The organism is Bradyrhizobium sp. SZCCHNR1093 (genome assembly GCF_032381175.1).
Taxonomy (GTDB): Bacteria; Pseudomonadota; Alphaproteobacteria; order Rhizobiales; family Xanthobacteraceae; genus Bradyrhizobium.
In genome coordinates this window covers 574,315-631,985 of sequence record NZ_JAUHJJ010000003.1, presented here as the reverse complement: position 1 = coordinate 631,985, position 57,671 = coordinate 574,315, and the positions used below count along the sequence as shown (strand labels likewise).

General features: G+C 65.3%; 51 protein-coding genes, 2 tRNA genes and 1 pseudogene (1 of these 54 running past the window's edge). 20 read left to right on the top strand and 34 right to left on the bottom strand.

Annotated features, from left to right (window positions below):
• From rpoB to secE, 11 genes are all read right to left on the bottom strand, one after another.
• On the bottom strand, positions 1–2,853 hold the 5' portion of the coding sequence (gene rpoB, locus QX070_RS13895; RefSeq protein WP_315737592.1) for a DNA-directed RNA polymerase subunit beta. The gene continues 1,266 nt to the left of window position 1, outside the view; only the first 2,853 of its 4,119 coding nucleotides appear in the window; its start codon is at positions 2,851–2,853; its stop codon lies off the left edge, out of view.
• Positions 2,854–3,396: 543 nt separating this feature from the next.
• The gene (gene rplL / locus QX070_RS13890; protein ID WP_315737591.1) at positions 3,397–3,768 is read right to left on the bottom strand and encodes a 50S ribosomal protein L7/L12; all 372 of its coding nucleotides are present in this window, start codon (positions 3,766–3,768) and stop codon (positions 3,397–3,399) included.
• Between the two features lie 60 nt (positions 3,769–3,828).
• On the bottom strand, positions 3,829–4,347 hold the full coding sequence (gene rplJ, locus QX070_RS13885; RefSeq protein WP_315737590.1) for a 50S ribosomal protein L10: 519 nt from the start codon (positions 4,345–4,347) through the stop codon (positions 3,829–3,831).
• Between the two features lie 705 nt (positions 4,348–5,052).
• Positions 5,053–5,700, bottom strand: coding sequence for an Isoquinoline 1-oxidoreductase subunit (locus QX070_RS13880; protein WP_315737589.1), 648 nt, complete (start codon positions 5,698–5,700; stop codon positions 5,053–5,055).
• Positions 5,697–7,880: a xanthine dehydrogenase family protein molybdopterin-binding subunit gene (locus QX070_RS13875; RefSeq protein WP_315737588.1), complete on the bottom strand. Its 2,184-nt coding sequence runs from the start codon at positions 7,878–7,880 to the stop codon at positions 5,697–5,699. Before QX070_RS13875 ends, QX070_RS13880 begins: the two co-directional genes overlap by 4 nt.
• A gap of 2 nt (positions 7,881–7,882) precedes the next feature.
• Entirely contained in the window at positions 7,883–8,347 is a 465-nt protein-coding gene (locus tag QX070_RS13870; RefSeq protein ID WP_315737587.1) for a (2Fe-2S)-binding protein, read from the bottom strand.
• Positions 8,348–8,560: 213 nt separating this feature from the next.
• Positions 8,561–9,511, bottom strand: coding sequence for a 2-hydroxyacid dehydrogenase (locus tag QX070_RS13865; protein ID WP_315737586.1), 951 nt, complete (start codon positions 9,509–9,511; stop codon positions 8,561–8,563).
• Between the two features lie 78 nt (positions 9,512–9,589).
• Entirely contained in the window at positions 9,590–10,282 is a 693-nt protein-coding gene (rplA, locus tag QX070_RS13860) for a 50S ribosomal protein L1 (protein ID WP_315737585.1), read from the bottom strand.
• 6 nt (positions 10,283–10,288) lie between these two features.
• The gene (gene rplK, locus QX070_RS13855; RefSeq protein WP_315737584.1) at positions 10,289–10,717 is read right to left on the bottom strand and encodes a 50S ribosomal protein L11; all 429 of its coding nucleotides are present in this window, start codon (positions 10,715–10,717) and stop codon (positions 10,289–10,291) included.
• A gap of 234 nt (positions 10,718–10,951) precedes the next feature.
• On the bottom strand, positions 10,952–11,509 hold the full coding sequence (nusG, locus tag QX070_RS13850; RefSeq protein WP_284423110.1) for a transcription termination/antitermination protein NusG: 558 nt from the start codon (positions 11,507–11,509) through the stop codon (positions 10,952–10,954).
• A complete protein-coding gene (gene secE / locus QX070_RS13845; protein ID WP_006611822.1) occupies positions 11,509–11,700 on the bottom strand; it encodes a preprotein translocase subunit SecE in 192 nt (63 codons plus the stop codon). Before secE ends, nusG begins: the two co-directional genes overlap by 1 nt.
• Before the next feature lie 419 nt (positions 11,701–12,119).
• Between secE and QX070_RS13840 the strand changes: the two genes are divergently transcribed.
• Entirely contained in the window at positions 12,120–13,361 is a 1,242-nt protein-coding gene (locus QX070_RS13840; RefSeq protein ID WP_315737583.1) for an ABC transporter substrate-binding protein, read from the top strand.
• A gap of 89 nt (positions 13,362–13,450) precedes the next feature.
• On the opposite strand, the gene QX070_RS13835 is transcribed toward QX070_RS13840, so the two are convergent.
• Positions 13,451–13,526: transfer RNA gene (locus QX070_RS13835), tRNA-Trp, on the bottom strand.
• Between the two features lie 150 nt (positions 13,527–13,676).
• On the opposite strand from QX070_RS13835, the gene QX070_RS13830 reads away from it, so the two are divergent.
• Entirely contained in the window at positions 13,677–14,912 is a 1,236-nt protein-coding gene (locus QX070_RS13830) for a serine hydrolase domain-containing protein (RefSeq protein ID WP_315737582.1), read from the top strand.
• 317 nt (positions 14,913–15,229) lie between these two features.
• On the opposite strand, the gene QX070_RS13825 is transcribed toward QX070_RS13830, so the two are convergent.
• Both QX070_RS13825 and QX070_RS13820 read right to left on the bottom strand, forming a co-directional pair.
• Entirely contained in the window at positions 15,230–15,997 is a 768-nt protein-coding gene (locus tag QX070_RS13825) for an SDR family oxidoreductase (protein ID WP_315737581.1), read from the bottom strand.
• A 155-nt stretch (positions 15,998–16,152) separates the two neighbouring features.
• On the bottom strand, positions 16,153–16,860 hold the full coding sequence (locus QX070_RS13820; protein WP_315737580.1) for a histidine phosphatase family protein: 708 nt from the start codon (positions 16,858–16,860) through the stop codon (positions 16,153–16,155).
• Between the two features lie 146 nt (positions 16,861–17,006).
• On the opposite strand from QX070_RS13820, the gene QX070_RS13815 reads away from it, so the two are divergent.
• From QX070_RS13815 to QX070_RS13790, 6 genes and pseudogenes are all read left to right on the top strand, one after another.
• Positions 17,007–17,792 carry an SDR family oxidoreductase gene (locus QX070_RS13815; protein ID WP_315737579.1) on the top strand — a complete coding sequence of 262 codons (786 nt, stop codon included), beginning with the start codon at positions 17,007–17,009 and terminating at the stop codon, positions 17,790–17,792.
• Positions 17,793–18,668: 876 nt separating this feature from the next.
• Positions 18,669–18,929: pseudogene (locus tag QX070_RS13810) on the top strand (M20/M25/M40 family metallo-hydrolase); the annotation flags it as partial.
• A 31-nt stretch (positions 18,930–18,960) separates the two neighbouring features.
• Positions 18,961–19,350 (top strand): Imm8 family immunity protein, encoded by a 390-nt coding sequence (locus QX070_RS13805; RefSeq protein WP_315737578.1) that lies wholly within the window; start codon positions 18,961–18,963, stop codon positions 19,348–19,350.
• A gap of 312 nt (positions 19,351–19,662) precedes the next feature.
• Complete coding sequence (locus QX070_RS13800) at positions 19,663–21,201, top strand: YadA-like family protein (protein WP_315737577.1); 1,539 nt, start codon at positions 19,663–19,665, stop codon at positions 21,199–21,201.
• A gap of 17 nt (positions 21,202–21,218) precedes the next feature.
• Positions 21,219–21,791 (top strand): hypothetical protein, encoded by a 573-nt coding sequence (locus tag QX070_RS13795; RefSeq protein WP_409998843.1) that lies wholly within the window; start codon positions 21,219–21,221, stop codon positions 21,789–21,791.
• A 403-nt stretch (positions 21,792–22,194) separates the two neighbouring features.
• Positions 22,195–22,479, top strand: coding sequence for a hypothetical protein (locus QX070_RS13790; protein ID WP_315737575.1), 285 nt, complete (start codon positions 22,195–22,197; stop codon positions 22,477–22,479).
• A 152-nt stretch (positions 22,480–22,631) separates the two neighbouring features.
• On the opposite strand, the gene QX070_RS13785 is transcribed toward QX070_RS13790, so the two are convergent.
• The gene (locus QX070_RS13785) at positions 22,632–23,690 is read right to left on the bottom strand and encodes a phosphotransferase family protein (RefSeq protein ID WP_315737574.1); all 1,059 of its coding nucleotides are present in this window, start codon (positions 23,688–23,690) and stop codon (positions 22,632–22,634) included.
• Positions 23,691–23,837: 147 nt separating this feature from the next.
• Positions 23,838–25,073 carry an acyl-CoA dehydrogenase family protein gene (locus tag QX070_RS13780; RefSeq protein ID WP_315737573.1) on the bottom strand — a complete coding sequence of 412 codons (1,236 nt, stop codon included), beginning with the start codon at positions 25,071–25,073 and terminating at the stop codon, positions 23,838–23,840.
• Between the two features lie 232 nt (positions 25,074–25,305).
• Here QX070_RS13780 and QX070_RS13775 point away from each other — a divergent pair, with 232 nt between their 5' ends.
• Both QX070_RS13775 and QX070_RS13770 read left to right on the top strand, forming a co-directional pair.
• Positions 25,306–25,977, top strand: a complete 672-nt coding sequence (locus tag QX070_RS13775; protein WP_315737572.1) for a TetR/AcrR family transcriptional regulator — start codon at positions 25,306–25,308, stop codon at positions 25,975–25,977.
• 37 nt (positions 25,978–26,014) lie between these two features.
• Entirely contained in the window at positions 26,015–26,260 is a 246-nt protein-coding gene (locus QX070_RS13770) for a hypothetical protein (RefSeq protein ID WP_315737571.1), read from the top strand.
• A 122-nt stretch (positions 26,261–26,382) separates the two neighbouring features.
• On the opposite strand, the gene QX070_RS13765 is transcribed toward QX070_RS13770, so the two are convergent.
• A complete protein-coding gene (locus QX070_RS13765; protein ID WP_315737570.1) occupies positions 26,383–27,609 on the bottom strand; it encodes a CaiB/BaiF CoA-transferase family protein in 1,227 nt (408 codons plus the stop codon).
• Between the two features lie 328 nt (positions 27,610–27,937).
• Between QX070_RS13765 and QX070_RS13760 the strand changes: the two genes are divergently transcribed.
• Positions 27,938–28,477, top strand: coding sequence for a hypothetical protein (locus tag QX070_RS13760; RefSeq protein WP_315737569.1), 540 nt, complete (start codon positions 27,938–27,940; stop codon positions 28,475–28,477).
• A 72-nt stretch (positions 28,478–28,549) separates the two neighbouring features.
• On the opposite strand, the gene QX070_RS13755 is transcribed toward QX070_RS13760, so the two are convergent.
• Positions 28,550–29,299 carry an NUDIX hydrolase gene (locus QX070_RS13755; protein WP_315737568.1) on the bottom strand — a complete coding sequence of 250 codons (750 nt, stop codon included), beginning with the start codon at positions 29,297–29,299 and terminating at the stop codon, positions 28,550–28,552.
• A gap of 117 nt (positions 29,300–29,416) precedes the next feature.
• Between QX070_RS13755 and QX070_RS13750 the strand changes: the two genes are divergently transcribed.
• Both QX070_RS13750 and QX070_RS13745 read left to right on the top strand, forming a co-directional pair.
• A complete protein-coding gene (locus QX070_RS13750; protein WP_315737567.1) occupies positions 29,417–30,454 on the top strand; it encodes an SPFH domain-containing protein in 1,038 nt (345 codons plus the stop codon).
• A complete protein-coding gene (locus QX070_RS13745) occupies positions 30,441–31,373 on the top strand; it encodes a sugar kinase (protein ID WP_315737566.1) in 933 nt (310 codons plus the stop codon). Before QX070_RS13750 ends, QX070_RS13745 begins: the two co-directional genes overlap by 14 nt.
• 323 nt (positions 31,374–31,696) lie before the next feature.
• Here the strand turns inward: QX070_RS13745 and QX070_RS13740 are convergent, their stop codons facing one another.
• Complete coding sequence (locus tag QX070_RS13740; protein WP_315737565.1) at positions 31,697–33,658, bottom strand: alpha amylase C-terminal domain-containing protein; 1,962 nt, start codon at positions 33,656–33,658, stop codon at positions 31,697–31,699.
• Between the two features lie 22 nt (positions 33,659–33,680).
• Entirely contained in the window at positions 33,681–34,052 is a 372-nt protein-coding gene (locus QX070_RS13735; RefSeq protein WP_315737564.1) for a tRNA-binding protein, read from the bottom strand.
• Between the two features lie 593 nt (positions 34,053–34,645).
• Between QX070_RS13735 and QX070_RS13730 the strand changes: the two genes are divergently transcribed.
• Positions 34,646–35,602, top strand: a complete 957-nt coding sequence (locus QX070_RS13730; protein ID WP_315737563.1) for an IS481 family transposase — start codon at positions 34,646–34,648, stop codon at positions 35,600–35,602.
• Here the strand turns inward: QX070_RS13730 and QX070_RS13725 are convergent.
• On the bottom strand, positions 35,599–36,591 hold the full coding sequence (locus QX070_RS13725; protein WP_315737562.1) for an AraC family transcriptional regulator: 993 nt from the start codon (positions 36,589–36,591) through the stop codon (positions 35,599–35,601). The genes QX070_RS13730 and QX070_RS13725 overlap by 4 nt on opposite strands.
• A gap of 666 nt (positions 36,592–37,257) precedes the next feature.
• Between QX070_RS13725 and QX070_RS13720 the strand changes: the two genes are divergently transcribed.
• Complete coding sequence (locus QX070_RS13720; RefSeq protein ID WP_315737561.1) at positions 37,258–37,632, top strand: hypothetical protein; 375 nt, start codon at positions 37,258–37,260, stop codon at positions 37,630–37,632.
• Positions 37,633–38,613: 981 nt separating this feature from the next.
• On the opposite strand, the gene QX070_RS13715 is transcribed toward QX070_RS13720, so the two are convergent.
• The 8 genes from QX070_RS13715 to QX070_RS13680 form a co-directional block, all read right to left on the bottom strand.
• Complete coding sequence (locus QX070_RS13715; protein ID WP_315737560.1) at positions 38,614–39,588, bottom strand: oligopeptide/dipeptide ABC transporter ATP-binding protein; 975 nt, start codon at positions 39,586–39,588, stop codon at positions 38,614–38,616.
• A complete protein-coding gene (locus QX070_RS13710) occupies positions 39,585–40,574 on the bottom strand; it encodes an ABC transporter ATP-binding protein (RefSeq protein WP_315737732.1) in 990 nt (329 codons plus the stop codon). The genes QX070_RS13715 and QX070_RS13710 overlap by 4 nt, the downstream gene beginning before the upstream one ends.
• Positions 40,575–40,608: 34 nt before the next feature.
• Positions 40,609–41,526: an ABC transporter permease gene (locus QX070_RS13705; RefSeq protein ID WP_315737559.1), complete on the bottom strand. Its 918-nt coding sequence runs from the start codon at positions 41,524–41,526 to the stop codon at positions 40,609–40,611.
• Positions 41,523–42,464: an ABC transporter permease gene (locus tag QX070_RS13700; protein WP_315737558.1), complete on the bottom strand. Its 942-nt coding sequence runs from the start codon at positions 42,462–42,464 to the stop codon at positions 41,523–41,525. Before QX070_RS13700 ends, QX070_RS13705 begins: the two co-directional genes overlap by 4 nt.
• Positions 42,465–42,479: 15 nt before the next feature.
• The gene (locus QX070_RS13695; RefSeq protein ID WP_315737557.1) at positions 42,480–44,081 is read right to left on the bottom strand and encodes an ABC transporter substrate-binding protein; all 1,602 of its coding nucleotides are present in this window, start codon (positions 44,079–44,081) and stop codon (positions 42,480–42,482) included.
• Between the two features lie 303 nt (positions 44,082–44,384).
• A complete protein-coding gene (locus QX070_RS13690) occupies positions 44,385–45,341 on the bottom strand; it encodes an N-carbamoyl-D-amino-acid hydrolase (RefSeq protein WP_315737556.1) in 957 nt (318 codons plus the stop codon).
• Between the two features lie 75 nt (positions 45,342–45,416).
• Positions 45,417–46,946 carry an aldehyde dehydrogenase family protein gene (locus QX070_RS13685; protein WP_315737555.1) on the bottom strand — a complete coding sequence of 510 codons (1,530 nt, stop codon included), beginning with the start codon at positions 46,944–46,946 and terminating at the stop codon, positions 45,417–45,419.
• 10 nt (positions 46,947–46,956) lie between these two features.
• Positions 46,957–47,838, bottom strand: coding sequence for an NAD(P)-dependent oxidoreductase (locus QX070_RS13680; protein WP_315737554.1), 882 nt, complete (start codon positions 47,836–47,838; stop codon positions 46,957–46,959).
• A gap of 108 nt (positions 47,839–47,946) precedes the next feature.
• Between QX070_RS13680 and QX070_RS13675 the strand changes: the two genes are divergently transcribed.
• From QX070_RS13675 to QX070_RS13665, 3 genes are all read left to right on the top strand, one after another.
• Positions 47,947–48,903, top strand: a complete 957-nt coding sequence (locus QX070_RS13675; protein WP_315737553.1) for a LysR family transcriptional regulator — start codon at positions 47,947–47,949, stop codon at positions 48,901–48,903.
• Positions 48,904–48,986: 83 nt separating this feature from the next.
• Positions 48,987–49,310: a hypothetical protein gene (locus QX070_RS13670; protein WP_315737552.1), complete on the top strand. Its 324-nt coding sequence runs from the start codon at positions 48,987–48,989 to the stop codon at positions 49,308–49,310.
• Positions 49,311–49,451: 141 nt separating this feature from the next.
• Positions 49,452–50,090, top strand: a complete 639-nt coding sequence (locus tag QX070_RS13665) for a hypothetical protein (RefSeq protein ID WP_315737551.1) — start codon at positions 49,452–49,454, stop codon at positions 50,088–50,090.
• Between the two features lie 76 nt (positions 50,091–50,166).
• On the opposite strand, the gene QX070_RS13660 is transcribed toward QX070_RS13665, so the two are convergent.
• The 4 genes from QX070_RS13660 to QX070_RS13645 form a co-directional block, all read right to left on the bottom strand.
• The gene (locus tag QX070_RS13660) at positions 50,167–50,634 is read right to left on the bottom strand and encodes a hypothetical protein (RefSeq protein ID WP_315737550.1); all 468 of its coding nucleotides are present in this window, start codon (positions 50,632–50,634) and stop codon (positions 50,167–50,169) included.
• A gap of 99 nt (positions 50,635–50,733) precedes the next feature.
• A tRNA-Gly gene (locus QX070_RS13655) sits at positions 50,734–50,807 on the bottom strand.
• A gap of 417 nt (positions 50,808–51,224) precedes the next feature.
• Complete coding sequence (locus QX070_RS13650; RefSeq protein ID WP_315737549.1) at positions 51,225–51,845, bottom strand: TMEM175 family protein; 621 nt, start codon at positions 51,843–51,845, stop codon at positions 51,225–51,227.
• A 158-nt stretch (positions 51,846–52,003) separates the two neighbouring features.
• Entirely contained in the window at positions 52,004–52,795 is a 792-nt protein-coding gene (locus QX070_RS13645) for a hypothetical protein (protein WP_315737548.1), read from the bottom strand.
• Positions 52,796–53,165: 370 nt separating this feature from the next.
• Here QX070_RS13645 and QX070_RS13640 point away from each other — a divergent pair, with 370 nt between their 5' ends.
• Positions 53,166–55,046: an acyltransferase family protein gene (locus QX070_RS13640; RefSeq protein ID WP_315737547.1), complete on the top strand. Its 1,881-nt coding sequence runs from the start codon at positions 53,166–53,168 to the stop codon at positions 55,044–55,046.
• 6 nt (positions 55,047–55,052) lie between these two features.
• Here QX070_RS13640 and QX070_RS13635 read toward each other — a convergent pair whose 3' ends face one another.
• Positions 55,053–56,951 (bottom strand): acyltransferase family protein, encoded by a 1,899-nt coding sequence (locus QX070_RS13635; protein WP_315737546.1) that lies wholly within the window; start codon positions 56,949–56,951, stop codon positions 55,053–55,055.
• A gap of 168 nt (positions 56,952–57,119) precedes the next feature.
• Here QX070_RS13635 and QX070_RS13630 point away from each other — a divergent pair, with 168 nt between their 5' ends.
• Positions 57,120–57,656, top strand: coding sequence for a hypothetical protein (locus QX070_RS13630; RefSeq protein WP_409998842.1), 537 nt, complete (start codon positions 57,120–57,122; stop codon positions 57,654–57,656).
• Positions 57,657–57,671: the final 15 nt, after the last annotated feature.

The window sequence follows — 57,671 nt, the reverse complement described above, 5'->3', positions numbered from 1 at the left end:
CTCGTCCTTGTCGACGCCGTGCCGGTTGAACACGCGGACTTCGACGATCGTGCCCTGCACGCCCGGCGGCACCCGCAGCGAGGTGTCGCGCACGTCCGAGGCCTTCTCGCCGAAGATGGCGCGCAGCAGCTTCTCTTCCGGAGTCATCGGGCTCTCGCCCTTCGGCGTGATCTTGCCGACCAGGATGTCGCCGGCGCGCACTTCCGCGCCGATATAGACGATGCCGGCTTCGTCGAGGTTCTTCAGCGCCTCTTCCGACACGTTCGGAATGTCGCGCGTGATTTCCTCCGGACCCAGCTTGGTGTCGCGGGCCATCACCTCGAATTCCTCGATGTGGATCGAGGTGAAGACGTCCTCCTTCACGATCCGCTCGGAGAGCAGGATGGAGTCCTCGAAGTTGTAGCCGTTCCACGGCATGAACGCGACGAGCACGTTGCGGCCGAGCGCGAGCTCACCGAGATCGGTCGACGGACCGTCAGCGATGATGTCGCCCTTCTTGACGATGTCGCCGACCTTCACCAGCGGACGCTGGTTGATGCAGGTCGACTGGTTCGAGCGCTGATACTTCATCAGCCGGTAGATATCGACGCCCGACTTGGTCGGATCGAGATCCTCCGTGGCGCGGATGACGACGCGGGTGGCGTCGATCTGGTCGATCACGCCGGAGCGGCGCGCCGCGATCGCGGCGCCCGAGTCACGGGCCACCACACCTTCCATGCCGGTACCGACGAACGGCGCCTCGGCGCGAACCAGCGGCACGGCCTGGCGCTGCATGTTCGAGCCCATCAGCGCGCGGTTGGCGTCGTCGTTCTCGAGGAACGGGATCAGCGCCGCGGCCACCGAAACGAGCTGCTTCGGCGACACGTCCATGTAGTCGACCTTGTCGGGCGTCATCGGCACGACTTCGCCGGCATGACGGCAGACCACGAGGTCCTCGGTGAAGCGGCCCTTGGCATCGAGCGGCACGTTGGCCTGCGCGACGCGGTAGCGCCCCTCCTCCATGGCCGACAGATACACCACCTCGTCGGTGACCCGGCCGTCCTTGACCTTGCGGTACGGCGTCTCGACGAAGCCATACTTGTTGACGCGGGCGAAGGTCGCCAGCGAGTTGATCAGGCCGATGTTCGGACCTTCAGGTGTCTCGATCGGGCAGATGCGGCCGTAATGCGTCGGATGCACGTCGCGCACCTCGAAGCCGGCGCGCTCGCGCGTCAGACCGCCCGGTCCAAGCGCCGACAGGCGGCGCTTGTGGGTGATCTCCGACAGCGGGTTGGTCTGGTCCATGAACTGCGACAGCTGCGACGAGCCGAAGAATTCGCGCACGGCAGCGGCGGCGGGCTTCGCGTTGATCAGGTCCTGCGGCATCACGGTGTCGATGTCGACGCTCGACATGCGCTCCTTGATGGCGCGCTCCATGCGCAGCAGGCCGATGCGGTACTGATTCTCCATCAGCTCGCCGACCGAGCGGACGCGGCGGTTGCCGAGATGGTCGATGTCGTCGATCTCGCCCTTGCCGTCACGCAGGTCGACCAGGGTCTTGATGACCGACAGGATGTCTTCCTTGCGCAGCGTGCGCTGGGTGTCGGGCGCATCGAGCTCGAGGCGCATGTTCATCTTGACGCGACCGACCGCGGAGAGGTCGTAGCGCTCGGCATCGAAGAACAGCGACTGGAACATCGCCTGCGCCGAATCGAGCGTCGGCGGCTCGCCCGGACGCATCACGCGGTAGATGTCGAACAGCGCATCCTCACGCGTCATGTTCTTGTCGGCCGACAGCGTGTTGCGGATGTAGGGGCCGACATTGACGTGGTCGATGTCGAGCAGCGGCAGGTCCTTGTAGCCCTGCTCGTTCAGCACCTTGAACAGCTTGTCGGTGATCTCCTCGCCGGCCTCGGCGTAGATCTCACCCGTCTTCGGATTGACGAGATCCTCGGCGATGTAGTTGCCGAGCAGCTCCTCGTCCGACATGCGCAGCGCCTTCAGCCCCTTCTCCTGGAGCTGGCGGGCGGCGCGCACGGTGAGCTTCTTGCCGGCCTCGAGCACGACCTTGCCGGTGTCGGCGTCGATCAGGTCGTTCACGGTCGAATAGCCGCGGAACCGGTTGGCGTCGAACGGAACGCGCCAGCCTTCCTTGATGCGCTTGTAAATCAGCTTCTTGTAGAAGGTCGACAGGATCTGCTCGCCGTCGAGGCCGAGCGCGAACATCAGCGACGTCACCGGCAGCTTGCGGCGACGGTCGATGCGCGCGAACACGATGTCCTTGGCGTCGAACTCGATATCGAGCCAGGAGCCGCGATACGGAATGACGCGGGCAGCGAACAGCAGCTTGCCCGACGAGTGGGTCTTGCCCTTGTCGTGGTCGAAGAACACGCCCGGCGAACGGTGCATCTGCGAGACGATGACGCGCTCGGTGCCGTTCACGATGAAGGTGCCGTTCATGGTCATGAGCGGAATGTCGCCCATGTACACGTCCTGCTCCTTGATGTCCTTCACCGACTTCGCACCGGTCTCCTCGTCGATATCGAACACGATGAGGCGCAAGGTCACCTTGAGCGGCGCAGCGAAGGTCATGCCGCGCTGGCGGCACTCGTCGACGTCGTATTTCGGCGGCTCGAACTCGTAGCGGACGAATTCCAGCATCGAGGTGCCCGAGAAATCGGAGATCGGGAACACCGAGCGGAACACCGCCTGCAGGCCCTCATCCGCTCGCCCACCCGTGGGCTCGTCCACCATCAGGAACTGGTCGTAGGACGCCTTCTGAACCTCGATGAGGTTCGGCATCTCCGCGACTTCCTTGATGTGTCCAAAGAACTTGCGAACGCGTTTGCGACCGGTGAATGTCTGCTGCGCCATCGTGGCCTCTCATTTCGTCGCCCGGAGGGGCGAACCTTCCGAAACAGCGGCTGCCACCGCCCCTTCGGGTTGAATTTCGATCCATTTCGAGGATCTGAGGCCCAAAGCCGGAACGGAAACGTCCCAGCTCTGTTCTTCAGACCAGCAAAACGCAAAACGACGCGCGAGGCGCGAGGGCGCACCCGCTCGTCACAACCATCTCGTCACGGACTGCAAAAGCCCGAAATTGCCTATCTCCCAACGGTCTAAAGGCGGAGACGCCACTCCACCGATAACCGGCTTTTCGTGCTGCCGACCCAATATGGGCCGACGATAGCCGAGATTCGAGGGGGAAGCCCCTAAATCTCCACACTTTTCCGTGTTCGGCCCGCAACGGGCGATCCTGTTGCACGCCTTTTGCAGTATCCCGGCCCGACCCGACACCTCTGCAAAAATCTTTTGTCCCGATGATGACCGGGCGATATTACCGCCCGGTCATCATGATCTCTCGAAACCTTCGGACCTGCCTTAGGCCGCCGGAAGGCTCCGCTTGCAATCTTGCGATTACTTGAGGTCGATCTTGGCGCCAGCCTTCTCGAGCTGAGCCTTGATCTTCTCGGCCTCTTCCTTGTTGACGCCTTCCTTGACCGGCTTCGGGGCACCCTCGACCAGGTCCTTGGCTTCCTTCAGGCCCAGGCCGGTGATGGCGCGAACTTCCTTGATGACCTCGATCTTCTTGTCGCCGGCCGAAGCCAGGACAACCGTGAACTCGGTCTTCTCTTCCGCCGGAGCGGCAGCGGCAGCGGCCGGGCCAGCAACCGCGACGGCGGCAGCGGCGGACACGCCCCACTTCTCTTCCAGGAGCTTGGCGAGCTCGGCGGCCTCGAGAACGGTGAGCGAGGACAGGTCGTCGACGATTTTCTGCAAGTCAGCCATTGATCTACTTCCTTAAGATGGTTCGGTTCGAAACCAGGTTTTGAGTGTTTGCGAAGGGCGTCAGGCCGCTTCGCCCTTTGAGGCATGAGCCTGAATGACGCGCGCGACCTTGGCCGCGGGTGCGTTGGCGAGCTGGGCGAGCTTGGTCGCCGGTGCCTGGATCAGGCCGACGAGCTTGCCGCGCAGTTCGTCCAGCGACGGCAGCGAGGCGAGAGCCTTGACGCTGTCGACATTCAGGACGGTTTTACCCATGGAGCCGCCGAGGATGACGAACTTTTCGTTCGCCTTGGCGAATTCCATGGCAACCTTGGGCGCCGCGACAGGATCGTTCGAAGTTGCGATCACGGTCGGCCCCTTCAACAGGGGACCGATGCCGACGACGTCCGTGCCTTCAAGAGCAATTTTGGCGAGACGGTTCTTCGAGACCTTCACCGACGCGCCCGCCTGCTTCATCTGCATGCGCAGCTTCTGCATCTGGGCCACGGTGAGGCCGGAATAGTGAGCGACGACCGCGACGCCCGTGGTCTTGAAGACCTCGTGCAGTTCCTCGACCGCCTCTTTCTTTGCCGCTCGTTCCACAGCAAGCTCTCTCCGGTTGGCGGCCTTCGCCCGAAAGCGGGACCGCCGGGTTGCACCCGCCGCCCCACCAAACCTGACCTCCGGACGGAAGAACCCGAGGACACGCAAGGCAAAACGGCGATGAATAGCCTGCCCTTCCGCAAGGCTTTATCGGCCCACGGAGTGTCGAGGTTCGAACCAAACCTGCATGCCACCACGACAGAGGCAGTGGACATGCCGAAATCCGGTCTTCACCCGTCTATGCAGGCCGTATGATTAAGCCATTGAGGAAATTGGACTTCCGCGCCGGCGCCTGCAGTCTCGGACAGGATTCGGAGGGATCGGCGGACCGACCTCCCCTGTGGCATTTCGAGAGCAGAAAGATCCTTCTTTCCTTCCGAGAAATCCAAACGGATATCCTCAAAAGGAATGCTGGCTCCTCTAGACTTTCGGAATGCGCACACGGGCGCGCCAGCAAAAGCCGACCCGCCCGGAAGCCGGTTCTTTAACGGGTGAATGGCGACTTGCCAAGACCCCAAGAGCAAAAATCGCACCAGTTACGTCGGCCAGTCCCGTAGCCCGCATGAGCGTCAGCCAGCGCCCAACGGGCGCAGGCGGAAGCGAGATGCGGGACTCTCGCCAGACCGTCGCGCGGAGAAACCGGCCCCGGAGATCGCTTCCGCCTTCGCCCGAGTGGCTCCGGCGGCGCTCTTCCGGGCTACCCGTCTACCCCTTCGGGCAGGACGCCCCGGCCTCGGCCCAGGCCTTGATCAGCTCGCCGAACTGCTTCTGAGTCCCCGGCGCCGGCGTCCGCCCTGCTCCCGGATTCCAGCCCCAGCCGACCAGTTCGTCCTCAGCCATATGATGAATCAGCTGGGCCATGGTCTTGCCGCCGTTGAGCTTCGGGTCCTTGATCTGGGTGCAGATCTGGCCGAGCGATCGGCCCTGCCAAGCCATCTCGATCGGCGCCAGCTGCCACTTCGGATTGCCGGGCACGCGCGCCGGGTCGAAATTGGCTTCGTGGTGACAGGTCGTGCAGGCGAGCCCGCCGGGCGCGCCCATGCCGGCCTCGCCGCGGACCACCAGCGGCTGGTGCGGAATCATCTTGTCGGTCTGGGTCGGACGATCGCCGGCCGGATGGCAGTTCATGCAGCGCGGCGACTGCAGCACCTTGCCGGCCTCCTCGAACAGCGCCACCGCGCGCTCCTCCTTGTTCTTGATCTTCGCGAAGTCCACCGCCGGCTTCAGGCCATTGGCCACGCGGGTCGCCTCGGGCGCGGCATAGGCGCGCTGAAGCCCCGGATAGGCCGCGACGGCAACCGCAGCCAGGCAGCCGGCGAGCAACGCCATCGCCCCCGTTCTAACCAGTCTCATGCAGTGTCTCCCGGCCGGATCGGCAATTGCGTGGGGCGCGGCAGGCCGAGCTTCGCCATGGCGTTGGCGACGGCCGGTCCGAGCGGCGGGACGCCGGGCTCGCCTACCCCCGATGGCTTCTCTGTCGACGGCACGATCGCGACCTCGATCTCGGGCATCTCGTGGATGCGCAGCGAGCGGTAGGTATCGAAATTGCCCGACACCGGACGTCCCTCGTCGAGCGGCTGCTGCGCATAGAGGATGTGGCCCAGCGCAAAGCCGATGCCGCCCTCCATCTGGGCGCGGATGATGTCGGGATTGACCGCGACGCCGCAGTCGACAGCGCACCAGACCTTGTGCACGACCGGTCCGTCAGCGCCCATCGACAGCTCGACCACCTGGGCGACGTAGGTGTTGAAGCTCTCGACCACGGCAACGCCGCGGGCGCGGCCCGCCTCGAGCTTGGCGCCCTTCCAGTCCGCGAGCTCGGCGACCGCCTTGAGCACACCGGCGTGACGCGGCTTGTCGGCCATCATCGCCAGTCGCCCCTCCACCGGATCCTGACCGGCGGCTTCGAGCAGCTGATCGACGAACGCCTCGACAGCGTAGCCGGTATGGGTGTGGCCGACGGAGCGCCACCACAGCACGGGCACCCCGACATCGACCTGGTGCAGGTCGCAGCGGAAGTTCGGCACCTGGTACGGGATCTCGTTCGAGCCCTCATAGGCGGTCGCATCGAGACCATTCTTCATGGTCATCGCCTCGAACGGCGAGCCCTTCATGATCGACTGGCCGACGATCGTATCCGACCACGCCACGATCTTGCCGTCGCGAACGACGCCGCGCATGCGATGCAGGCTGAACGGCCGGTAGTAGCCGCCGCGCATGTCGTCCTCGCGGGTCCACACCAGCTTGACCGGACATCCCGGCCCGATCGCCTTGGCGACCTGCGCCAGCTCCATGGCGACATGGGTCGACTGCTGCGCGCGCCGGCCGAAGCTGCCGCCGGCGAGAATCGTCTTGAGATCGACCTTGGCGATGTCGAGCCCCAGCACCTGCGCGATCACGGCGTGATCAGGCGTCGGAAACTGGCTGCCGTAGCGCGCCGACGCCGTGTCGCCCTTCCAATGCAGGAATGCGTTGATCGGCTCCATCGGCGCATGCGCCAGATAGGGGAAGACGAACTCGGTCTCGATCAGCTTGCCGCCCTTGGCGATCTCGGCGTCGACATCGCCCTCCTGCTTCACCAGCGCGCCCTGCTTCTTCGCACGTGCGCGAAACTCCTCCAGCAATTGCGCCGTGCCGCGCGTCTCCGCCTTGCTGTCGTCCCAGGTGATCTTGAGCAGGTCGCGTGCCGTCTTGGCCGGCCAAAAGCCCTCCGCATAGACGGCGACGCCATTCGGCACCTCCTTGACGTCGACGACGCCAGGCACGGCCTTCGCTGCTGATGCGTCGAAGGAGGCCACCTTGCCGCCGAACCGCGGCGAGCGCGCCACCAGCACGGTCAAGGTCCCCGGATCCTTGATGTCGAGCGTGTACTCGGCCGAGCCGTTCGACTTCGCCACGCTGTCGAGCCGGGTCACGGCGCCTTCCTTGCCGATCAGCTTGAAGGCGGAGGGATCCTTGAGCTGCGGGTTCGCCGGCACCGGCTGTTGCATCGCCTTCGCGGCCAGCGCGCCGAAACCGCTCTGCTTGCCGGAGGGATGTCTAACGATACCTTTATCGACCGTGATCTCCTCGGCCGGCACCTTCCATTCGTCGGCAGCCGCAGCCACCAGCATCGCGCGCGCGGCGGCGCCGACCTTGCGCATCTGCTCGTAGGAATTGGCGATCGCGCTCGAGCCGCCAGTGCCCTGCACCCCGAACAAGAGATTCTTGTAGAGCACCGGATTCGAGGGCGCATGATCGGCGCGCATCTGCGACCAATCGGCATCGAGCTCCTCGGCCACCAGGGTGGCCATGCCGGTGAACGGGCCCTGTCCGAACTCGATGTGCTTGCAGAGAACGGTGACGGTGTCGTCCTGGCCGATCACCAGAAACGTGTTCGGCGCGATGTTGACGGATTTTGCCGCAGCAGCGTCCTGCGCGTAGGCGACGCCGTTGCGCGCGACATAGGTGGCGAGCACGAACCCAGCGCCGGCTTTCAACAGCGAGCGGCGCGACAAGGTCGCAGCGGCTTCAGATTTCACATGAAGGTTCATGATCAGCCCTCCAGAGTCTTGGCGGCCGAATGAATTGCGGCGCGGATGCGGACATAGCTGGCGCAGCGGCAGATGTTGCCGTTCATTGCGAGATCGATGTCCTGGTCGCTGGGCTTCGGGGTCAGGCTGAGCAGCGCGGCGGCGCTCATCACCTGGCCTGACTGGCAGTAGCCACATTGTGGCACATCATGCGCGGCCCATGCCCTCTGGACGGCAACCGCTTCTTTGCTGGAGAGCCCCTCGATCGTCGTCACCTCGCTCTTCCCGACTGCCGACACCGGCAACGAGCAGGAGCGCACCGTCTGACCGTCGAGATAGACTGTGCAGGCCCCGCATTGCGCAACGCCGCAGCCATATTTGGTGCCGGTCAGCCCAACATTGTCGCGAATGGCCCAGAGCAACGGAGTGCCGGGGTCGACATCAACCTGATGCTCCCGCCCATTGATCTTCAAAGTGAACGCCGCCATGGCCCCTCGCTCTATCTGTCGTCCTAACAGCAAGAGTTAGAAGCATTCGAGAATGGTTCGCAATTCACAGAGATGTGCAGTGCGTCAAAATATTTCTGCGCGGGGCGGAACGTTTTGGACGTAGCCCGCATCAGCGTCAGCCACAGCCCGCTAAGGCGAAAGCGACATGGGGGATGGTCCGTCCCGGGTCGTTCCGCTCGCCCGGGCTACGAGCTACTTGACTTGATAAGGCATCATCTCGCCGGCGAAGAACGCTGTGAGATTCGCCACCACGCAGGCCTGCATCGCGACGTGCGACTCCCTGGTGTTGCCGCCGATATGCGGCGTCACCACCACGTTGGGCAGGGAGGTCAGCTCATCCGGCGCATGCGGCTCCGTCTCGAACACGTCGAGGCCGGCACCGGCAACGGTACCCTCCTTGAGCGCCGCCACCAGCGCCCGCTCGTCGATGACCGAGCCGCGCGAGATGTTGACGATGTGGCCGTCGGTGCCGAGCTTCTTGAGGAGGTCGGCGTTGACGACGTGGGTGGTCTCGGCGCTGGCACGGACGGCGATCATCAGCACGGTGCACCATTCGGCGAGCGCATCGAGGCTCGGGAAATATTGATACGGCAGATCGTCATAGCGGGTGCGGTTGAAATAGCCGACCTCAGTCTCGAAGGCGGCTACGCGGCTCGCGATCTTGCGGCCGATCTCGCCCATGCCGTAGACGCCGACCTTGCAGCCGGCGAGACCGGGCGGCGGCTTCATCAGCGGCGATGGTTTTGCGGACGCCCAGCCCCCGTCGCGGACATAGGCGTCTGCCACCGTCAGCCGCCGCGTGGTCGCCAGCATCAACATCACAGCGACGTCTGCGACCGCCGCGGCATTGGCGCCCGGGCTGTGGCCGACGGCGATGTTACGGGCCGCGGCCGCCTTCAGGTCGACGCCGTCGTAACCGGTGCCATAGCAGACGATGGCCCCGAGCGCCGGCAGCCTGTCCATGTCGGCAGCCCCCAGCGGCGTGCCGCCGGCCGTGATCAGCGCCCGGATCCGCGCGACCTCGTCCGCCGGAAACACCTCGTGCGCCGGCTTGCCGCCGCTGTCGAGCAGATCGAACCGATCGGCAAAGCGCTGGGTCAAGGATTTCGGGAGGCGGGAATAGATCAGGACCTTGTCGGGCATGTCGGCCGCTACTCCAAAATGCGAAGGGCGGGACCGATGAACGATCCCGCCCCTGCTAATCTACCGATGCCCGGCCGCTTAGGCGAGCACGGTGCCCGGCTCGACCTTGACGCCCGGGCCCATCGTCGAGGAGACGGCGACGCGCTGGACGTAGGTGCCCTTGGCGCCCGCCGGCTTGGCCTTCACGACCGCATCCGCCAGCGCCTTGATGTTCTCGACCAGCTTGTCCTCGGCGAACGAGGCCTTGCCGACGCCGGCCTGGATGATGCCGGCCTTCTCGACGCGGAACTCGACCGAACCGCCCTTGGCGCCTTTGACGGCACCGGCGACGTCCATGGTCACGGTGCCGATCTTCGGGTTCGGCATCATGCCGCGCGGACCGAGCACCTTACCGAGACGGCCGACCAGCGGCATCATGTCGGGGGTGGCGATACAGCGGTCGAAGTCGATGTTGCCGTTCTGCACCTTCTCGACCAGGTCCTCCGCGCCGACGACGTCGGCACCGGCGGCCTTGGCTTCGTCGGCCTTGGCGCCGCGGGCGAACACGCCGACGCGCAGCGTACGGCCGGTGCCGTTCGGCAGCATGACGACGCCGCGGACCATCTGGTCGGCATGGCGCGGATCGACGCCGAGGTTGATCGAGACCTCGATGGTCTCGTCGAACTTCGAGACGGCCCGCTCCTTGATCATCTTGATCGCGTCAGCAAGCGGGTAGAGCTTGGTGCGATCGATGCCCTCGCGGGCCTTCTTCAAACGCTTTCCGAGTGCCATGGCGCCTTACCCCGCAACTTCCAGACCCATCGAGCGGGCGGAGCCCTCGACCATCTTCATGGCCGACTCGATCGAGTCGCAATTCAGGTCCTTCATCTTCTTCTCGGCGATATCGCGCACCTGCGCCTTGGTCACCGAGCCGGCCTTGTCACGACCCGGGGCCTTGGAGCCGGACTGGATCTTGGCGGCCTGCTTGAGGAAGTAGGACATCGGCGGGGTCTTCATCTCGAAGGTGAAGGACCGGTCCGCATAAATGGTGATGACCACCGGGATCGGGGTGTTCTTCTCTTCCTTCTGGGTCTGCGCGTTGAACGCCTTGCAGAACTCCATGATGTTGAGACCGCGCTGACCCAGCGCGGGGCCGATCGGCGGCGACGGGTTGGCCGCACCGGCCGGAACCTGAAGCTTCAGGTAACCGGTTACTTTCTTTGCCATTATGACTCTCCAATGCGTTCGCGATTCTGCCTGATGCGAACGCAACGCCTTCGGGCGACAAAACCCTCAGGCGAGGTTTGGGACCGTGGTCCGGCGCGCTTGATCCGGCTGGCAAAGCCGGTCACGCCTCCCACGAACGAAATCGCCCCCCGGTTGGGGAGCGAAGGGCGCCCGATACACGAGATCGGACGAAAAGGAAAGCCCGGGACGCCGAGAGACCCGGCAGCCCGGCCCTTAACCGACGATCTTCTCGACCTGGTTGAATTCCAGTTCGACCGGGGTGGCGCGGCCGAAGATCGACACCGCGACCTTGACCCGCGAGCGGGCCTCGTCGATTTCCTCGACCACGCCGGAGAACGAGGCGAACGGGCCGTCGGCGACGCGGACGTTCTCGCCGATCTCGAACGACACCGAGGATTTCGGCCGCTCCACGCCTTCCTGCATCTGGTTCAGGATGCGCATCGCCTCGCCTTCGGAGATCGGCATCGGCTTGTTCTCGGCGCCGAGGAAGCCGGTCACCTTGGGCGTATTCTTGATCAGGTGGAACGCCTCGTCGGTCAGCTTCATCTTCACCAGCACGTAGCCGGGGAAGAACTTGCGCTCGGCGTCGATCTTGCGGCCGCGGCGCACCTCGGTGACCTTCTCGATCGGCACCAGCACCTGCTCGAACAGGTCCTCGAGATTGCGCTGCTTGGCCTGCTCGCGGATCGACTCCGCGACCTTCTTCTCGAAGTTCGAATAGGCGTGGACGATGTACCAGCGCTTGTCGGAGCTTTGCGTTGCGGTTGCCATCAGTGAATGCCCAGCACGAGGGTGATGAGATAACGGATGATCTGATCGGCGGCGAAGAAGAACACCGAGGCCAGCGCCACCATCACGAACACCATGATCGTGGTGATGGTGACCTCGCGACGGCTCGGCCACGAGACCTTGGCGGTCTCCGAGCGCACTTCCTGCAGGAATTTGAACGGGCTGGTAGCCATCGTCAGGGGTCCGCGTCCGTCATCGGACGATTGAAGAGTTGACTGGGAAAACCGAACAGCCGTCCTTGGCCCACCCTCTTGTCGGAGAGATGAGCCGAATCCACGGGCTCGCTTGTTCGGGGAGTGAAAAGCCGCGCCGGATATCCGCTTTTATCGCGGGCCGGCTGCAGGTTATCGAGATATCTACTGTCGGGCCGGCCAAAGGTCAAGATATGGGCATGCCGGGCGTCGGCGGCCATTCCCGCGTCAGGCCCCCGCCTGGTCCGCCACAACGCGGTTTTTCGTGCAACGGCAGGCCATTTCCGCACCACGGCAGGTTGAGCAGTTGCCGCGACGAAATGCCCGTGGTGGAGCGGCTCTTGCCGGGCCTGCGCCACCCGCTCATTCTCGTCCGCACAAGAACAATCCGGAGGAAACCCATGACCTTTGCCCCGCGCAAGGGACGGACGCGCCTTGCCGCCGTCAGCCTTGCTGCTCTCGGTCTTGCCGCTCTCGCCCTCACCGCCGTCCCTGCCTGTGCCCAGGCCCAAGCCCCGCTCAAGATCGGCGTGCTTAGCGACTTCTCGTCGGTCTATTCGGACATCGGCGGCCAGGGCAATCTCGAGGCCACCAAGCTCGCGGTCGAGGAGTTCGGCGGCAGCATGTTCGGCAAGCCGATCGAGGTAATCAGCGCCGATCCGCAGAACAAGGCCGACATCGCCGCCGCGATCGTGCGCAAATGGTACGAGAACGAGGCCGTCGACATGATCATCGACATGCCGACCTCGGCGACCGCGCTCGCCGGCATGGAGATGTCGAAGCAGTTCGAGAAGCTGATGATCGTGACGGATGCCGCGAGCTCCGACATCACCGGCAAGTCCTGCTCGCCCTACACCGTGCACTGGACCTACGACACCTACGGCAACGCGCACACGGTCGGCAGCGCGATCGTCAAGAACGGCGGCAACACCTGGTTCTTCATCACCGCCGACTATCTGTTCGGCCATTCGATCGAGCGCGACACCGGCGACGTCGTGCGCGCCGCCGGCGGCACGGTGGTCGGCAGCGCAAGGCATCCGCTGAACAACCAGGACTTCTCGTCCTTCCTGCTGCAGGCGCAGGCCAGCAAGGCCAAGATCATCGGCATGGCCAATGGCGGCGGCGACACCATCAACACCATCAAGCAGGCCGCCGAGTTCGGCATCGTCGCCGGCGGCCAGAACCTCGCCGGCATCGTGATGTTCATCTCCGACATCCACAGCCTCGGCCTGAAGCTCGCCCAGGGCCTGATCATCACCGAGGCATATTACTGGGATCTCAACGACCGCTCCCGGGCGTTCGGCAAGAAGTTCTTCGAGCGCATGAAGCGGATGCCGACCATGAACCAGGCGGCGACCTACAGCGCGACCCTGCACTATCTCAACGCGGTCAAGGCAGCAGGCAGTCGCGACACCAAGCCGGTGCTCGCCAAGATGCGCGAGACCCCGGTGCGCGACGCCTTCACCGAGAACGGCTTCGTCCGCGAGGACGGCCGCATGGTGCACTCGATGTTCCTGTTCGAGGTGAAGAAGCCCGAGGAGTCGAAGGGCCCGTGGGATTATTACAAGGTGCTGGCCGAGGTGCCCGGCGACCAGGTGTTCCGGCCGATGAAGGACGGCAACTGTCCTTATGTGAAGCAATAAGGGGTTGCTGAAATGCATTCGGGGCTCGCGCGTTGCGGGCCCCGGCCTAACCTGTCTCGTCGATTTTTGGCTTAAGTGCTTGATCTCGCTGGCAGGAGTGGAGAGGCTCGAACTCCCAACCCCCGGTTTTGGAGACCGGTGCTCTACCAATTGAGCTACACTCCTAGCGAGCCGGGACAGTGTCGCCGGTTCGCGCGCTTTGAAGCATAGACCTCCCCCCGAATGCAAGGGTGCAATGGGGCAAATCGACTGGTCAGACCACAACTTCCGCGCCAGACTTGATGCAAACCGACAACAGGACTTCAGGGAGAGCCCATGACCCCGCCGACTACCGCATCAAGCGCGCACCTTTCCGCGCTCCGCTCGCTGACGCCGCCGCTGCCGGATGACCGCCCCGAGGCGCTGGGCCTGTCCCAGGCGCCGCTGCAGCGAGCTTCGGATGCGTTCAAGCGCGAGGCCGACAAGGGAACCATCCCCGGTGCCACCCTGCTGGTCGGCCGCCGCGGCCGGATCGGCTGGTTCGACGCCATCGGCCGGCAAGCGCCCGACGCCGACACGCCGATGCGGCCGGATTCGATCTTCCGCATCTTCTCGATGACCAAGCCGATCGTCTCGCTCGGGATCATGATGCTGGTCGAGGACGGCGAGCTGCTGCTGTCCGACCCGGTCGCCAAGTTCATCCCGGAATTCGGCGAGCAGAAAGTGGGCGTCGAGACCGGCGGCAAGCTGGAGCTGGTGCCGGTCGCCCAGCCGATGACGGTCCAGGACCTGCTGCGCCACACCTCGGGCTTGGCGTATGAGCACACCGGCACCGGGCCGGTGCACCAGCTCTACCAGCAATCGCGGGTGCGCAGCCGCAAGATCACCAATGCCGAGCACGCGGCCATCCTCGCCGGCCTGCCGCTGATCTGCCAGCCCGGCGCCGAGTTCAACTACAGCCGCTCGACCGACATCCTCGGACGGATCATCGAGGTCGTCGCAGGCACATCGCTCGGCGCCTTTCTCTCCGAGCGCATCCTCAAGCCGCTCGGCATGAATGAGACCGGCTTCTTCACGAGCGAGGCCAATGCGCACCGGCTCGCCGAGCCGTTCGCGAAGGACCCGTGGACCGGCGAGGCGGTCAACCTGTTCAAGATGACCGAGCAGCCGCTGATGGAATCCGGCGGCGGCGGGCTGGTGGCGACCACGATGGACTACGCCCGCTTCTGCGCGATGCTGCTCAGCAAGGGCAGCCTCGACGGCACCCGGCTGGTCGGCCGCAAGACGCTCGAGCTGATGGCCTCCGACCATCTCGGGCCCCACGTCAAGACCCAGGGCACCCTGCTGTCGCCCGGTCACGGCTTCGGCCTCGGCTTCGCGGTGCGCCGCGAGGCCGGCATCGCCCCCTTCCCCGGCTCGGCCGGCACCTTCTTCTGGAGCGGAATCGCCGGCACGTTCTTCTGGATCGATCCGAAGGAGGATCTGTTCTGCGTGTTCATGGCCCAGGCCCCCGGACAGCGGGACTATCTGCGCACGCTGGTGCGCGACGTGGTGTATGCCGCGGTGGAGTGAGGGCGCCTGCTTCCTAGCACGGATGAGCGCAGCGACATCCGGGATATCCGCTCTCGTCATGTGACCCCGCACATCGCTTCGCTCATGCGGGCAACAACGCTGTGTTCGCGGCGAATGCGGGCCTGCCCCGTTTGCCCGGATGGCGCGACAACCACTGCTGTCGTCCCGGCGAACGCCGGGACCCATACCGCGTGATTTGTCGAGGGACGTCACTGCCAGTTGCCGGCCTCATGCCGGCCGGTGGTTATGGGTCCCCGCGTTCGCGGGGACGACACCGTTGGATGAGGCCATGGCACCGGCCCCACTGACAGCTCTCCTCAACTGATCGTCGCGCCGCCGTCGATCACCATGGTCTGTCCCGTCATGAAGTTGCCGGCGGCCGAGCCCAGGAACACCGCAGCGCCGGCGATTTCGTCGGGGATGCCGATGCGGAGCAGCGGCGAGCGGGCGGTGGAGGCCTTGAGGTTCTCCGGATTGTCCCACAGCGCCTTGGCAAAATCGGTCTTGATCAGGCCGGGCGCGATGCAGTTCACGCGCACATTGTGCGGGCCGTATTCGCAGGCGAGGTTGCGCGCGAGCTGCATGTCGGCGGCCTTGGAGATCGCGTAGGCACCGAGGATGGTCGAGCCCTTCAGGCCGCCGATCGAGGAGACGATGATGATCGAACCGTCCTTGCGCGCGATCATCTGCGGCACGACCATGCTGATCAGCCAGTTGTTGGCGACGATGTTGTTGTCGAGGATCTTGCGGAATTGATCGTCGGAGATGCCCGCGAGCGGCCCGTAATACGGGTTCGACGCCGCGTTGCAGACCAGCACGTCGATCCTGCCGTAGATGCGGTTGGCCTCGTCGACGAGGTTCTGCAGGTTCTCCTTGCTGGAGATGTTGGCGGCGACCGCGGCCGCGGTACCCGCTCCAAATCGCTCATTGAGCTCCTTGGCGACAGCATCGCAGACATCCGCCTTGCGCGAAGAGATCACCACCTTGGCGCCATGCTCGGCCATGCGCTCGGCAATGGCGAGCCCGATGCCGCGCGTGGATCCGGTGATGACAGCGACCTTGCCGGTCATGTCGAACAGGGTCATTGGGGTGTTCCTCCTTGGGTTGAGTTGTTATGAATTGCGGGATGATGGCCGCTGGCCCGACCGCGTAGCCCGGATGAGCGAAGCGACATCCGGGGTCTCAGGTGCTGTGGCGATGAACCCGCACGCCGCTTCGCTCATCCGGGCTACGGGATGCCTCACGCCAGCTTGCTCGTCGTCAGCTCCGGCCCGGCCGGCTGATGCATCGCCTTGTGCCTTGCATCCGCGATCCACGGCTGCTGATTGACCATTGGCAGGCGCCATGTGCTGGTCTCGCCGGCCACGATGTGGTCGAGCCGGGTCACCGAGCAATTGTCGATGTCGAAGGCCAGCCCCTTCTCGACCAGGCCGCCGAGCGCCAGGCCAACAGCCGCCTTGATGGTGCCGCCATGGCCGACGGCGATGACGTCGCGGCCGGCTTCCGAAACCGTGATGCGCGCAATCGCCGCTGTCACGCGGGTGTACAGATCCATGTAGCTCTCGCCGCCCGGCGCCGGCTCATCGATGTCGGCGAACCAGTGGCTGCCCGCCGGCCGGCTCGCCAGGAACGCGGCGCGGTTCATGCCCTGCCATTGCCCGAGATGCTGCTCGGCAAAAGCGGTCTCCCTGATCATCGCTGCGGGACGCGGGAATCCGGCGGCCCAGATCGCCTCCGCAGTCTGATGCGTACGCATCAGACTGCTCGCATACCACACCGCGCTGCGCGGCAGGATTTTCGCGACCGCCTCGAACACCTCGCGATCGGAGGTATCGCAGGCGATGTCGGACTGGCCATAGATGTTGCCGCCGTCGCTGCGCACCGGCGCGTGACGCACCCACCACCAGCGCGTGGTGACGACAGAAGGTTTCGTTCCATCAGCCGACATCGCTCAAACCCTTCCCTCCGCTCGTCTCTCGCTGTACGTGAAGGCCTAGATCGTCTCAAGCCGCTTGGCGATCTCAGCACGTTTGAAACGGCGTTTGAATTCCGTTGCGCGGCACGCAACTGATTACAATTGAAGCAGGAGGAAACATGGGCCGCCTCGAAGGCAAATCCGTCATCATCACCGGCGCCGGCAGCGGCATCGGCCGCGCCGCATCGCTGATGTTCACCAGGGAAGGCGCGCGGCTGATCGCAGTCGATCGCAGCGAAGGCGTCAAGGAGACCGTCGAGCTCGTCAAGCAGCAGGGCGGCATCGCGGAAGCCGTGATCGCCGACGCCGGCTCCGAGGCCGATGTCAGCGGCTTCATCGATCGCGCCGTCGCGACCTATGGCAAGCTCGACGTGATCTGGGCCAATGCCGGCATCTCCGGCGGGCTGATCCCGATCGCCGAGCAGACCGTCGAGCACTGGCAGGAGATCCTGCGCATCAACCTGATCGGGCCGTTCCTCGCGGTCAAATACGCGATGCCGCACATGGTGCGGCAGCAGCGCGGCGCCATCGTCTGCACGGCCTCCGTTGCGGGCCTGAAGTCGGGCGCCTCGGGCCATCCCTATGCCGCAAGCAAGGCCGGCGTCATCAGCCTGGTGCAGACCACCGCCTATTCGCTGTCCGGCACCGGCGTGCGGATCAACGCGGTCTGTCCCGGCCTGATCGAGACCGGCATGACCAAGCCGATCTTCGACGGCGCCAAGGAGCGCGGCACCGAAGGCAAGATCGGCCAGCTCAATCCGCTGAAGCGCGCCGGCCAGCCGCACGAGATCGCGGCGATGGCCCTGTTCCTCGCCAGCGACGAGGCGTCCTACGTCAACGGCCAGGCTTTCCCGGTCGACGGTGGCCTCACGGCATCGATGCCATACGCGGGAAAACCGATTTAGCCGGGTTGCCGCGCCAAACACCGGTGTCCTCCCGCAGAACGCCGGGACCCATATCCCCTGGCCGGAATGAAGCCCGCAACTGACAGCGACGTCCCTCGCCAGATCACGCGGTATGGGTCCCGGCGTCCGCCGGGATGACAGCTGTTGTTGCCGCGCCACTGCGGCCCGTTCAGCACAGCTGCGCGCAACACACTCCGCTGTCGTTCCCGCGAACGCGGGAACCCATACCGCGGAATCGCGCGAGCAACGTGGCTGCCGGCTGTCCGTCAGGCGACGTTCCTTTCTGCAGCCGTCATTGCGAGCGCAGCGACGGAGTTCAATCATGATGACCGCGTGCAATCATGCAAAATTCTTCCCGCGACGCCTTCGCGCCCGAGTGATCCCGAATTTCACCGCCCTCTCGCATCGAGGGCGCAGGGAAGGCCAGGCGTCGGCTGACGCCTGCGGCCCACCTGCGAAAAAAATGCAGGCGGCAGGTACCACAGGTGCAGCCGAGAACGCCCGGCCTTCCCTGCGCGACGGTCTTAACGCTTACTTCGTGCTCTCCCCGGGGACCGGCTTGATTGCCCCCGTGATCGACGCAACTCGCGAGCGCTGGCGTCAACTTGACCTCGGCACCGGGGTATCAGGACCACGCGACTTCACGTCCGCACACTGCCGTTGGTCCGCACATCAGATAAGCATGCTGCGGCAATCCGCGGCCATCGCCTCCCCGCCTCGCCTGTCGTGACGATCGCGCGCAACGCCCATCCGGTGAGGCGGAATGGGATAAGCAAATCACGAATTCCGAAAACGCGAAAGAAGAATCTTTCGCCTTCGCCGCTGGACGGGACGATCGCCTTGATCGCGCTCGCAAACTCTTTTTGTCGGCGCCAAGACCATCCGCTGGTGACGATCGCCAAGACCCTGGCGGGCCGCAACAGCCACATCAAGGTGTCCTACGGCATCGAGGCCGGGCTGTTCGTCGCGATGGCCGATATTCCCTCCGTGGTGATCGGCCCCGGCGCCATCGCCCAGGCGCACAAGCCGGACGAGTTCATGGAGGTGGCCGAGCTGGAGCAATGTGCCGACATGATCGAGAAGCTGATCGCAAGGTGCAGCGAGCCGAATGGGTTGGATAAACTGGCAAGGCACTGACCCTGATGCCAGCCGCGACCGAGCAAATACGATGAGAGCTGAGCTGAATTTCCTGTCCAGCAGCGATGCCGATCCGCTGCAGCGTTTTGCACCTGATGGCGCCTTCGGCATTTCAGTCAGCGCAATGATCGGACCGCCCGGAGAACAGCGCTACGAGTCGTTCGACTTCGTGATTTGCACGCCCGAATGGTGCGCCTCCAACATGCGCAGCCACATCGAAACCGGACAACACTATCTGTTCGTCCGACTTCGACCATGCGCGCTTGGAAGGATATGTTCAGGCCGATTGCGACAGGAGCGAAGCCGCCATCATGTCCTCCCATTTCATTTTCCGGGGCGTCGGCCCTGGGCTCCATCTCATGACAGCACGCGCGGCCCGATGGATTCCCGGTTCGCGCCAAAGGGCACGCCCCCGGAATGACTGGGAGAAACGCACGCGACGCCTCCGCCCGCCCCCGTGGCCGGCCCGGCGAGCGCCGCACCCCCATTGCCTGTCGTCCTCGCATTTCAAAATATTCCATGTGGCCTGCCGGCCACAGCTGCGCGCGATGGAACCCGCTAAACTGTTCGCGCTTGCGGCGCGGATGTCGGGTTGCCGACGTTGATGCGCCCGGGCTCTCGGTCAGGCAGGTCGGTCTTGCAGGGCGACTCGTGGGCCGAAGCAGATGGGGTTGGGGGACTCTCGATGCAGGTGATCCGGGGCACAGGCCGTGCGGCTGGCGGCAGGTTTGGAATGCGCGCGCGCCGTACCGATCATGGTCGCCTGCGATGGATCGCGGCTGCCGTCCTGCTCTCTTGTGCCGCCCTGCTTCACCCGGCGCCGGCGGCGGCGCAGTTCGTCTGCCAGAGCACCTCCGGCAGCGGCCAGGGCAGCAACGCCTTCGGCTCGACTCTGCCAAACAACGTGGCCTGCGGCATCAGCGTCGACGCCACCGGCGTGAACTCGGCCAACACCGGCCTCGGCGTCAGTGCCAACGCCAGCGGCTCGGCCTCCGCCAACGTCGCGGTCGGCGGCGGCGCATTGAGCTTCAGCGCCCCCAACGCCTCCGGCCTCAACTCGACCAATATCGCCATCGGCGGCGCCGATGCCAGCAGCGGGCTCGACTCCCGCAACATCGCGATCGGCACCAACGCCAATGCCAGCGGGTCGGTGTCCAACAATATCGCGATCGGCACCAATGCCGTTGCCAGCGGCACCGGCGTCGCCGCCACCGCGATCGGCCATGCGGCGACGGCGAGCGGCGACCGCGCCGTCACCGTCGGCGCCAACAGCAGCGTCATCGGCACCGACAGCAGCGCCTATGGCAGCGGCAACATCGTCACCGGCAACAGCAGCGGCGCCTTCGGCACCGGGCAGCACGTCAACGGCAATGGCAGCTTCGCCATCGGCGATCCCAACGTGATGAACGGCAACAACAGCTTCGTCTATGGCGACAACAACACGATCAACACGACCGCCGCCGCAGGCTTCGGCGACAACATCCAGGTGATCGGCTCCAACAACACCGTGGCGGCGACCGCGAGCGCCAACAGCGCCTCGATCCTGGGCAGCGGCAACACCGTCAATGCCGCCAACGCGATGGTGGTCGGCAATGCCAACACGGTGAGCGGCGTCGGTGCGCTGGTGATGGGCAACAACAGCACGGTCAGCGGCGCAGGCGCCGTGGCGCTCGGCTCCGGCACCGCGGTCGCGGGCACCAATGCGGTGGCGATCGGCGCGGGCACGGCGGCCGCCGGCGACAATGCGGCCGCGCTCGGCGCGGGCTCGAGCGCGAACTTCGCCAACTCCACCGCGATCGGCACCGGCGCCGCGACCACGCGCGCCAACCAGGTCGCCGTTGGGACCGCCGCCAGCACCTACACGCTCGCCGGCATCACCTCGGCCGCCAGCAGAAGCGCGCAGTCGGGATCGGTGCAGCTCGTCACCTCGGACGCCTCGGGCAATCTCGCCACCACGACGCTCGCCAGCCTGGGGCTTGCCTCGGCCGGCGACCTCGACCGCATCAACACGCGGCTGAACGATCTGTCGAGCCGCAACAACAAGGCGATGAACGGCGTCTCGATGGCGTTCGCGATGGCCGGCGTGCCGACCCTAATGCCGCAGGAACGCTTCGCCGTGACCATGAACTGGGGCAATTTCCAGAGCACCAACGGCGTTGCCGTCAACGCCGCGGCGCGGATCACCGATCGGGTGCAGCTCAATGCCGGCCTCGGCTATGGCGCCAACGAGAACCTGCTGGGCGCGCGCGTCGGCGTGCGGGTGGGCTGGTAGATCGCCTCGCGATGGTGTTGCGCAAGCTCGTTGGCAAGCCCGTCCGCAAGCTCCTGGCCGGCCTGATCCTGTGCGTTGTCGCCGCAACGGCGGCCGAGGCACAGGACCCGCGCCCCGCGGCCTCGCCGACGCCGACCCAGGCGCCGGCGCAAGCATCCTTGCCGGTCAGCCCGGAGCAGGCGCTCTATCTGATCCGCTCGACGCTGCTGTCGCTCAACGATGCCAACCGCAGTGGCAACTACTCGGTGCTGCGCGATCTCGCCGCGCCCGACTTCCAGGCCCGGAACGCCGCCGCCGATCTCGCGATCGCCTTCATCGACCTGCGCCGGCGCAACGTCGATCTCTATCCCGTGGCGTTGGCCGCGCCGCAGCTCTCCACCCCGCCCTATCTCGATCCCGGCAAGATGCTGCGCCTGACCGGCTTCTTCCCGACGCGGCCGCTGCAGATCAATTTCGACCTGACCTTCCAGAACGTCGACAATCACTGGCGCATCTTCGGCCTCTCGGTGGCGACGCCGCAGGCGCCGGAGCCCGCCCCCGCGGCGTCACCGACGCCGGCCAGGAAAGGTGCGGCAACGGGGAAGAATTGAGCGCGGCAGCTTGCCGGTCATCCCCGGTGTCACATTCCGGGATCGACCGACGAGTTGCGACGTTGAAAACGTCGATTGGACATTCGATCCCTTCACACACGTCATTCCGGGGCGAGGCGCGAGCCCGGACTCCATTTGACGGCGGAGTTCAGCGCCAGAGGGAGCCCGGGCTCGATGCTCCGCATCGCCCCGGAATGACGAGCGTGGCGCGGCATGTCTTCCGTCATCGCGAGGCGCCGGGCTCAGGGTCGCGCCATGTCGTAACGAGCGACCGTCTGGTTCAAACCACGACAGGCGTGCCTGCCACCAATTTTTGCTTCGCGTCTCGAACCGCCCTCTCTTGCGCGCCGTCGAACCTCGCAAGCGGACCATTCCGGCTTCGCCGAACCGAAGGATGGATCACATGTCGAGGATATCGAAACTGCCCGCGCTTGCCTTGATCGCTGCCATGGCGGCCGGCGCGGCTGCAACGAGCGCCAGCGCGCGCGAGGTCCAGCTGCCCCGCTGCGAGCTTGTCTCCTGGGGCGCCTGCGGCACTCCCGAAACGACGATTCAACAGGCCTCCCGGTCGCGCAGCCGCGACACCTCGCCGACCTACATGAAGCAGACCGATCCGCGCTACAGCAGCGCGATGATCACGGCTGGTGGGGGCGGTGGAGGCGGTGGCGGTGGGGGCGGCGGCCGCTGACGAATGCGGCCTCGAAGCCCGGGCGAACGCAGCGACCACGGGGTCGCTCGCTCCACGCAGCATTCCGGCGCGAGAGGCCCCCGCATGTCGCTTCCGCCGTCGCTCTCCGAGCTTCGGCGTCAGCTCATGCGGGCTGCCGAACCGCCCGCGCCTTACGCTGCGCCCGCCTTCTGCGCGTAGGCCCAGGCCTGCTTGGTCATCGGCACCATGCGCTTGACCGACTCGATCGCCTTGTCGTTGGCAGCGGTGCCGTCGCGGATGCGGCCGATGATGCCCTGCAGAATGCCGGCGAGCCGGAACAGGTTGTAGGCGAAGTACCAGTTGAGGTCCGGCAGCTCGGTGCCGGTGACGCCGCGATAGATCGCGGCCGCCTCCTCCATGGTCGGGATGTTCTTGGCCTTCAGGTCGACGCCGTCGAGGCCCGGCATGATCCACTGCATCAGCAGATAGGTGAAGTCCGCCATGGGATCGCCGAGCGTCGACAGCTCCCAGTCGAGCACCGCGATGACGCGCGGCTCGGTCGCGTGGAAGATCATGTTGTCGAGCCGGTAGTCGCCATGCACGATCGAGACGCGCTGCTGCGCCGGCAAGGTGCGCGGCAGCCATTCGATCAGCTTCTCCATTTCGGGAAGGTGCTCGGTCTCGGACGCACGATACTGCTTGGTCCAGCGGTCGACCTGACGGGCAAAATAGTTGCCGGGCTTGCCAAAATCGGCGAGGCCGATTGCGGCGGGATCGTAGGTGTGCAACTTCGCCAGCGTCTCGATCTTGCTGGTGAAGATCGCGCGGCGCTGCGGCGCGTCGACATGCGGCAGGGTCGGATCCCAGAACACCCGGCCCTCCTCCATCGACATGATGTAGAAGGCAGCGCCAATGACGCTGTCGTCGTTGCACAGCGCGTAGGCCTTGGCGACGGGAAAGCCCTGCTTGCCGAGCGCGGCGATGACGCGGAATTCGCGATCGACCGCATGCGCCGACGGCAGGAGCTTGCCGAACGGCTTGCGCCTGAGCACGTAGGAGCGCGCCGGCGTGTTGAGCCGATAGGTCGGATTGGACTGGCCGCCCTTGAACTGCTCGACGGTGAGCGGGCCGGCATAGCCCTCGACATGCTCGGCCATCCACGCCGCGAGCTTGGCTTCGTCGAAGCGGTGCCGCTCCTCGACCGGCTTGGTGCCGGAGAATTCTTCGTCCTTCTTGACGCCGTCGGCCACGACGAACTCCCTTGGGTCATATTGAACGTAGGGTGGGCAAAGCGAAGCGTGCCCACCGCTTTTCTCGGAGACTGGAATGGTGGGCACGCGCCTGCCCGCGCGCTTTCGCGCCCGAGCCGACGCTTTGCCCACCCTACAAGGTCTGCGTCAATGCCGCGGCTCGTTGGCGTACTTCTTCATCTCGAGCCGGGCGATGGCGCGGTTGTGCACCTCGTCCGGGCCGTCGGCAAGACGGAGCGTGCGGATGTTGGCGTAGTCCTTGGCGAGACCCGCATCATCTGACACGCCGGCGCCGCCGAACGCCTGGATGGCGTCGTCGATGATCTTCAGCGCCATGTTGGGGGCAGCGACCTTGATCATCGCGATCTCGCCCTGCGCGGTCTTGTTGCCGACCTTGTCCATCATGTCGGCGGCCTTGAGGCACAGCAGGCGCGTCATCTCGATGTTGGTGCGGGCCTCGCCGATGCGCTGCTCCCACACCGAATGCTCGATGATCTTCTTGCCGAAGGCCTGGCGCGTCATCAGCCGGCGCACCATCTTCTCCAGCGACTCCTCGGCCTTGCCGATGGTGCGCATGCAGTGATGGATGCGGCCCGGACCGAGCCTCCCTTGCGCAATCTCGAAGCCGCGGCCCTCGCCGAGCAGGATGTTCTCTTTGGGCACCCGGACGTTCTCGAGCAGCACCTGGGCGTGGCCATGCGGCGCGTCGTCGAAGCCGAAGACCGGCAGCATCTTCTCGACCTTGATGCCGGGTGTGTCGAGCGGCACCAGGATCTGCGACTGCTGCTGATGCTTGGCGGCCGACGGATCGGTCTTACCCATCAGGATCGCGATCTTGCAGCGGGGATCGCCGACGCCCGACGACCACCATTTGCGGCCGTTGATGACATAATGATCGCCGTCACGCGTAATGCGGGTTTCGATGTTGGTGGCATCGGACGAGGCCACCGCGGGCTCCGTCATCAGGAAGGCCGAGCGGATCTCGCCGTCCATCAGCGGGCGCAGCCATTTGCGCTTCTGCTCCTTGGAGCCGTAGCGGATGAACACCTCCATGTTGCCGGTGTCCGGCGCCGAGCAGTTGAACACCTCCGAGGCCCAGGAGATGCGGCCCATCTCCTCGGACAGCAGCGCATATTCGAGATTGGTCAGGCCGGCGCCACGGAACTCGTCATCCTCGTGCTCCGACGGCGGCATGAACATGTTCCAGAGGCCTTCGGCTTTCGCCTTGGCCTTGAGGTCCTCCAGGATCGGGATCACCTTCCAGCGATCGCCCTCGGCGTCCTGCTGCTTGTAGATCGGCACCGCCGGGCGGACATGCTTGGTCATGAAGCTGCGCACGCGCTCCAGCCATTCCTGCTGCTTCGCCGACATCGTGAAGTCCATGGGACTCTCCTCAGGGTTTCCTCGAGATTGTTTTGACCGCAGTGTCGGTCCGCACGTCGCGTTCTTGCAAGTGTGATCTTGCGCGGCACGACCGCGCGAACCGTCGCTGCAGTGCCAAAATGTCGTCTCGCGGAAGCACCGCGATTGACATTCCGGCCGTCTCAAACAATAGTTTCATACAATTGTTTGAAACGCAACTCCCCACCCTGCTTCGTCGTTCGGGAGGACCAGCATGGCGACCGACCAGACCCGGACTGCGATCCTGATCGCCGCCGAGCGGCTCTATGCCGAGCGCGGCTTCTCCGACGTGACCTTGCGCGACATCGTGGCGGAGGCGAACGTCAATCTCGCCGCGGTGAACTATCATTTCGGCTCCAAGGACGAGCTGATCGCCGAACTGTTCGTGACGCGCTCGATCGCGCTCAACCGCGAGCGGCTGCGCGAATTGCGCGCGGCGGAGGATGCCGGCGGCGGCCGCGCCGACATCAGCGACATCCTGCGCGCGCTGGTCGGCCCGATCCTGCGCGGCTGCCTGGGGCCGGAGAACCAGCGTTCGGCGGTGGCGCAATTCATGATCCGCGCCTCGATCGAATCGGTGCCGCCAATCCGCCGCATCAAGAACAAGGAAATCGACCATCTGCGGAAGTTCGCCGCGGCGATGAAGCGCGCTTTGCCCGACAGCTCCGAGGTCGACCTGTTCTGGGGCCTGCATTTTGCGCTCGCCATGGCGCATCACACCATCCGCGAGAGCGAGCGGCTGACCAAGCTCTCCGACGGCCGATGCGACCTCGACGATGTCGAGGATGTGATCGCGCGGGTGGTGCGCGGTGCCGTGCTCGGCTTGACGACGCGCGTGCCGGCGGCAAAGTCACAGGCCAAGGTCGCAGCGCGCGAGGCGCGCTAGACCTCGTGCTCCGCTGGATGAGAAGGAAGCTCGCCTGATGACGCAGCGCCTGCGATTGATCATGGCCGTCGCCGCCACGGCGCTCGCGATGGTGACCGCCAGCGAGCCGGTGCTGGCCCGCGGCGCCGCCGCCAGCATCATGAACTCGCCGGGCTATCAGCGCCGCCTGCAGGAATCGCGGCAGCAGCTGGGCGCGCCGCCGCGGGCCCCGTTGTTCGAAGCGCCGCACTCTTATTCTCCGTGGAAGGCGAAGCGGCACCGGCATCACCGCCACGCCCACTGATCGTACGCTACACCACGTCCTCTGCTTCAAACTGCAGCCCGGATGAGCGCAGCGACATCCGGGGTCCTCACCGGCGGTAGTGACGATCCCGCATGTCGCTTTCGTTCATGCGGGCTACGCGGCTACACCACGCCCTGCTGCTTCAACGCTGCGATTTTCGCATCGTCATAGCCGAGTTGCGCCAGCACGTCCCGGGTGTGCTCACCGAGCAGCGGCGGCGCGCGGTACTCCGTGATCGGCGTGCCCGAGAAGGTGAGCGCATTGCGGATCAAGGACAACTGCGGCTCGAACGGGTGCTCGACCTTCACCTGCATGCCGCGCGAGCGCACATGCGGATCGGCGAACACGTGGGCGAAATCGTTCACGGGTCCGCAAGGCACGCCCGCTTTTTCGAGCTCTTCCAGCCAATGCGCCACCGAGTTCTTCAGGAACAGGCCGGCAAAGATCGCCATGATCTCCTTGCCGTTGACGACGCGGTCGTTGTTCTTGACGAATTTCGGATCGGTGGCGAGCTCGGGCGCCCCTAACACGGCGCAGGTGCGCGCGAATTGCGCATCGTTGCCGACCACCAGCATCAATTCGCCGTCGGTGCAGCGGAACACGCCGGCCGGCATGCCGCCATTCCCCCAGGTGCCGCGGCGCGGCGGCGACTTGCCGTTGACCAGGAAGATCTGGGCGTAGTGCGACAGCGAGGCGATCACGGTGTCGAACAGGCAGACGTCGACGTGCTGGCCGCCGCCGCCATTGACGTCGCGGTGATACAGCGCCGCGAGAATGCCGATCGAGGTGTTCATGCCGGTCATGTAATCGACGATCGACGGCCCGACCTTCATCGGCCCCGCCCCCGGCTCGCCGTCCATGTGGCCGGTGACGCTCATCAGCCCGCCCATGGCCTGGAAGATCGCGTCGTAGCCGGCGCGCGGGGCATACGGCCCGGTCTGGCCGAAGCCGGTGACCGAACAATAGATCACGTCCGGGTTGACCGCGCGGATCGCCTCATAGTCGAGGCCGTAGCGCTTGAGATCGCCGACCTTGTAGTTCTCCATGAAGACGTCGCAGTCTTTCGCCAGCGCGCGGATGATCTCCTGCCCCTCCGGGCTCGCGATATTGACGGTCACCGACTTCTTGTTGCGGTTGGCGCAGATGTAAAACGAGTTGTTATTGTTGGCCTTGCCCTCGGGGTCCTTGAGGTAGGGCGGGCCGAAGGCGCGGGCGTCGTCTCCCGTGCCGGGCCGCTCGATCTTGATCACCTCGGCGCCGAGATCGGCCAGCATCTGCGCGGACAAGGGTCCGGCGAGCACGCGCGTCAGATCGAGAATCTTGATGCCAGAAAGCGGCAGGGCCGACATGGAGTTCCTCCGGGAGATTTATTCCTTGTGGCGGATTTGCTCTGCGAGGCACCGCCTGTCACCCGCGGATACACCATTTCGTGCCCCGGAGCACTGCGCTGGCGGCATGCGGCCTTGCCCGGCACAGGATGTCACCAGGATTCGCGAGGCTCACCGAACCGGTAGCACCCATTGGGAATGCGCCCGCAATCACCGGGGCACGCGCCGACTTTCTTGCTTCGTTTTGTGTGCGACGGGAGTCCAGACACATCCGGACACAGGGAACAAGGAGCCGTTAAGCGTTACAACCACAGCTGGAGACAGGTTTGATGTCTTACCGGAGCACACCATGACGTCGATCTCTGCCTCCTCGATGAGCGGCTTTTCGCCGCTCGACCTGCTCAAGCAGGAGCTCACCAAGGAAGTCTCGGCCGGCAAGGTCAGCTCGACCGACCAGACCGCCTTGTCGTCGGCGCTCGACGACATCGACTCCGCATTGAAGAGCGGCGGCAACAGCTCGTCCTCGTCGTCGACCTCCAGCACGCCGCCCTCTCCCGAGGAGATGCAGTCGAAGATCGACGATCTCATCCAGAGCGAGGTCGACAGCGGCAAGCTCACCTCCGACCAGGCGACCGAATTGAAGAACGTATTCGCCAATGCGTTCTCCGGCGGTTCGCCGCCCGCACCGAGCGACGATGCCAGCAGCGACACCACGTCGAGCACCTCGTCGTCCTCGTCGAGCTCATCGTCTCAAGTCGAGGAGCTGTTGAAGAAGCTGCTCGACGCGCTGCAGAGCTCGAACAGCAGCAAGACCTCGTCCTACAGCGCCAGCGGCACCAGCTCGTCGAGCTCGTCCAGCAAGTCGCTGGTGGTCGACTTCTCGGCATGATCCGGCGGTCTCACCATTGTGCCCGCGGTCTGTCGCAGCGCTCATGCGGGCTACGTGGAGAAACCGGCGGCGTCACTCCGGCGCATTGAACGTCCGCGCGAAATACACCGGCGCAGCCGTCTTTTTCAGGCGGTAGAGCTGCGCCGGCCGGTTCGGCCCCTTGCGCATCTTGGCGATCGGTTCGATGAGGTCGGCCGACAGCATGCGGGTCCGGAAGGCGCTCTTTTCCAGCGCACGATCCAGCACGACCTCGTAGGTCCGCTGCAGTTCGGGCAAGGTGAATTCCTCGGGCATCAGATAGGCCGGCAGCGAGGTGTACTCGACCTTGTTGCGCAGTCGCTGCACCGCAGCGCGCAGGATCTCCGCATGATCGAAAGCGAGCTTCGGCTTCACGCCGGTCCCGTCGAGCGGAAACCATTGCGCGTCCGCGGCGAGCGCCGTCTCCGCCGCTGACGCCGGGACCAGCGCAAAATACGCGTGGGTCGCCGACCAGCCGCGGGGATCGCGGTTCGCGCTGCCCCAGCTGCCGAGTTGCTCCAGATACGGGCTGACGACGCCGGTCTTCTCGACGAGCTTGCGCCGGGCGCAGGCTTCGAGATCGCGATCCGTGTCGACATCGACGAAGCCGCCCGGCAGCGCGAAAGCGTCCGGGAACGGCTCACCCTCGCCGTGACCGCGGCGCACCAGCAGCACGTGCAGCGCCTCCAGGCGGATCGTGAAGATGACGACGTCGACCGTCGTCAACGGGCGCGGGAAATTAAGCCCGGCCCCGCCTCGCCCGATCTCGCCCGCGCCGCCGCCTGGTTCTTGCCGTCCCGCCATGCCGCCCCCTGACCGCCTTGCCGAATTTTGCCCCTTGACACTAGCACGCTTAGTTGTACTGTCCAACTTACTTAGTTGGCGTAACACACTTATGCCATCAGACGTCAGGAGGCCGCCATGTTCGGCATTCGCTTCATCAAGGCCCAACCCACCACCTATCTCCTCAAATACCGCGCCGGCGCCGTGGTCGAGGAAGGCGCCGGGCTCTCCACCTTCTATTACGGGCCCGCGACCTCGCTGGTCGCGATCCCCATTGGCAGCCGCGACGCCGCCTTCATCTTCCAGCAGATCGCCCGCGACTTTCAGACGCTGACGATCCAGGGCCAGGTCACCTACCGCATCGGTGAGCCGAGGAAGGCAGCGGCGATGCTGAACTTCACCCTCAAGCGCGACGGCAAGACATACGAGTCCGACGACCCGGAAGAGCTACCGCAGCGCGTGCTCGGCGCGGTCGAGGTGCTGGCACAGCAGGCGGTCAAGGACATGACCCTGAAGGAGGCACTGCGCGCCTCCGACCGCATTGCCGAGGCGATTGCGACCGGACTGAGGCAACGCGCCGATATCGATGCGCTGGGCCTGGAGATCCTCGGCGTCGCCGTGCGCGCGGTGAAGCCGACACCGGAGACCGCCAAGGCGCTCGAAGCAGAGGCGCGCGAGGCGATTCTGAAGACCGCCGATGAAGCGATCTTCGCGCGGCGCAACTTTGCCGTGGAGCGCGAGCGGGCGATCCGCGAGAGCGAACTCGACACTGAGATCGCGGTCGAACAGAAGAAGCGCTCGATCCGCGAGACGCAGATGGACGCGGAGGCCAGCGTCGCGGCGAAGAAGAACGAGCTGCGCGAGGCCGGCATGGTCGCCGACATCGGGCTGGAGGCCAAGCGAAAGGACTTCGTCGCGCTGAATGCGTCGAACACCCGCACGCTGGCCGATGCCGAAGCCTATCGCGTCGGCGCGCTGATGAAGATCTTCGAGGGCGTCGACACCCGCGTGATCCAGGCGCTGGCCGCCACCGGCATGCAGCCGGGGCAATTGATCGCGCAGGCGTTCTCGGGGCTCGCCGAGAAGGCCGAGAAGATCGGGCAGCTCAACGTCTCGCCCGAGCTGCTGAACAGTCTGATGCAGAAGCCCGTGGAGGCCGCCCGTGTCCGGCAATGACCGCAAGGTGGTGCTGGTCACGAGAAGGACGCGGCTCGAGGAGCTGATCGCAAGGTTCCTCACCGCGGACCAGGCCCGCTTCTGTGTCGAGCATCTCGGCGCCGACTTCTCCGACTATGAGCGCGAACACGCGGCCTACCAGGCCGCGCGCTTGACCAGCGTCCAGACGCTGGAACGCTGGGGCCGCTACCAGATCGTCGACCGCAGCTTCCTGCCGAACTTCCTGTTCGGCCCGGCCGACATCGTCGCGGCGCTCGGCCCGGACGGCCTCGTCGTCAACACAATGAAATATCTCGACGGCCAGCCGTTGCTCGGCCTGAACCCCGACGCAGCCCGGCATGACGGCGTGCTGCTGCCGTTCGCGCCGGAGAACCTCGCGAGCCTGCTGCCCGAGGTCGCCGCCGACAAGCGCGCCGCCAAGGCGGTGACCATGGCACGCGCAAGCCTCGCCGACGGCCAGGTGCTGCACGCCGTCAACGACCTCTTCATCGGCGCGCGCACCCATGTCTCGGCCCGTTACGAGATCGCGACGCGCGACAGCCATGAGCGGCAGTCCTCCAGCGGTCTGATCGTGGCAACGGGGCTCGGCTCGACCGCCTGGTTCAAGAGCATCGTCACCGGCGCGCTCGCCATCGCCGGCAGCTTCGGTGGCCGCACGACGGGCGGCGACTACACTCCCCTTCCCTGGGACGCCCGCGCGCTTCGTTTCGCCGTGCGCGAGCCGTTCCCGAGCAAGACCTCGCAGACCTCCCTGGTCTGCGGCGGCCTCATGGGCGCCGAGACCCTGCGGCTGCGCTCGCTGATGCCGGAGAACGGCGTCATCTTCTCCGACGGCATCGAGGCCGACCATCTCGACTTCAACGCCGGGACCGAGGCGGTGATCGGAATCGCGGAGCGGCAGGGCCGGCTGATCGTGTAGTTTGGTCCCGCAGGTCGCGTCGTTGGCAGCGTAACGCGCTCTTGCCGCGTCATTGCGAGCGCAGCGACGCAATCCAGACTGTCTCTGCGGAAAGATTCTGGATTGCTTCGCTGCGCTCGCAATGACGGAGGAAAGACCAAGCGTCCATCTTCCACATGTCGCCGCTGCGGGCGCGCTGCCGTAGGGTGGGCAAAGCGGCCGCCGAAGGCGGCAGCGTGCCCATCGTGGATCGGCGAGCTCGACGGCGAAGATGGTGGGCACGGCGCAATCCCGATCTGGGTCGTGGACAGAGCACGGCTGCGCCTTTGCCCACCCTACGGCCGTTACGCCCGCGCAAACACCAGCACGCCGTTCGCCGGGATCGTCACCATCGCCGAGCACGGCTGGCCGTGCAGCGCCGGGCCGCCTGCGATCACAGCGCCATTGTTGCCGACGACATCCGGATTGACCCAATTGTCGTAGACGTCGCTGTTGAACACCTCTTTCCACTGCCCGGCCGCCGGAAAGCCGATCGCGTAGTCGCGCCATGGCGTCTCGCTCAGGCTCACGATCACGACGACGTCGTCGCCCTGGCCATCCCAGCGGTGAAAGGCGAGCACGCGGTTGCCGTCATGGACGTGGACGATGGCGCAGCCTTCGGCGGTCAGCGCCGGATGGGTGCGGCGGATCGCGATCAGCTCGCTGGTAAAGCGCATCGCATCGGCGGTGACCTTGTCCTCGCCGTCAAGCAGCGCCCAACTGATCGTTGTGTCGGGGTTCGGCGTGTCGCTCCATGGTCTGTCCTCGAACAGTTCCTGGCCCATGAACAGCATCGGGATGCCCGGCGCGGTCAGCAACAGGCCCGTGGCGACGCGGCTGCGGCTGCGCGCATACCAGCAGCGGCTGTCGACGGGATCGGCGAGGCGCGGGATGCGCGGCTCGCGGCCGGCATAGACGATGTCGTGGTTCTCGATCGAGTTCACCGCGCGCCAGCGCTTGTCGAGGCTGAGATCGGCGATCGCCGCGGCGATCGGCTGCATCGCAACGGCAGCGCCGGCGCCTCCGGCCGCGCTGGCGACGGCGCCGCGCACAGCAAGGCGCAGGCCGTCGCTCCAGGTCGCGTCGAAGCCGGCGCCACCTTGTGCGATGTCCCTCACCACCCACGGGTTCACCGGCCAATATTCGGCGATCTGGAACGCGTCGGGCTTCTCGGCGCGCAGCGCCTCGGTGAGCTGCTGGCAGGTCGCCCAGCCGCCGAAGCGGTCCATCACGCTGACCTCGTCGAAGCGCAGGCCGTCGGCGTGGTACTCGCGGTACAGCATCACGGCATTGTCGACGAGGTACTGCCGCACGTCGGCGTTCCAATAGGCGAACACCTGGCCGCCGGCCCAGCCCTGGTCGGTGAAGTACAGGCTGCGGTTGGGATCGCCATAGGCCTGACGGTCGAAGAACCAGATGCTGTTCTCGTCAAAACCGCCGCCGGCGTGGTTGTAGACGACGTCGAACAGCACCGCGATGCCATGGACATGACAGACGTCGATCAAGGCGCGCAGTTGGTCGTCGCAATGACGCACGGTGTCGACGCCGGCGTAAGGCGCCGCGCCAGCCGCGACCAGGATATCATTGGTGCGGGCGACATAGGCGGCGAGATGCGCCTCCTCGGCCTCGCCATAGTCGGTTTCCGGGCTGAACAGGTCGGTGCCGTTGTAGCCCATGCTGAACATGGTCGGGAATTCCTGCACCGGCAGCAGCTCGATGGCGTTGATGCCGAGCTTCGCCAGGTGCGGCACGCGCTCGATCACGTCGAAGAAGCAGCCGTCGGGATTGCCCGCCTTCATGTCGAAGGTGCCGACGTGGAGCTGGTAGATCACGAGCTCGCTATAAGGCGGCGGTGTGAACGCGGTGTCGTGCCAGGGAAACGCGTTGGGATTACGCAGCACCGAATGCGATTGCGGGAACGGCGGATCGACGGTCAAGAGCCGCGCATGCGGATCGCGCTTGTAGCCCGAGGTGCCCTCGCCTTCGACGAAGTACATGTAGGCGTCGCCGTCCTTCAGGCCGGGGATGAAGATCGCCCAATGGCCGTTGCCGATCGGCGCCAGGCGGCAGCTCGCGTCCTGCGCCCAGTCGTTGAACGGGCCGGAGACGTAGACCGCCTTGGCATGCGGCGCGAACACGCGGAAGGTAGCGCCGCCGGTCACCAGGGTGCCGCCCATGGGAGCCTGGAGAAGATGCATCTGCCGCAGCGAAATCCTCAATCCTTCGGGGAATGGCGGCAGCGTAACAGGTTCGAGCAGCATATCCATGGTGGTCGGCTCTCCCCGGCGCTCAGAACAGCCGCGCGCCATTCGGCACGGGCTTGTCCGGCTGGAACAGCACGACGTTGCCGGCCTCGTCCGGGAAGCCGAGCGTCAGCACCTCGGACATGAACTTGCCGATCTGGCGCGGCGGGAAATTGACGACGCCGGCGACCTGGCGGCCGATCAGGGTGGCTGGATCGTAGAGCGTGGCGATCTGGGCGCTGGAGCGCCTGGTGCCGATGCCGGGCCCGAAATCGATCGTCAGCTTCAGCGACGGTTTGCGCGCCTCCGGATAGGGCTCGGCCGCGACGATGGTGCCGACGCGGATGTCGACGACCAGGAACTGGTCGAAGCTGATCCCTGCTGCCGCCGGCGCTGTGGGATCATGGGCAAGATGCATGGCGGCCTCATCGAACGCATGACCGCGCGGGAAGGCTTGCGGTGCCGACGCGGTCTGGGTCGGAATCTTTAATCGCCATAAGGGCTCCTGACAATGCACCCGCCCGGCGACGGCACGGCATGTGGACGATTGGCTGTATTGGTGTGGCAGGCCGGTCGCAGGGTGCGAAGCCCTCAATCGCAGGCTGGGCAAGCGGGGGTGCCGCTGCCCCGCATCGCCGAGCGGGAGGTGCGTGAATCGCCATGGAACGTCGCTATCCGGCGATTCGTCGCGTGCACGCCCTGACCCGCCCTGCAGCATGTCCGCCGCCGAGCGCAATGATTATGACACGTCGCCCGTAATGTCGCAGTTCGGTCGCTTTGCCTCCAGACACAGCACGGAGGCCCAGCCTGGCTGCGACTACTGGACATCATCAGCAAGCTTCGCCGGGCACAACCTGCCCACCGCGCGTTGCCGGCCCCGGCGCTCTTGGGAATGCTCCTGGCCGGCGCTTCTGTCAGGCGAGCTAGGTGTGGTGTCTCAGGAGGTTGTCCATCTGGTCTGAACCGAGGAAGCTGAGGTTGCGAAGCTTCAGTGTTCCAAGGAGAGACCAGATGAACGTCCACAAGAATGCGCCTTTGACGCCCAAAGGTCGAGAGGCGATGGTTCGAAGCGTGGTGGAGGGTGGGCTGAGCCAGGCCGGCGCGGCTGACCTCTTCAACACGACGCCGAAGACCGTCGCCAAATGGGTCAAGCGCTTCCGCGCAGAAGGTGTGGATGGCTTGCTCGACCGCTCGTCGCGACCTCATTCATCGCCGAGCCAAACCCCGTCAGCCACATGCACAGCCATCGAGGTCTTGCGCCGGCAGCGCCACACCGGCAAGCAGATCGCAGCCGAAGTCGAGGTGTCGCCGGCTACCGTCAGCCGTGTTCTTCGCCGTTTGGGCTTGAACCGGATACGCGACCTGGAGCCGGCCGAGCCGGTTCGTCGCTATGAGCGCGAGAACCCCGGCGAGATCATTCACATCGACATCAAAAAGCTCGGGCGTTTCGAGCGCGTCGGCCACCGCATTACCGGCGATCGGAGTGGTCCGAACAAGAGCCGCGGCGCCGGCTGGGATTTCGTCCACGTCTGCATTGACGACCACTCCCGCGTCGCCTTCTCCGAGATCAAGCCCGACGAGACGGCGGACAGCGCTGTTCCCTTTCTCAAGGCGGCTGTAGCCTATTACAGAAGCCTCGGCGTCACCGTCACGCGCGTCATGACTGACAATGGGAGCTGCTACCAGTCCTTCGCCTTCCGCGACGCTTGCCGGGACCTGGGCATCAAGCACATCCGCACCAAGCCCTACACGCCAAAAACTAACGGCAAGGCCGAGCGCTTCATCCAGACCGCACTTCGGGAATGGGCTTACGCCCAAGCCTATCCCACCTCAGATCGACGCGCCGAAGAGCTGCCGATCTGGCTGCACCAATACAACTGGCACCGGCCCCACGGTGGTATAAAATCTCAAACGCCGATCAGCAGACTCGGGTTGACCGAGGACAACCTCTTGAGGCTCCACAGCTAGGCGGCGCGCCGCCCGCGCGACAGAGTTTCGGATGGAAGCTCACCGAACATGTCGCGATAGTCTCTTGCGAAGTGTCCGAGATTTCCGAAGCCGCAATTGAAGGCGACTGCAGAGACGGAGGTGCGCTGATCTGCCCCCGAGAGCATCTGCTTTGCCCGCCGCAATCGCACCGTTTTCGCAAACGCCATCGGCGAGTATCCGCGGCTCTTCTTGAAAGCAGTATAGAGCGCGCGGATGCTGACGCCTGTCTGTGATGCCAACGCCTCGATCGTGATGGCGCGGTCCCAAGAGGCCTCGATATACTCTTCGGCCAGCCGGACGATCCGCGGCACGACGTCCTTTTCGGCTCTCTCCAACAGCTCGCTGAAATTGTGGCGGTGAGCCGACAGGAAGGAAACGATGAGAGCCTGCTCCAGTTCGACGAGCACCGTGCGTGGCAGCTCTGTAGCCGCAGCATCCAACTGATGAGCGAGGAACATCGCCAGATCGCGCAAGACCAGAGCGTTCGGCTGCACCGCAGCCGCTATGGGATCAAACTTGAGGACACCGGCTGGCTTTGCACCGAGCAGCGTCGTCAATGTCTGCTCCAACGCCCTCGCGCTTATTCGAAGAATGAGCTGCTCATAACCTGGCTCGAACACAATCTTGTTGGGCTCTCCCGGCGCAACTATGCAGGACTGCCGCTCGGTTATCGCGATCGCCGTGCCATTTAGAATGGTCACAGCGCTGCCCTTAAGGCCAATTTGCAGGCGCGCGAAGTCGCTCTCCGGGAACTCGACGACTGACCTTGCGCCGCCATATGCACAAAAGCCGAGGCCGATGCTCGCAAGCTGAAGGTAGTTGCCCACCCCCTGGAAGCCATCTGCGTTGGAGACTGCGAATCCAGTTGCCCCGTAGACCGTACGCAACGCGTGCTCCATCGCCTCCGGATCGTCTGTACGAATGACGGGAGCGCGGCTCAGCAGGCTCACGGATCGGTCGAGGTTCATCGGAGGATCGGTCCCCACTCTTATATGGTTTTTGCCAAAATATTGGAGCGTACGTCTTCGGGGCTGATCCAAGTCAACCTCCGAACACTTTCGTCAGGCGACAGGCGCCGCAGTTCCATCAGGTTCCCGTTTCTCACATGTTAATTCGAAAGGGTAATTGGCTAGTGATGCAGCTAATTCTGAGCAAAGTTTGCAGAGACTGGACTTGAGAATGACTTCAAAATCGCTGCGCGACGCGCTTCAATCTCGTTGAGATGAACAGGCCGCAGGTCTTCTCTGCGGCCGCAAGAGAGGAGACGAACGTGGCGGCACGGGACCAGTATTTCAGCCCGACGACGTGGAACTCATGAGGTCCGTACTGGACGAGGCGGTGATCATCCTGCCCACTGACACACCGCCAGTGTCTCACGTTTCCTATGGGACACAGTCCTCATGATTGGCTCTCAAGCTTGAGCGGGCGTCGTTCGCGTGCTGCTCGACGGCTTTGAGGGAATGGGGATCAGGTGATCAAGACAAGCGCCGCCCAACCGTCGACACTGGGCGCTTGAGATACTCGATATTGCGAAGCAGGTCACCGAAGCGATGAACTTATGACCTTGTCACAACGCGAGCCTGGCAACGTCCACACGCCTGTCGATATGAGGCGATATGAAGTGAGTCCTTATCATGCTTATCAAGACGGTCACGTTGCATTCTATTACTTATCTTGTAGGGATTACCAGTTCAGTGGCAGTGCACCAGGTCATCCCCTCGCCGGGCACAGCGATCATCTTCCAGTCTGGCACGACTGCAATACGTTATCAGCAGGTCGCCAATCGCTCGACCAAAAGCGATAAGTTGCCAATCAGGCACGCAAATCGTCAACTCAACGTGCCAGGTTCTAAATTCGGAACCGACTGCAAACCGCCAATTGATGTCCCTGGGCGCTGCTTTGCAGACGCCGAAGGGATCCGCAAGGTCGCGTTGTCCGCTCCCGGCCCCCTTCGTGGCATACCGATTGCTTTGAACCAAATCGGTCCTGATGCGACGGGTCTGGTGTAGTCGTGGTGCAGAAAAAAATGACCGATATTCGAGGCGGCGACCTGTCCAATCAGGCTGTATTGAAATCGCTAAGTAGACTCCGCGCAGCAAAGCTGCGCCTCGATCGGCCGACGTCGCTCCAATCGACAGAGGCCACCCTGTTGTCGCAGATCGCGCTTTGCGACGTTCTATTGGACGAAATTCAGTCGATCGCTTGCAGCCTAAAGCGGCCGAGGCCGTACCCCGGTGAGCCGACGGCTGGTCGGAACCGGGCACGGCTGTGGTACCGTTCCTCAAACATGGGGTGCAGCGCCGGCACGCGGCGCAGCGATGCCGCCTTCCACCGCTGGAGACGGGGCCGCGTGCCGTCGATTGACGAGGCCGGTGCGGCCGATGGGTCCCAGGGTCCCCCACGCGCATCGCGGCCGCTCGCCGCAGAGTCTCGCAGCCTCCCAAAACTCCGCTGTCTTCCCGGCGTACGCAGGGACCCATAACCACGGGGGATTGGTGACACGAGATGGCCCGACGCCCGCAGCCCAGCGGCCTTTCTTTACGGAGGATAGGTCCCGGGTCGGCGCCCCGCCGCCGCTTCGCGCCGTCGTGGCTTGCTCGGGACGACAACGGAGGTTGGCGGGAGAGCGGAGACGCGGATCAGTCGCCACGTAGCCCGGATGAGCGCAGCGACACATCCGGGTTCACCGACACGGCACGTGAGACCCCGCATGTCGCTGGCGCCGACGCGCGTCCCGCGCGCCGCCTATCGCTCATGCGGGCTACGCGCCGCACCCAGACAGATCCGCGCGAGAAACGCACCATCTCTCCTCCGTCATGGCGAGCGCAATGAAGCAATCCAGACTGCCCGCCGCGGAACGATTCTGGATTGCTTCGCTGCGCTTGCAACGACGATCGGCCCGACGGTCTCGTGCATCAAGCTGTCATTCGCACCGGGCGGTGGGCACGTCGCTGCGCGGCTTTCGCCGCGTAGCGCCTACACGACTACAACTACACATTCTCCAGATGGCACGCCACCCACTGGTCCTCGCCCTTCAGACGCAGCTCGGGCGCCTCCACTCGGCAGCGGTCGAATGCGAGCGGGCAGCGGGTGTTGAAGCGGCAGCCCTTGGGCGGGTTGACGGGGCTGGGAACATCGCCCTTGAGAATGATCGGGGTGCGCTCGGCGCCGGGCTCGGGAATTGGGACGGCTGAGAGAAGCGCCCTGGTGTAGGGATGGCCGGGGGACGCGAAGATCTGGCGGCGCGGGGCGAGCTCGACGATGCGGCCGAGATACATCACGGCGACGCGGTGCGTCATGTGCTCGACGATGGCGAGGTCGTGGCTGATGAAGAGGAGCGCGAGGCCGAACTCGCGCTGCAAATCCTGCAGCAGGTTGACGATCTGCGCCTTGACGGAGACGTCGAGCGCCGACACCGCCTCGTCACAAACGATCAGGTCGGGCTTGGCGGCGAGCGCGCGTGCAATGCCGATGCGCTGGCGCTGGCCGCCGGAGAATTCGTGCGGGCGGCGGTTCACGGCGTCGCGCGGCAGCCGGACGATCTCCATCAGCTCGGCAATGCGCGCATCGCGCTCGGCCGCAGTCTTGGCGAGGCCGAAATTGTTGATCGGCTCGGCGAGGATGTCGCGGATGCGCATCCGCGGATTGAGGCTGGAGAACGGATCCTGGAACACGACCTGCACGCGGCGGCGCATCTCGCGCAGGCGGTGCGGGCCGAGATCGTCGATGCGCAGGCCGTCGAGCACGATCTGTCCGGCCGTGATGTCGAACAGCCGCAGGATGGCGCGGCCGACGGTCGACTTGCCGCAGCCGGATTCGCCGACCAGCGACAGGGTCTCGCCGCGCGCGATCTCGAACGACACGCCGTCGACGGCGTGCACCCGGCTCTTGGCTCGGCCGAACAGGCCGCTGCGGATCGGAAAATGCTTCTTGAGGTCGTTGACCTGCAGCAAGGGAGCGCTCATGCGGCGGCCTGCTCCTTGGCGGCGAAGTGACAGGCAGCGATGTGGTGCGGCGCCTTCTGCTCCAGCCCCGGCGCATATTGCCGGCACACATCGGTGGCGAGCGCGCAGCGGCCGGCGAACACGCAGCCCTCGATGCGCTGCTTGAGGTCCGGCACCTGGCCGGGAATCTCCGCGAGCCGCTTGATCTCGCCCGACAGCGACGAGCCGAGCTTCGGCAGCGCGCCGAGCAGGCCCTGCGTGTAGGGATGGCGGGGGCTGCGGAACAGTTCCCTCACCGGCGCTTCTTCGACCTTGCGGCCCGCATACATCACCATCACCCGCTCGGCGACCTCGGCAACGACGCCGAGATCATGGGTGATCAGGATGATCGCAGCGCCGACGCGCTGCTTCAGTTCCAGCATCAGCTTGAGGATCTGCGCCTGGATGGTGACGTCGAGCGCGGTGGTCGGCTCGTCGGCGATCAGGAGCTTTGGATTGCAGGCGAGCGCCATCGCGATCATCACGCGCTGGCGCATGCCGCCGGAGAGCTGATGCGGATATTCGCGCACGCGCCGTGCCGGCTCGGGGATGCCGACCAGGGTCAGCATCTCCACCGCGCGCGCCTCCGCCTGCGCCTGGTCGAGCCCCTGATGCAGCCGCAAGGTCTCGCCGATCTGGCGGCCAACCGTCAGCACCGGGTTGAGGCTGGTCATCGGCTCCTGGAAGATCATCGAGATGTCGTTGCCGCGAAGCGCGCGCATCTCGCGGTCGGAGAGCGTCAGGATCTCCCTGCCCTCGAGGCGGATGGAGCCGGCGATCTTGCCGGGCGGCTCCGGGATCAGGCGCATCATCGACATCGACGTGACCGACTTGCCGCAGCCGGATTCACCGACGATGGCGAGCGTCTCGCCGGGATTGACGTGGAACGACACGCCGTCGACGGCGCGGTTGATGCCGGTGGGGGTGCGGAAATGAACCTGCAGATTCTCGACCTCGAGCAATGGCATCATTTGAGCTCCCGGCGGTCTCTGACTGCGCTGCTCATGGGTTCTTCGCCATGCGCGGGTCGAGCGCGTCGCGGAGGCCGTCGCCGACGAGATTTACCGCGAGCACCGTCACCGACAGGAACGCCGCCGGGAAGAACACGATGTAGGGCTTGACCTGCCACAGCGCGCGGCCTTCGGCCATGATGTTGCCCCAGGACGGGATGGTCGGCGGCGTGCCGGCGCCGATGAAGGAGAGGATCGCCTCGGTGATCATGGCGCTGGCGCAGATGTAGGTCGCCTGCACCAGCATCGGCGCGGTCGTGTTCGGCAGGATGTGGCGCAGGATGACCATCGGCGTGCGCGTGCCCGAGGCGACGGCGCCATCGACATAGGGCTGCTCTCGCAACGACAGCACGACGCCGCGCACCAGCCGCGCCACGCGCGGGATCTCGGCGATGGTGATGGCGAGGATGACGTTGCCGACGCTGCCGCGCGTCAGCGCCATCAGCGCCACCGCCAGCAAGATCGGCGGGATCGACATCAGCCCGTCCATGCAGCGCATCAGCACGCCGTCGGCCCAGCGCACGAAGCCGGCGACGAGGCCGATGGTCAGCCCGATCAAGGAGGCGCCAAGCGCCACCGCGAGGCCAACCGTGAGCGAGACACGGGTGCCATAGAGCACGCGGGAATAGATGTCGCGGCCGAGCGCATCGGTGCCGAACCAGAAATCCGCCGACGGCAGCCGCGTGCGCTTGGCCGGCGCGATCGCGGTGGGATCGACGGTGAAGAGGAATGGCGCGAACACGCCGATGATGACGAGCAGAAGCAGCAGTGCGCCGCCGATCGCCACCGTCGGATGGTTGCGCAGGAAGCCGATGGCGCCGCGCCGGATCTTCGGCGCAACCATCAGGTCGGGCAGAACAGGCGCGAGGACGAGGCCCGGCGGCGGCGATGTGGATGTCGTGGCGGTCAATAGCGGATCCTCGGGTCGACCAGGGTGTAGGTGATGTCGATCAGGAGATTGACGAGCACGTAGACGAAGCTGAACAGCAGCACGATGCCCTGGATCACCGGATAGTCACGGCGCAGGATGGCATCGATGGTGAGCCGGCCGAGACCAGGGATCGCGAACACGCTCTCGGTGACGACGGCGCCGCCGATCAGAAGCGCGATGCCGATGCCGACCACGGTGACGATCGGCACCGCGGCATTCTTCAGCGCATGAATGAACAGGATGCCGCCCTGCCCCAGCCCCTTGGCGCGGGCGGTGCGGATATAGTCCTGCTGCAGCACCTCGAGCATGGCGGCGCGGGTGATGCGCGCGATCAACGCGATGTAGACGCAGCCGAGCGCGATCGCGGGCAGGATCAGGTTCTGCAGCCACGGCCAGACGCCTTGGGCCAGCGGCGTGTAGCCCTGCACCGGAAGCCAGTCGAACTTCAGCGCGAACACGTAGGCCAGGATGTAGCCGACCACGAACACCGGCACCGAGAAGCCGAACACGGCAAAGGCCATGATGATGCGGTCGATCCAGGTCCCTGCCTTCCACGCAGCGATGACGCCGAGCGGCACCGCGACGATGATGGTGAGGACCAAAGTCACCATCATCAGTGACAAGGTCGGCTCGATCCGCTGGGCGATCAGGGCCGACACCGGCAGGTTGGTGAAGATCGAGGTGCCCAGATCGAAGTGCAGCAGACGCCATACCCAGCTGCCGAACTGGACCAGAAATGGCTGGTCCAGTCCGAGATTGGCGCGGATGCGCTCGACGTCGGCCGGACTCGCCTGGTCGCCTGCAATGACAACGGCCGGATCGCCCGGCGCGATGTACAGCAGGCTGAAGACGAACAGCGCGACGATCGCCATCACCGGCAGCGTCGACAGGACTCGTCGGAGCGCATAAGCGAGCATGAGACGTCTTTCGCTTTACGCCGTCTTCGACACGCCCCAGAACAGCGGGATCGGCCCCTTGGTCACGCCGGAGACGTTCTTGCGCCACGCGGTGTAGCCGAGGAAGAAGCCGGTCGGCGCGAACACGACGTCGTCGAGCGCGGCCTTGTTGATGCGCGCGGCAACCGCCTTCTCCTCGTCGAGCGACTTGGCGGCGAACCAGTTGGTGATCTCCTTTTCCACGGGCTCGCTGGTCGGCCAGCCGAACCAGGCCTTGTCGCCATTGGCGCGCAGCGCGGTGTAGGCGGCCGGGTTGATGCAGTCGGCGCCTGCGTGCCAGGTGTGGAACATGTGCCAGCCGCCTTGCGAAGGCGGCGTCTTCTGCGCGCGGCGGGCGCCGACGGTGCCCCAATCGGTGGCGACGAAGTCGACGGTCATGCCGAGCTTCTTCAGGAGATCAGCGGTAACGTCGCCGAACGCCTTGGTGATCGGCTGGTCCTGCGCGACGACGCAGGTGATCGGCTCACCCTTGTAGCCGGCCTCCTCGAGCAGCTTCTTGGCCGCCGCGAAATCGCGTTTGCCTTTGAGGATGTCGCCGCCCGCCTCGGTATAGAGCGGCGTGTCCGGCGTGAAGAAGCCGGGCAGCGGCTTCCACAGCGCGTTGTCGTCGCCGACCAGCGCGCGCATATAATCTTCCTGGCTCATCGCCATCAGGATCGCCTGGCGCGCCTTCACGTTGTTGAACGGCGCATGCAGGTGGTTCATGCGGAACGAGCCGACATTGCCCAGGGGATCGCCGATGTCGACGCCGATGTTCTTGTTGCCCTTCAGCACCGGCACGAGATCGGTGATCGGGTTCTCCCACCAGTCGACCTCGCCGTTCTGCAACGCGGCGGCCGCGGTCGCGGGATCCGGCATGATCACCCATTCGACGCGATCGACCAGCACCTGCTTGCCGCCGGCGAGCCACACCGGCTTCTCCTGGCGCGGCACGTAGTCGGTGAACTTCTCGAACACGGCCTTGGCGCCCGGCACCCACTCGCCCTTGACGAACTTGAACGGGCCAGAGCCGACATATTCCGCCATCTGCTTGAACGGGTCGGTCTGCGCAATGCGCTCGGGCATGATGAAGGCGCAGGGCGCATTGCCCTTGCCGAGCGCGAACAGCATCTTCGGATAGGGCTGCTTCAACACCCATTTGAAGGTCTTGTCGTCGACGGCCGTGAGTTCGTTCTGCAGCGCCTTCAGCATCAGACCCATCGGATCGCGCGCCGACCAGCGCGTGAGGCTGGCGACGACGTCCTTGGCGAGCACCGGCTCGCCGTCGTGGAATTTCAGGCCGGGACGCAGCTTGAAGGTCCAGGTCAGGCCGTCGTCGGACACCTGCTCGGATTCCACCATCTGGCGCTGCGGCACGAACTGGTCGTCGATGCCGTACAGCGTATCCCACACCATCGCGGCCGCGTTGCGCACGACATATTGCGTGCCCCAGATCGGATCGAAATTGGCGAGATTGGCCTGCGGCACGAAACGCAGCGTCCGTGCGGACGCGCCTTGCGCGATCGCCGGCGCCGCGAACCCCGTCAGCGCCAGGCCACTCGCGCCCGCCAATCCCTTCAATACCGTTCTGCGATCCATGTTCTCTCCTGATGCAACTTGCCTGAGTTCAATTGCCGAAATTGTAAGCAAGGCCCATGCCATGCGCGCGAAGGGGATTCATTTGAACGCAAATGAGGCATGAGGCGCAAGGGCGCAGGTGCCGTAGGGTGGGCAAAGGCGATGCGATAATCCCTCCACGTCCGAGGTCACCGTGGCGCCGTGCCCACCATCGCGCCGCACACTCCGCCGCAAGACGGTGCACACGGCGCCATTGCGGTCTCACATTTGGAAACAGCACGGCTGCGCCTTTGCCCACCCTACGCAGTGTGCCAGCTGGCCGCATCACGGCTTGCGCACCGGCGAGCCATCCGCCATCAGCCGCTCGCCCTTGCGTTCGACGATCATGCCATAGGCTTGCGGCTGGCGGTGGACGTCGAAATTGAAGATCGTCTGCTTATAGGATCTGCACAAATCGAGGTCACAGCGCGCCAGCGCGATCTCGTCGCCCTTGGTGGCGCAGGCCGCCACGATCTCGCCCGAGGGTGCGATGATGCAGCTGCCGGCGATGTGGTCGATGCCCTCCTCGATGCCGCCCTTGGCGACGCCGATCACCCAGGTGCCGTTCTGATAGGCACCGGACTGCATCACCAGGCGGTTGTGGAACAGCGAAAGGTCGTCATGCTCCGGTGCGGGCGGATTGTGCACCGGCGTGTTGTAGCCGATCAGCACCATCTCGACGCCCTGCAGCCCCATCACGCGATAGGTCTCGGGCCAGCGGCGGTCGTTGCAGATCGCCATGCCGATGACGCCGCCAAAGGCGCTGGCGACGCCGAAACTTTTGCCCGGCTCGAAATACCGCTTTTCCAGATGTTGGAACTTGCGCCACGGCTCGTGCTCGGCATGTCCCGGCAGATGCACCTTGCGGTATTTCGAGACGATCGCGCCGGTCTTGTCGACGAGAATGGCCGTGTTGTAGCGGTGCACGATGTCGTCTTCGACCGTCAGCTCGGCGTAACCCAGGCAGAAGCCGATGCGCAGATCCTTTGCGAGCGCGAACAAGGCCTGCGTCTCCGGCCCCGGCATCTCGCGCTCGAAATAGAGGTCGATCTCGGCCTGATCGGCCATGTACCAGCGCGGGAAGAACGTCGTCAGCGCCAGCTCGGGATAGACGATCAGGTCGCAGCCATTGGCGTGCGCCTGCCGCATCAACGCCATCAGTCGCGCAACCACCGCGGTGCGTGTTTCGTTCTTGGCAATCGGGCCGAGCTGACCAATGGCAACGTTGACGAAGCGCGGCATGTTTCCGTTCCTTATTTCGGAACTAAGTGATCGTTCCGTGGCGCGCAGCTCTTGCACCGATCATGCCATGCCGGCTCAATCGCGCAAGCCCGGCGCGTAGCCGAACGCCACGGCCGGCTCGGCCGCGGTCTCGACCCACACGCTCTTCACCTGCGTGTATTCGTAGAGCGCCTCGACGCCGGAGGAGCGGCCATGGCCGCTGTTGTTGTAGCCGCCGAACGGCGAGGCGACGTTGATGGTCTTGTAGGCGTTGATCCAGAACGTCCCGGCCTTGACCTGTGCTGCGACGCGATGCGCGCGCGCGACATCCCTGGTCCACACCGCGCCCGCGAGGCCGAACTCGCTATCATTGGCGATCGCGATCGCCTCCGCCTCGGTGTCGAAGCGGATCGCGGCGACGACCGGACCGAACACCTCCTTGCGCGCGATGCCCATGGCGTTGGTGACGTTCTTGAGCACGGTCGGCTTGACGAAATATCCGCCGTCCTGCGCCACGCCAGTTGCGCCAGCGACGACCTCGGCCCCCTCCGCCGCGCCTTCACGGATCATCGACAGCACGTGATCATATTGCTTGGCGTTGTTGATCGGACCGATCTCGGTGTCCGCCGACAGCGGATCGCCGCATCTGATCTTCGCCGCGCCTTTCGCGACCAGATCGACGAAGCGGTCATAGACCGCGCCCTGCACCAGCAGCCTGGAGCCGGCGACGCAGCTCTGTCCGGCGCCGCCGAAGATCGCGGCCTGCGCGCCGACGGCGGCGCGTTCGAGATCGGCATCGGCGAACACGATGTTGGCGGACTTGCCGCCGAGCTCGAGCACCGACGGCAACAGCCTGCGCGCCGCAGCCTCGCCGATCAGCCGCCCGATCGGTACCGAACCGACGAACACGACCTTCCTGACCGCAGGCTGGCCCAGCGCGGCCTGCCCCGTGGTGTGGCCGAAACCCGCGAGCACGTTGACGACGCCCTTCGGCAGGCCCGCGCGTTCGGCGATGCTTGCCAGCGCCAGCGACGTCAGCGGCGTCAGCTCCGACGGCTTCAGCAGCACCGCATTGCCCATGCTGATGGCGGGCGCGATCTGCCAGCCCGCGGTGAAGATTGGCGCGTTCCACGGCGTGATCTGCAGCACCACGCCCATCGGTTCGCGACGCGTGTAGTTGAGATGGCCTGAAGGCACCGGGATGACGTCGCCGTGGAATTTGTCGGCCCAGCCGGCATAGTACTCGAACATCTCCGCGACCTTGGCGACCTCGCCCCTGGTGTCGCGGATCGGCTTGCCGGCGGACAGCGATTCCAAATGCGCCAGCGGCTCGGCCGCGGCGAGGATCGCCCGTGCCACCGCCTGCATCACGCGGCCGCGGCCCGCGGCGGTCAGATTCGCCCACTCCGCCTGCCCCGCCACAGCAGCTGCCGCTGCCTTGGCCGCCACGTCGGCGCCGGCATCGGCGTAGCTGAACAGCAATCTGCCGGTGGCGGGATCATTCACCGAGACTGTCGCGCCATCGCCGACGATGAGGTCACCGCCGACATGGGAGCCGACGGCCTCCAAGTCAGGCCAGAACGGCAGCGTCGCGGCGCGCAGGCGGGGATCGATGAAATGGGTCATGGCGGCAGGCTCACGGCTTCGCCATCGAACCGAGCCGCAGCTCGACGATGCGGTTGAAATCATCAGTGTCGGCAATGCTGGCGGCGCTGTCCGCCCAGATGCGCGCGGTGTCGGCGGCCATCGGCAGCGACAGTCCGAGCTCACCGATGAGCTGCGCCGCGAGCCTGACGTCCTTGCGCATCAGCTGCATGGTGAAGCCGGAATCGAAGGCGCCGTTGAGAATCCAATTGGGCACGTTGACGAGCGTGACGCCGGAGCGGCCCGAGCCGGCATTCAGACCTTCCAGCAGCCGCTCGGCATCGACGCCCGCCGCATCGGCGATGCGCAGCGCCTCCGCGGCGGTGAGCAGGTGCGCGGCGCAGAGGAGATTGTTGACGATCTTGGCGACGTTGCCGGCGCCGACGCCGCCGACATGGACGCGCTTGGCGCTCATGCGATCCAGCACCGGCATCACACGCGCCAGATCCGCGTCGTCGGCGCCGATCACCATGGTCATCGTGCCGCTCGCCGCGCCCTTCGGTCCGCCGCTGACGGGCGCATCGACGAAGCCCATGCCGCGCGCCTTGAGAAGGGCTGCGAGCCGGCGCGAGGTCTCGGGATGCGAGGTCGAGGTGTCGACGATGATGACACCGGCCCTGGCCTGCGCGAGGATGCCGCCGGCGCCCTCCACGACATCGGCGACGATGCCGGCGGTCGGCAGCGACAGGATGACGATGTCGGCGGCGGCGATCACGCCGCCAATGCCGTCGGCAATCGCGATGCCCTCGGCCGCCAGCGCCGCGCGCGTCGCGGCGAGCGCGTCATAGCCGGTGACGGCAAAGCCGGCGCCCTTCAGCGTCAGCGCCATGCCGCGCCCCATCTTGCCAAGTCCGATGATGCCGATCGCCGTCACGTGGCCTCCTGCCAGGATTTGCCTCGGCAGCGTAGCCGCACCAATCCGGAGCAGACATCAGCGCCCTCCGCCGCTAGTGTTGCCCTGAGGTCAACAGTTTCCGAAGCCATGTCCGCCCTGCTCGATCACCACCGCCTGCACTATCTGCACGAGGCGATCCGCCTCGGCTCGGTACGCGCCGCCGCGGAAGCGCTCGACGTCAACGCGTCGGTGATCAGCCGGCAGATCGCACTGCTGGAGAAGGAGCTCGGCCTGACCCTGCTCGAGCGGCTCAGCCGCGGCATCCGCGCCACCGAGGCCGGCGCGCTGCTGGTCGAGCGCTTCCGACAATGGCAGGCCGACCAGGCCGACACCGTCGCGAAGTTGCGCGAACTGCAGGGCCTCAAGCGCGGCCATGTCGACATCGTGCTCGGTGAGGGTTTCGTCAGCGACCTGATGTCCGGCCCGCTCGGCCGGTTCTGGCAGCGCCATCCCGACCTCACCATGGCGTTCGATCTCGCCGGCACCAACGAGGTCGTCAATGCCGTTGCCGAGGATCGCCATCACATCGGGCTGGTGTTCAATCCGGGCGCCGATCCCCGCATCCGGATCGCCACCGCGAGCCGGCAGCCGCTGTGCGCGATCATGCCGCCGGATCACGCGCTGGCGCGGCTCGGCCGTCCCTTGCGCCTGCGCGAGCTCGCCGACCACCCGCTCGGACTGATGCATCCGAGCTACGGCACGCGCCAGATCGTGGCGATGGCGGAGGCCGCCGAACGTATCGCTCTGTCGCCGAAGCTGACCACCAGCTCGATCAACGTGCTCCGCCACTTCGTCAAGAGCGGCCTCGGCCTGACGCTCTTGCCCGCCTTCTCGATCGCCGCCGATCTTGCCGACGGCTCACTCGCTGCCGTGCCGGTCGACAACCGCCTGCTGGCCTCGAGCGAAGCCTGCGTCATCACCCGGCGCGGCCGCGAGCTGCCGCATGCCGCCGGTCACCTGCTGCGCTTCCTGAGTGGCCAGATGCGGGCGTTCCGGGTCGGCGGAGCCGCCGGCAAGACCAGGACGCGCGGCGCCGGACGTTGATCCGCGCAGATCACCGCGGATCGTTTTCCGTTGCGCTCGCACGTGGGTTGCGATTGGATGTTGCAACCTCGGGAATCGACCTCATGCGCAACGTTCTCGCGATCGCGTTCGGCCTGTGGGCGGCGACAGCGGCCCAGGCCGAGACCTGCCGGTTCATCGGCAACCAGATCCTGTGCGACGACGGGACCTCGGGGCAGCGGATCGGCAACAACACCTATTGGAACGACGGCTCCTCGTCACAGCAGATCGGGCGCTTCACCTACAACAACGACGGCAGTAGCTCGCAGCAGATCGGCAACCACACCTACTACAGCGACGGCACGTCGGCGCATACGATCGGAAACACGACCTATTTCAGCGACGGCAGGACGTGCCGACGGATGGGCAACCGCGTCTCTTGCGACTAGGCGATTCGGCCAATGTGACCGACGCTGCAACGGCTTCTCGGAGCTGGAAATATTTGAAATAAAGGGAATTGAACCCTTGCATCGGGGCACGTCGGCTCCGGTCGACGGTCGTTCAACTGGCGTTTCACGAAGGTAGCCATCATGGAGTTCCGCTTTTCTTCAACGATCGAAGACGAGGCCTCACACGTCCGCTTCCAACTTGGAAATCTCGAATTCTTTCGAACCGAGAAATATGATGTGACCTGGCCAGATGCACTCAAAGCGGAGATCGAGCAAGGTATAGCTCAGTTTTCAGATGAGAGACTGCGCGACGCGATCGTGCGTCACGACTTGCCGGGCGCCAGTTTGGAGCGCGTCGTGCAGCCATGGCGGCGGGTGGAGGATCGATTTGCTTCCGATTTCGTTGCGCAGCTTACGCGACAGTTGCCAAAGGTCGTGCGCGTCCATGTCACCAAGTTTGGTCCGGGCGGGTCGCACAATGGCGCATCGATGGCGCCGCGGTTGGTCGTAAGCTATCCGGAAATGAAGGGATTGGATTTCAACAGCGTTCTCGTCCATGAGTTCATCGAAGTCTTGCTTTGGACAAGGTTCCGCAGCGAAGAAGCCAGACTGGGAAAGAGAGCCGCTCATGCCATCAAGGAAGCTGTCGTCGACAAGTTCTGCTCCTGCGACAACCTGATACCCGTCGTTGGGAGCTACAGAAGACAAGCGAGCTATTCCCAACTGCCTCCGGATTGGGAAGGTTGGCTACCAGCTAAAGGGCTGACGTGGAGTTCGTAGCGACCAGGCCAAATCTAGTGCGGCGTCATGCTGGCTGGCGTTGACGCAGCGGTGGTGACGGCTAACAAGTAAGAGGTCACAGTTCGGGCCGGCAAACAGTCAACCACCCGACGAATTCACTCCACGACCAAACCTTGACCGAAAACCCGGCGCGATGAATTCTTGCGGCGAGCCGGGTTTCGTTTGTTACCAAAACATCAGACTCGTCCGCAGCCGTTGCAGCTATCAGCGCGTCTTCCGCGTGCTTCGTATTTCCTGCCATGTGCGCGACGATTGAGGCGTTGACTGCATTGCGGCCCCAACTGCATTCATCCCACTCTGAAACGTCCCAAATTGCGCCGGTTGTCGATACCTTCCCAGCCAGTCCGTATATCTCCAACAAAGCAGCGCGCTTCGGCTCTGGAGCCAGCGACAGCTCATCGCGCTGAACGTGGGTGCTAACGAGCGTCAATTGACCGTCCGCGATGCGCTCCTGAATCGCTCCGATCACAACCTGATCGGCCGCAACCAGATCATGCACATTACTGTCCAGCATGATTCTCATGGATCAGTGTTCTATTTGAAAATGAATCGTCAGGTAAAATGGTTGCCACCATACTTGCCACCAAAGAGAACCTACCTTTGGCTAAGTGGCTGAAAATACTGGAGCGGGTGAAGGGAATCGAACCCTCGTATTCAGCTTGGAAGGCTGCTGCTCTACCATTGAGCTACACCCGCATCTCGGCGTTCCCTAACATGGTCCGCGGCGGGTCTCAACCTCTTCGGGGCGGGGTTTCGAAGCGGATGGGTCCCGGATCTGGCCTGATGGAACGGCCCGAAGCGATGGCAGCGCGCGACACCGAGACCGCGGCACGCCGGCGGCGGCCCGGTTCCGTAATCTGCCCCCTACCCTCGCCGGCCGGACCGTCCTATATTGGCGTGACCATCAACAACGAAAGGAGGTGATCCAGTGTCTTTCACCAAGCGCTGTCACCTCGCTGGGATCGCCCGCTGAGCGGCTCTTCATGAGCGACGTTTAAGGGCGTGATTCGTCAGCGGATTGCGCCATCGCGGCTTGGCAATGGGGCGGTCTCGGCCCTGGACCAGCGAGTTCAAGAACGGAAGCGCGGCGGGTCTCACGGCTCGCCGCGTTTTTTATGGCACCTCCGCCCGTTCCCCGGCGGACGGTGCCGGGGGCGCCGGCTCACTGCGGACGAACCGCCGCGCCAGGAAGCCGCCGAAGCCGAGCATCCAGAAATACTGCACGTACTCCGGTGCAAGCGCTGCGATCACGATGCCCGGCACGAACACGATGACGGGAAAGATCGCGCCGGCGATCTCGGCATGGCGGCCGCTTGGAAGCGCGAGCCACCACAGCGCGGCGTTCAGCGACGCAATGATCGTCAGATGCAGGCCATAGAGGACGGCCACCGCGCTGCTCAGCCTGTAGCCGCCGTAGAGCCCGTTGGTCACCGGCAGCAGCACGATCGACAACAGGAAGAACAGATTCAGGATGACCACGGGCCGGCCCGCAAACGGCTGCCGGGCCAGCCGCCGGTGGTGGCTGATCCAGAACACGCCGGCGATGATGAAGCTGAGGACCAGCCCGGCGAGACGGCCGGAATAGGTATGCGCCAGGTCGATCCAGCCGGGCATATGCGCGAAATTGGGCTTCGGCAGGTCGTAGGCGAGAAGCGTCATCGCCACACCGAAGATGGTGTTGGACAGCGATTCCAGCCGGCGCATCTCGAACAGGTGGGACTGAGGCTCTGTCATGTCGAATCGGAAGCGACCGCGGCGGGGAACGGAGATGAAGCCTCACGTTCTATAGCAGCTCCGGCGCCGCACCGCCCGACCTCGCTGCCGCCCTTGGGCGGCAGCGGTCACTTCACTCGCCACCCTCCAGACCACAATCGGCGATCGAGCGTCAGCCCTCACCGGCACGCATAGATGTGGCCATCGAAGCCGCGATAGCTGCGCGTCGCCGGGTTGTAGCTGCGGAACTGGACGCAGGCCGGCACACCCGCTGTGCGCAGCCGGGGCTTGTCCTCCGGATGCAGCCGGGCCGCGGTCGGGGTTGCGGCCGCAGGCCTCGCCATCACGATCATCGGCCGGCTGGCGACCATGCGCGATGTCCTGCCGCCATCCTTGACCGCTGCATCCCTGACGGCGACCACAACGGCCTGCGCCTGGGCCGCCTTGCCGGATGACGGCTTGCCCGATGAGGCCCTGGCTGGGGATGGCGTCGTCGCGGGCGGATTGGCCGCGGCCGTCTTGGCAGAGGACGGCTTGGCAGAGGACGGCTTGGTCGCTGCTGCCGCCGTCGACGGCGATTTCACGGACGGCTTGGTCAGGGACGGCTTGCCGGCGACTGGCTCTGCTGCGGCGGCCTTCGGAGCCGCATCCTGCTTGTCCGTAACTGCGGCCTGCTTCGGCTCAGCCGAGGCGGCGGATGTCGTCGCAGCCGCCTCCGCAGCCGCGACAGGCTTGACCTCGGCACTGGCCGAAATGTCGGCGCTGGCAGCCTGGCTCGGAACGGACGGCCCGGGATTGACCGACGCGGTCTTGTCGTCTGCAGGGATCTTGTCCTCGGCAACGGGCGCCTCGGCCGGCTTCTTGATCAGCTTCTTGCATTCCAGCGGGAACACCAGCTCGCCCGACGCCGTCAACCCGATCGGCTCGCATCCGCCGAACGGCCCGCTGTCCTTGCCCTGATCCTTGGCCACCTCGCCTGCGGATGGTGAGGAGCCGCCCGGCTCGGCGCTTCGCGCAAGCGAAACGCCAACTGCAATCTGAAATAGAACAACGCCGCACAACAATCCGGCCCGGCCGGCCTTCCGCCCCAATGTACGCATGACACGCTCGCTCGACGCATGAACTCCGACAAGGCCATCACGCCATTGAGGCAAGTCTGTGAAGGCAAGCCGCGGATTCCCGCTGCGATGTCAATTCGATGGCATTGTGTCCTGTTTGCACGACCGGACAGTGTTTGGCGTCCCGCATTGCAGTTGCAATTGGAGCGTGCCAGGGTCCGTCGCACGCGCCGCGGCTCGGCCATTCACGACGGCAGCGCATACGAGCCTGCGGACGGCCATCTTGAGTTCGACTGACTATCGTCCCGACATCGACTGCCTACGTGCCTTCGCGGTCACGTCGGTGATCGCGTTCCATTACGACATCTCGCCGTTCCGCAGCGGCTATGTCGGCGTTGACGTGTTCTTCGTCATCTCGGGCTTCCTCATCACGCGGATCATTCATGCCGAGGCGCAGGCCGGCACATTCTCGTTCGCTGCCTTCTACCGGCGCCGCGCCCGGCGCATCCTGCCCGCGGCGTTCGCGATGGTCTGCGCCACACTGCTCGGTGCGAGCCTGATCCAGCTGCCGCGCGAGACGGTGTCAACCGCCCATCAGGCGCTGGCCGTCCTGACCTTCTGCTCCAACATCCTGTTCTGGTTGCAACAGGGCTATTTTGACGCCGCGGCCATCACCAAGCCGCTGCTCCACACCTGGTCGCTCGGCGTCGAGGAGCAGTATTATCTGCTGTTTCCGGCGCTGGCGCTGGCCGTCTTTGCGCTCCGTCGCTCGCTGATGCTGGCGAGCCTCGGCGCCGTCTGCGCGGTCTCGCTCCTGCTCTGCGTGGTCCAGACCCGGATCCAGCCGGCGGCCGCGTTCTATCTGCTGCCGGCGCGCGCCTGGCAGCTCGCGCTTGGAGCACTGCTTGCCGTCGAGTCCGTTCCGGCGCTCCGCGGACAGTGGATGAGGATCGCGGTGGCCGCGCTGGGATGGATCGCGCTCGGCGCCTCCGCCAACGTGTTCTCGCCGCGCACGCCCTATCCCGGCGTCGCCGCGCTGCTGCCCTGCCTCGGAGCGGCCGCGGTGATCTGGGCCAATCCCACCCCGAGCAAGGCCGTGCTGACGGCCTTCAAGCCGATGATCATGGTCGGGCTGTGGTCCTACTCGCTCTATCTCTGGCACTGGCCAGTGGTCTCGTTCGCGGCCGCCATCTGGGGCCCGCCGAGCTCGATCATGGACAAGCTCGCGCTGCTCGGCGCCTGCGCAACGCTGGCGCTGACGAGCTTCTATCTGATCGAGCAGCCCGCCCGACGTGCCGCATGGCCGGTCACCGCACGTGCGCTCATGGCGATCGGCGCGACCGCGATCGGGGCCTGCGCGATCATGATCTGGTCCGCGGGTTTCCCCGCGCGCTTCTCGCCGCAGCAGCGGGCCTTGGTCGACTTCCTGAGCTACGACCACAAGACCGTCTATGAGGAGGGGACCTGCTTCCTCTACCCGGGCCAGACGTTCGACATGTTGCAGCCTGCCTGCCTCGTCGAAGGGACGCGCCCCAACATCCTGCTGTGGGGCGACAGCCATGCCGCACACCTCGCTCACGGCCTGAGGCGCGCGCTACCTCAAGCTACGCTGTTGCGCGCGACGCTAGCGCAATGCATTCCCCACGACGAGCCGGGACAATCGGCCGCCTGCGCCGACTTCAATGGCCGGCTGCCCGGACTGGTGCGCGCTCTCGCGCCCGACATCGTGATCCTGTCTGGCAACTGGACGCGCACGGCCATGGCGCCCACCGCACGCGAGAACCTGCTCGCCACGATCAACGCGATCACGCGGGCCGGCAGCCGCGTGGTGGTGATCGGGCCGAGCCCGCAATTCGATCGTCCACTGCCGGATCTCCTCATCGCGGCATCACGCTTCGGCATCTCCCCGGACGGGCACATGTTGGATACGTTCAGCGGCATCGACGGCTTTCTGCAAGCCCTGCTAAAGGATTTCCCGCAGACCGACTACGTGTCGCTGCTCACTCTTCTCTGCCCCGGCAAGGATTGCGTTCTGCAGACATCCAGCGGCGCACCGCTTGCCTGGGACGACGGCCATTTCACCGCACAAGGGTCCGAGCTTGCCGCCGCGCGCATCGTCGCGGCCTCGCCCACACTCGCGCCCTTCGCGCCCAAGAGCGAATAGCGCCACCTAATCGTCCGACAAGAACCTCGCGAACACCGGCGCGGCGCGCTCGCCCATGCGCTGGGCCCCTGCCACGGTGAAATGGCCGGCATCCTGGAACAGCCACACGCCACCCTCCACGACCGGGCAATCCTGGTCGCAATAGACCTCCGAGGGCCTGAGCAGCGTCACCTTGGCCAACGGCCTGATCGCCTCCGACAGGACGGCATCGATGATGCGGTTGGTCGCCACCGCCTCGCCCTTCGGCACGGCATCGCACGGCTTGGCGGGCGCATGCCAGCGCGGCCCCGGCAGCATGCGTAGCTGATCGAAGGCGCAATTCACCGGACGGACCTGGCCGCCGACGACGAGGAAATGCCGGCCCGGCCGGTCGAGCAGACGGATCGTCTCGGCAAGATGAGCGGCGACCGCGGCGTTGCGGGCCTGCGCTGCCGGCCCATCGCCGAGATCGAGATAATGCTGCCACGCCTGCCCGATCACCACGAAATCGGCCTGCGACTGCCGGATCCGCGGCAGCTCGCTGTCGCGCAACTCTGCGCACACCTGGGCCCGAGGTCCCTCCGCGGTGAGCCCCGCGAGCGTGGGACATCCGCTCATGGTGGAGACGTGCCCGATCATGCCGCGCGCCTTCAGCGTCGCATCGAGCGCGGCGACATATTGCTGGACGTAGGAATCGCCGAGCAGCTCGACGCCGCGCGTGCCGTCGAGATCGCCGAACGCGCAGAGACGGCCGAAGGTGCGGCCGCATTTGTTGAGGCCGAAGCCCTGCAGCTGGAACAGCGCGAGCTGGTCGTCGGGCAGTCGCGACACGACGCCGTTGGCGCGGAACGTCACATGGGTGAGCGCGGCACCCACGATGAGCACGGTCGCAAAGCTCGCCACCTGCGCGACCCTCGGCCACGGCAGCCGCCGCAGCGGCCGCTCGACGATGACGAACATCAGCGTGGTCAGCACCGCCATCAGCGCGAGCTGCGCCGCCAGTCCCGCCGCGGTCTGCGCCGCATCGCCGAAGATGAAGCGGACGAAGAAGATCACGGGCCAGTGCACGAGATAGAGCGAATAGGACGCAGCGCCGACGGCGCGAACCGGGCGAGCCATCACCAGCGACGTCGGGGCATTGGCCGCGATGATGACGGCTGTGGCGATGCAGGGCAGCAGCGCGGCGACGCCTGCCTGGGACTGATGGCTGCCGATGAGGAGAAGGCTGCCGAACAACAGAACGTCGCCGCAGGCGGCGGCGAGAGAGCGTGCGCGCGGCGACGCTGCCAGGCGGGCCTCGAGCGGAATGGCGAGCGCGCCGAGCGCGAATTCGAACACCCGGAACGGCGTCAGGAAGAACACCGCCTCTGGATCGCGCGGCAACCAGAGTGCGGCCGCGGCAAAGGACAACAACCCGATCGCCGCAATGGCACGGAACACATGCCGACGCGTACCGGCCCACATCAGGAGCAGCGGCGCCAGCGCGTAGAATTGAACCTCCGCCGACAGCGACCACAAATGCAGCAGCGGCAACTGATCCGCGCTCGGCGCGAAATAGGCGCTGGCCTCGCGCCAATATTGGATGTTGGCGATGGAGAGCAGCCCGTGGGTCGCCTCCTTGGCGAGCTGGCGCAGGGCCTCCGGCGACAGGAACAGCCAGCCGACCGCGAACGTCGCCGCTGTCGTCGTGACCAGCGCCGGCAGGATGCGCCGTGCCCTGCGCAGATAGAACTCCGACAGCGAGAACCGCTGCGCGGCGACGTCGCGCAGGATCTGCCCGGTGATGAGATAGCCGGAGATGACGAAGAAGATGTCGACGCCGGCATAGCCGGCCTCGAAACCCGTGATCTTCAGATGGAAGAGAATGACGATGACGACAGCGATCGCCCGAAGGGCATCGATGTCAGCCCGATGACTGCGTTCCAATGTCGTCCACTCCGCGCATTCCTCGAGGCGGACGAGTTGCGCAGACACGAATGGCAACAGCAGGAAACAGTCATGACGTCATCGGACCCATCCGATGACACCGCGCCGGCGATGCCGTGGCGGACGTGAAGGAAGTTTGCTGAAGTCGGCCGCAAGTTCGGCAATCCGTTGAACGATCAGCTCGAATACGGCAATCTGGCGGCGCTGAGGGACCATGCGGGGCTGAGGACGGTGATGAACCTGTTGCGAGGAGAATGGCGGGCAGCGTTCGCGGGAATAGCCGTCTCGGCGCTGCTGGCGGCAGCCACCGCAGCCGCGGCGCAAGCCCAGACGCCTGCTCCCGCGCCCGGTCCCGCTCAGACCACGGTCGAACGCAACGCCAAGGGCGTCGCCGGCAAGCCGATCCAGGTCGGGATCTATCTCAACGTCCAGCCCGACTGCTCGTCCGGCCCCCTTCCCTCCATCCGTCTGCTGACGGCGCCGGGCAACGGCACCGTCACGATCAAGCGCGGCAAGGTCAGCGCGACCAACTACAAGCAGTGCCTCGCCCTGGAGGTGCCGGGCTCCATCGCCTTCTATCAGTCGAGGGCCGACTTCGCCGGCACCGACACGGTGACGCTCGAGGTCAAGTTCCCGCAGGGCCGCACCGAAGTGCAGCGGATCATGATCAACGTCGGCGTCGGGCCGGCGGGGCAGAAGATCTGAGCCGCAGCGCATCGG

Bases quoted from the DNA above. Each gene is read 5' to 3' on its own strand.
- rplL (WP_315737591.1), bottom strand. From the start codon at position 3,768: ATGGCTGACTTGCAGAAAATCGTCGACGACCTGTCCTCGCTCACCGTT.
- QX070_RS13720 (WP_315737561.1), top strand. From the start codon at position 37,258: ATGCTTATCAAGACGGTCACGTTGCATTCTATTACTTATCTTGTAGGG.
- QX070_RS13740 (WP_315737565.1), bottom strand. From the start codon at position 33,658: ATGGATATGCTGCTCGAACCTGTTACGCTGCCGCCATTCCCCGAAGGA.
- QX070_RS13710 (WP_315737732.1), bottom strand. From the start codon at position 40,574: ATGCCATTGCTCGAGGTCGAGAATCTGCAGGTTCATTTCCGCACCCCC.
- rplA (WP_315737585.1), bottom strand. From the start codon at position 10,282: ATGGCACTCGGAAAGCGTTTGAAGAAGGCCCGCGAGGGCATCGATCGC.
- QX070_RS13820 (WP_315737580.1), bottom strand. From the start codon at position 16,860: ATGTCGGCTGATGGAACGAAACCTTCTGTCGTCACCACGCGCTGGTGG.
- QX070_RS13780 (WP_315737573.1), bottom strand. From the start codon at position 25,073: ATGGACTTCACGATGTCGGCGAAGCAGCAGGAATGGCTGGAGCGCGTG.
- QX070_RS13765 (WP_315737570.1), bottom strand. From the start codon at position 27,609: ATGTCGGCCCTGCCGCTTTCTGGCATCAAGATTCTCGATCTGACGCGC.
- QX070_RS13735 (WP_315737564.1), bottom strand. From the start codon at position 34,052: ATGCATCTTGCCCATGATCCCACAGCGCCGGCGGCAGCAGGGATCAGC.
- QX070_RS13750 (WP_315737567.1), top strand. From the start codon at position 29,417: ATGTTCGGCATTCGCTTCATCAAGGCCCAACCCACCACCTATCTCCTC.
- QX070_RS13675 (WP_315737553.1), top strand. From the start codon at position 47,947: ATGTCCGCCCTGCTCGATCACCACCGCCTGCACTATCTGCACGAGGCG.
- QX070_RS13700 (WP_315737558.1), bottom strand. From the start codon at position 42,464: ATGCTCGCTTATGCGCTCCGACGAGTCCTGTCGACGCTGCCGGTGATG.
- QX070_RS13725 (WP_315737562.1), bottom strand. From the start codon at position 36,591: ATGAACCTCGACCGATCCGTGAGCCTGCTGAGCCGCGCTCCCGTCATT.
- QX070_RS13660 (WP_315737550.1), bottom strand. From the start codon at position 50,634: ATGAGAATCATGCTGGACAGTAATGTGCATGATCTGGTTGCGGCCGAT.
- QX070_RS13665 (WP_315737551.1), top strand. From the start codon at position 49,452: ATGGAGTTCCGCTTTTCTTCAACGATCGAAGACGAGGCCTCACACGTC.
- QX070_RS13755 (WP_315737568.1), bottom strand. From the start codon at position 29,299: ATGGCGGGACGGCAAGAACCAGGCGGCGGCGCGGGCGAGATCGGGCGA.
- QX070_RS13650 (WP_315737549.1), bottom strand. From the start codon at position 51,845: ATGACAGAGCCTCAGTCCCACCTGTTCGAGATGCGCCGGCTGGAATCG.
- QX070_RS13695 (WP_315737557.1), bottom strand. From the start codon at position 44,081: ATGGATCGCAGAACGGTATTGAAGGGATTGGCGGGCGCGAGTGGCCTG.
- QX070_RS13875 (WP_315737588.1), bottom strand. From the start codon at position 7,880: ATGAACCTTCATGTGAAATCTGAAGCCGCTGCGACCTTGTCGCGCCGC.
- QX070_RS13865 (WP_315737586.1), bottom strand. From the start codon at position 9,511: ATGCCCGACAAGGTCCTGATCTATTCCCGCCTCCCGAAATCCTTGACC.
- QX070_RS13760 (WP_315737569.1), top strand. From the start codon at position 27,938: ATGACGTCGATCTCTGCCTCCTCGATGAGCGGCTTTTCGCCGCTCGAC.
- QX070_RS13805 (WP_315737578.1), top strand. From the start codon at position 18,961: ATGAGAGCTGAGCTGAATTTCCTGTCCAGCAGCGATGCCGATCCGCTG.
- QX070_RS13790 (WP_315737575.1), top strand. From the start codon at position 22,195: ATGTCGAGGATATCGAAACTGCCCGCGCTTGCCTTGATCGCTGCCATG.
- QX070_RS13880 (WP_315737589.1), bottom strand. From the start codon at position 5,700: ATGAGACTGGTTAGAACGGGGGCGATGGCGTTGCTCGCCGGCTGCCTG.
- QX070_RS13715 (WP_315737560.1), bottom strand. From the start codon at position 39,588: ATGAGCGCTCCCTTGCTGCAGGTCAACGACCTCAAGAAGCATTTTCCG.
- QX070_RS13690 (WP_315737556.1), bottom strand. From the start codon at position 45,341: ATGCCGCGCTTCGTCAACGTTGCCATTGGTCAGCTCGGCCCGATTGCC.
- QX070_RS13840 (WP_315737583.1), top strand. From the start codon at position 12,120: ATGACCTTTGCCCCGCGCAAGGGACGGACGCGCCTTGCCGCCGTCAGC.
- QX070_RS13775 (WP_315737572.1), top strand. From the start codon at position 25,306: ATGGCGACCGACCAGACCCGGACTGCGATCCTGATCGCCGCCGAGCGG.
- rplK (WP_315737584.1), bottom strand. From the start codon at position 10,717: ATGGCAAAGAAAGTAACCGGTTACCTGAAGCTTCAGGTTCCGGCCGGT.
- nusG (WP_284423110.1), bottom strand. From the start codon at position 11,509: ATGGCAACCGCAACGCAAAGCTCCGACAAGCGCTGGTACATCGTCCAC.
- QX070_RS13825 (WP_315737581.1), bottom strand. From the start codon at position 15,997: ATGACCCTGTTCGACATGACCGGCAAGGTCGCTGTCATCACCGGATCC.
- QX070_RS13800 (WP_315737577.1), top strand. From the start codon at position 19,663: ATGCGCGCGCGCCGTACCGATCATGGTCGCCTGCGATGGATCGCGGCT.
- QX070_RS13815 (WP_315737579.1), top strand. From the start codon at position 17,007: ATGGGCCGCCTCGAAGGCAAATCCGTCATCATCACCGGCGCCGGCAGC.
- QX070_RS13770 (WP_315737571.1), top strand. From the start codon at position 26,015: ATGACGCAGCGCCTGCGATTGATCATGGCCGTCGCCGCCACGGCGCTC.
- QX070_RS13685 (WP_315737555.1), bottom strand. From the start codon at position 46,946: ATGACCCATTTCATCGATCCCCGCCTGCGCGCCGCGACGCTGCCGTTC.
- secE (WP_006611822.1), bottom strand. From the start codon at position 11,700: ATGGCTACCAGCCCGTTCAAATTCCTGCAGGAAGTGCGCTCGGAGACC.
- QX070_RS13830 (WP_315737582.1), top strand. From the start codon at position 13,677: ATGACCCCGCCGACTACCGCATCAAGCGCGCACCTTTCCGCGCTCCGC.
- QX070_RS13730 (WP_315737563.1), top strand. From the start codon at position 34,646: ATGAACGTCCACAAGAATGCGCCTTTGACGCCCAAAGGTCGAGAGGCG.
- QX070_RS13670 (WP_315737552.1), top strand. From the start codon at position 48,987: ATGCGCAACGTTCTCGCGATCGCGTTCGGCCTGTGGGCGGCGACAGCG.
- QX070_RS13870 (WP_315737587.1), bottom strand. From the start codon at position 8,347: ATGGCGGCGTTCACTTTGAAGATCAATGGGCGGGAGCATCAGGTTGAT.